Consider the following 54497-nt stretch of genomic DNA (forward strand, 5'->3'; position numbering starts at 1 on the left):
GTGTTCTTATTATATTCGACATACGGCCCAGAGCTCTCGACTGCCTCCGACTCCCGCGGTGCGGTGGCTCGGGGCCCGCCCCGGGCGTCTGGGGGCCGCGCGCGGCGCGGACCCCCACCCCGCTCCGCTTCGCGGATCGACCCTCCCCACAACGGGGGAGGGTAATCACTCCACCGTGCCTTCCTCATACTCGGCCGACATGGTTAGCCATTTCTCCTCGTGACCGGCAAGCTGCTGTGCCAGCTGCGAGCGCTCCTTGGCGAGCCGGGTCGCGGTCGACGGATCCTTTTCGTACACCGCCGGATTGGCGAGTTCGTCCTCGATCAGGTCGATGCGCTTGCGGATGCGGTCCATCAGCGCTTCGGTGGCGCGTATTTCCTTGGCCAGCGGCTCAAAGGCGGCGCGGCGCGCGGCTGCATCGCGGCGGCGATCGGCCTTTGATGCCTTCTCGGCCTCGCGCTTGCCGCGTCGGTCGCCGGACACGCCGGTGACCAGCGTCTTGTAGTCCTCAAGGTCGCCGTCATACGGGTTGACCGCCCCGTCCTTGACCAGCCACAGCCGGTCGGCGGTCGCTTCCAGCAGATGGCGGTCATGCGAGATCAGGATGACGGCGCCGGGAAACTCGTTCAATGCACGGATCAGCGATTCGCGACTGTCGATGTCGAGATGGTTGGTCGGCTCGTCGAGGATGAACAGGTTCGGGCCTTCGAAGGCCGACAGGCCCATCAGCAGGCGCGCCTTCTCGCCGCCGGACAGGTCCTTGGCGGCGGTGTTCATCTTCTCGGTGGTGAGACCGAACTGGGCGACGCGGCCACGTACCTTGGATTCCGGCGCCTCCGGCATCAGCCGGCGGACATGCTCATAGGCGTTTTCATCAGGCCTGAGATCGTCGAGCTGATGCTGCGCGAAGATAGCCACTTTCAGGCCCGGCGCCACCGTCATGGTGCCGCTCTCCTGCTTCAACCGGCCCGACAGAAGCTTGGCGAAGGTCGACTTGCCGTTGCCGTTGGCGCCGAGCAGCGCGATGCGGTCGTCGGCATCGATGCGCAGCGTCATCTTCTTCAGGATCGGCTGGCCCTCGGTGTAGCCGACATTGACGTTGTTCAAGGCAATGATCGGCGACGCCACCGTTTTCACCGGCTCCGGGAAAGAGAACGGCCTCACCGTGTCGTTCACGATCGCCGCGATCGGCTTCATCTTCTCCAGCGCCTTGATGCGCGACTGCGCCTGTCTCGCCTTCGAAGCCTTGGCGCGGAAGCGTTCGACGAAGGACTCCATGTGTTTGCGCGCGGCTTCCTGCTTGACACGGCCCTTCTCCTGCAACTCCTTCTGCTCGGTGTACTGGCGCTCGAACTGGTCGTAGCCGCCGCGCCAGAAGGTCAGCTTCTTCTGGTCGAGATGAACGATGGAATTGACGGCGCGGTTGAGCAGGTCGCGATCGTGCGAAATCAGAAGCACCGTGTGCGGGTATTTCGAAACATAGTTTTCCAGCCACAGCGTGCCTTCGAGATCGAGATAGTTGGTCGGCTCGTCAAGCAGCAGAAGGTCGGGCTCGGCAAACAGCACGGCGGCAAGCGCGACGCGCATGCGCCAGCCGCCGGAGAAGGACGAGGCCGGGCGGCGCTGCGCGGCGTCGTCGAAGCCAAGGCCGGCGAGGATGGTGGCCGCGCGGGATTCCGCCGAATGCGCATCGATATCCGCCAGCCGCATATGGATGTCGGCAATGCGGTGCGCGTCGGTGGCGGTCTTTTCCTCCTCGAGCAATGCGGTGCGCTCGAGGTCGGCCTTGAGCACGATTTCGATCAGCGGCTCCTCGGTGCCGGGCGCTTCCTGCGCCACCTGGCCGATGCGGGTGTTCTTGGGCAGGCTTATCGAGCCGGTCTCGGAGGGAAAGTCGCCGGTGATGGCCTTGAACAGCGTCGTCTTGCCGGTGCCGTTGCGGCCGACGAGGCCGGCCTTGGTGCCGGCCGGCAAGGTCAGCGAGGCATGATCGAGAAGCAAGCGTCCGGCCATGCGGAGCGAAAGATCGCATATTATAAGCTTGCCGGGGTTTTTGCAGGGGTGGGGGGCGCTTCGCAAGGGCCTGGGCGCTGGGGGGGGCATAAGGAATGAACACGGCGCGCCTTAAGCGCGCCGTCCATTGCAAACAGCAGACTGACTTTTCAGAGGCTGCCTGGTTCAGGCTTTGGGTTTGCGCTTCGTCACCTTGGCCGCGGCGGCCGGAACGGCCGGCTTGCGGCCGAGGCCCGAGGACTTGGCCAGTGCCGAACGGGTCGCGGAGTAGTTCGGCGCCACCATCGGATAGTCCGACGGCAAGCCCCATTTGCCACGATATTCCTCCGGGCTGAGACCATGGTCGGTCATCAGGTGGCGTTTCAGCGACTTGAATTTCTTGCCATCTTCCAGACAGACGATGTGGTCGGGAAACACCGACCGCTTCGGATTGACAGCGGGGTTCAGCGCGGGGCTTTCCACGGCGGCAATGCTGCCCAGCTTGCGCACCGATGCGCTGACGCTGGCGATCAGATCCGGCAGGCCGGACGCAGGGAGAGGATTGTTGCCGACATAGGCCGAGACGATGTCAGCAGTCAGTTCAATAGCGGTCTTGCTGTCGATGGTGTGCAATTCTGTTTCTCCCGCCGGTCATGAAGTTGCCGGCTTTTTTTAAGACTTCTCTTGATGTATCGACCTAGCTGCACCCCCCAACGGGTCGCTAAGTCTCAATAAACGATCAAGAATCGGAACAGGAGGATGTTTCCACAACAGGTTGCAACGTTGCAAATTAGAAAATCTAATACTTGGAAACGGCCGACTTCGCGCCAGCAGATTTCAACTGCACGGACCCGGCAGGTTTGGAGTCGGCCAGTATCTCCAGAATGCGCTTCCAGCGGGCGCACCGGCCGAAATCTTTTTGCTCTATCGCCTTTTCGGCCTTCATGGCGGCGTAGAGCGGCGCCTCGGCGCCGAACTCCTTGAGCAGCCAGAATGCTTCCTGTCTGGCGAGGCGTTCATCGTCGTCAAGCATGTTCAGCCTCCGAGCGTTCTATGCCCACCGCAATACAGCTGCCGATGACGAGGACCGCACCGGCTATCGCGGTCAGCGTCAGCCTTTCGCCCGACAGCGTCAGCAGCAGCGTCGATGCGATCGGCGTCAGATAGGCGATGACCGCAACCTTGCCGCCGCCTTCAAGCTTCAAGGCGCGCGACCAGAAATAATATCCCAGCCCCATCGGGCCGGCGCCGAGATAGAGGCCAAGCAGGAGGTGCTCGCTGGATGGCCAGGCTGCGCCGTCGTGAATACACCATAGCAAGGTCAGGCCGACGCCGACCAATGCCGAAGGCAAAAGCAAACGCTCCGACGGTGTGGCCAGGCGGGCGACCGCAATCGAATAGAAGGCCATGCACAGCGCCGAGCCGAAGGCAGCGAGATAGCCGACGATGCTGCCCTGGAGAAAAGGCTGGCCGCGACCACCCGAGATCACCAGCGCCACGCCGACAAAGCCGAACACGGCAGTCAAACCCAGCAGCACGGGGCGTTGCCGCTTGCCCAGCACGATGACCGCCGCCGCGACCATCAGCGGCCAGGTGTAGGCGACGAGATTGGCCTCGATCACCGGCATGGAGGCAAAGGCGATGTATTGCAGCACCATGGTGCCGACCAGGCCAATAAAGCCGACCGCGACCGGCGCCAGGGTGCCGTCAGCACCCTTGGCAAAGGCTGCGTCTTGCGTGTCCCCCTTCCGGCTCGCCAGATGGATGACGGCGAACACCAGAGCCGCTCCACAAAACTGCAGCAACTGCACGAGCGACACCGGATGGCTGGCCAGCAGGGATTTGCCGACCAGCGCGTTGGTCGACCACAGGGCGACCGCGCCGGCGGCGAAGACCAGGGCCGACGGCGAGCCCGATCCACCCCGGAATCGCCGAGACGGTGCCTTGTCCTTATCGCCGACCATGATGTTACCGACGGCCAAACAGGCGTCCACTTCTATGCTCTGGCTACCATGATTCCCTTGATCCGCCCGGGACCGGCGCATCGGTCGCCGCCGCAACCGGACGCTCTTCCTCGAAGCGGCGATAGGCCGGCAGCTGGTTCGTCCAGACGTCTTCGGCCAGTTCGTTGACCCATTCGCGATCGTGATCATTGTCGGCTGCGAGATAGAACATGCGATTGTCGTCGACGTAGGGCTTGGCCACAGAGCGCTGGTTGAGGACCAGCGTGACGCGTGAGCCGAGCTGGATCGGCGCGGTGCGGTGCAGCACACCGAGAAACTGACCGAGTGTGGCGTAGTTCATCTTGTGGTCGATGCGCATGACCTGGTTGCGCGGAATCTCGCGGCCGGATTCAAGGATGGCGCGGCCGGTCTCGGAATCGTCGCAGTAGATTTCGAGATGGCCGCCGACCAGCGGATTGCTGATCGACAGCGGAATGAGTTCGGTGACCGGGACACCGTCGCAATGCCAATCGACGGCGCCGTCCTTGGGATTCATGAAAGTGACGGTCGAGCCGACGATCGACAGCGGATAGGGCTCGAGCTTGGTGCCCATCATGTCGGACAGACGTTCCAGGCGCAGCTTGTCATGCAGCAGTTCCTTGATCTCCGGGATGAAACGGTCGGCGCCGGTGATGAAGGTCAGATCGAGGTGCTTGTGCACGGCGTGGCTGGCCTTGAGCTTCAACGCCGCCTCTTCGATCGCCGCCAGCAGCGCCGGGTCGTAGCCATGCAGATACTGCGCAACGCCGAAACCCGACACTTTCCAGGCCGTCTCATGACCGATAATGGCTTCTCGGCTCATCGCGTAGCGCAGTTCAGGTATGGTATGGGCGTTCATTCTACTTCTCCAGGATGGGGGCATCACTTGGTAAACTGTCGATTAATTTCCCCACCCCTGTAAAATTAGGAATGCTGGTGCTAGTGTAAGCCCAGCTTAAGGTCGAAACGCGTGCGTCTGCTCAGTCAGGTCAACCTCAATTCGCTGAAGATTGTCGAAAGTGCCGCCCGGCACCGTAACTTCACGCGCGCCGGCGAAGAGCAGTTTATTACTGCTTCCGCCGTCAGCCAGCGCGTCAAAAGCCTCGAGGAACAGCTGCGCTTCAAGATCTTCCAGCGCGGCGGCAATGCGGTGTCGCTGACGCCCGAGGGCGAGACCTATGTGTCGCGCGTTCGCGAGGCGCTGGAGCGCATCGTGGCGGCCAGCATGGAGGCGACCGGACAGTCGCAGGCACATGTGCTGAAGATTTCGGTGCTGCCGACGTTCGCGGCGCGCTGGCTGTTTGCCCGCCTGCCGCTGTTCCAGCGGCAATATCCCGAAATCGAAATGCGGGTTTCGACCTCCTACGCCGCCAATGAGTTCGCCACCTCCGAGTTCGACCTCGAGATCCGCTATGGCGACGGCAGCTTTCCCGACCTCAAAGCGGACCTGCTGTTCAAGGAGGATTTGACGCCGGTGTGCAGCAGGAAGCTGTTCCACGAAGTTCTCGGCGACAGGCCGCCGTCAAAGGTGACGCCGGACGACCTCAGGCATTTCACGCTGCTGCATTCCGACACCTGCACGCAGAACTGGCAGTCGTGGCTGGGTTTTGCCGGCGCGAGTTCCGTGCTCGGCGAGACCAAGAGCATCTATTTCGATTCCTGCATGATGTCCTATGAGGCGGCCAATGCCGGCATGGGCTTTGCAGTCGCCAACCGCGCCTATATGGCGAGCGAGATCCGCGCAGAGAGACTGGTGGCGCCGTTTGCCGTGCATCACCCCAACACCGCCGGCTGGTATTTCGTCTGCCCGGTCACCGCGCCCTACACGCGCAAGGTGGAACTGTTCAAGCAGTGGATAATGGCCGAGGCGGCGCTGACGCAGTGCCAGCTGGACGCCGGGATTGCCGGCGGCCCGGTGCTGCGCAAGGCCATTGCCTGAGGTCGGATTCTTTCCGCGGCCTTGCGGGATTTGCGGCCGTTTCTGCTGGTTTTGCGCAGACGGCACGAGCAGAACCGGCACGAAAACTGCCACCTCATGACGCAGGCGAGAGACTCAGCTATCTTCGGTTGTTGCGGCGGACCTGATATCCGCCTGGCCGGCGCTATCAGCTCACCTCCCAAGCGGCGCCGGCCTTCTTCTCCCGAAGGCTACCTCAGCCTTATCGTCCCGCTAAAACGATCATTGCGCCGGCTGATCGCCGCTGGCCGCCGGCTTTGGCGCCGAATCCGTCTGCGGGGTTTGGTCGAGCACCGGGGCTTTGGTTGGCTGGATGTCACCGTCGCAGGCGGCGAGCGCCAAGCTGGCGGCCAACAGAATCAGAAGCCTCTTCATGGCGACCTCCTAGGTCTGCCCTCTCCTTCATAAGGCAACGAGGTGGTTCGGCTTTGGTTGCACGCTCGCAAACGACGCCGCGTCGGCTGGAACCAAACGGCGGCTCTGAGGTTGGTTGCCCAAAGGAGATCGCGCCATGATCCGTCTGCTCATTACCGGCCTTTTCGCTTACGCGACCTATCGCATCGCCAAGGAGATCATCAAGGACGTGCCCGACAATTTCGATCCGTTGCCGGTGCCTGGCGACGAACGCGCCACATTGCGGCGCCAGTCGGCGGCGACGGGTGTCGCGCCACGGCGATAGGGGCGACTTCGGCCCGTTGCGAACAAAGCGGAAACGATGCTTGATAGGCGATGACCATCGCCATCAATGATTCGTCCTTGCAGCCCGCCTATCTGGCGAAGCTCAACGCCGAGCAGCGGCTCGCCGTCGAACATGGCGACGGCCAGATCGCCGGGCCGCTGCTGGTGATCGCCGGCGCCGGCTCCGGCAAGACCAACACGCTCGCCCACCGGGTCGCGCATCTAATCGTCAAGGGCGCTGATCCCAGACGCATTCTGCTTATGACATTCTCGCGCCGCGCCGCCACCGAAATGGCCAGGCGGGTCGAACGCATCGCCGGCGAGGTGCTGGGCCGAGACGCGTCCGTCATCGCCGACGCGCTGGCCTGGGCCGGTACGTTTCACGGCATCGGCGCCAGGCTGCTGCGCGACTATGCGCTGACGATCGGCCTCGACCCGGCCTTTACCATTCACGACCGCGAGGATTCCGCCGACCTGATGAATCTTGCCCGGCATGAACTTGGATTCTCGAAGACCGAAAGCCGTTTTCCGACCAAGGGCACCTGCCTGGCGATCTATTCGCGCGCCGTCAACGCGCAGGCGCCGCTTGGCGAGGTGCTGGGTTCGGCCTTTCCGTGGTGTGCCGGCTGGGCCGAACAACTGAAGGCGCTGTTCGCCGGATATGTCGAGGCCAAGCAGGCGCAGAACGTGCTCGATTACGACGACCTCCTGCTCTACTGGGCGCAGATGGCCGCCGAGCCGGAGATCGCGGCGCATCTGGGCTCGCGCTTCGACCATGTGCTGGTCGACGAATACCAGGACACCAACCGGCTGCAGGCCTCGATCCTTTCGGCGCTGAAGCCGGACGGCGCCGGACTGACAGTGGTGGGCGACGACGCGCAGTCGATCTATTCGTTTCGCGCCGCGGAAGTGCGCAACATCCTCGATTTCCCGCAACAATTCGCGCGAGCCGCCGATGTCATTATGCTGGAGCGCAACTACCGCTCGACCGAGACTATTTTGGCGGCAGCCAATGCGGTCATCTCGGAGGCGTCGGAGCGCTTCACCAAGAACCTCTGGTCGGAGCGCAAATCCTCGCAAAGGCCGAAACTGGTCAGCGTGCGCGACGAGGCCGAGCAGGCGAACTATGTCTGCCAGGCCATCCTGGCCGAGCGCGAGGCCGGCACGGTGCTGAAATCGCAGGCGGTGCTGTTTCGCGCCTCGCACCACAGCGGCCCGCTGGAGATCGAACTGACGCGCCGCAACATCCCCTTCGTCAAGTTCGGCGGGCTCAAATTCCTCGACGCCGCCCATGTCAAGGACGTGCTTTCGGTGCTGCGTTTTGCCGAGAACCCGCGCGACCGCGTCGCCGGCTTCCGCGTGCTGCAGCTCCTGCCCGGCATCGGCCCTTCGGCGGCGAGCACCATCGTCGAGACCATGGCGACATCGCTCGACGAGGATATGGGGCTGGCCCGCTACCGGCCGCCGCAACGCGCGGTTGAGGACTGGCCGGCCTTCGTTGCGCTTTATTCCGGCCTGCGCGCCCGGTCGGGGAAATGGCCGGCCGATCTCGAACAGGTCAGGCTGTGGTACGAGCCGCATCTTGAGCGCATCCACGAGGATGCGACGACGCGGCGAGCCGACCTCATGCAGCTCGAGCAGATCGGTTCCGGCTATGCTTCGCGCGAGCGCTTCCTGACCGAGCTGACGCTGGATCCACCGGATGCGACCAGCGACCAGGCCGGGCCGCCGCACCGCGACGAGGACTATCTGATCCTGTCGACCATCCATTCGGCCAAGGGCCAGGAATGGAAGAACGTCTTCGTGCTCAACACCGTCGATGGCTGCATCCCGGCCGATCTCGGCGTCGGCACCAAGGAAGACATCGAGGAGGAGCGCCGGCTGCTTTACGTCGCGATGACGCGGGCCAAGGACGGCCTGCATCTGGTGACGCCGCAGCGCTTCTTCACCCACGGCCAGGCAGCGCGCGGCGACCGTCACGTCTATGCCTCGCGAACCCGTTTCATCCCGGCCTCGATCCTCGGCGCCTTCGAGCAGACCTCTTGGGCGAGCGTTCACGCAAAGGACGATCCGCGCCACAGACCTGAAGTTCGCGTCGACCTCGGCGCCCGCATGCGCGGCATGTGGAAATAGCCGCAACCGCGAATGCCGGCAGGGAGCGACCTCAAGAGCAAATCGTCCTGTCATGCCATCTCTCAGGGAACCTCGGGCCGCCAGCCGCGTTTTCTGGCGTCCAACCCGCGATCGGAGAGCGGCGACCGCCGCCCTTCCGCCCATCCAGAGAGGCCAGAATGCACGACGCGATGTTCTTCACCCCGGTTGCCGTTAGCGTTGGCGCCGGCCACAAACGCATGCTCGCCTCGCTGTTCGAGATGCATGATTTCCTGACCGAATTTCCGCCGTCACGCCGGCGCCTGAGCTATGGCGCGGCGGTTAGGGCCTGCGAGGCGGCACGCGCCGGCGAAATCTCGACCGAGGCCGCACGCGATGCCCTGATCACCTTTGCGGTCACGGCAGGCATCCTCTGGCCCGCGGTCCAGCCGGCCGTCTCGGTCAAGCCGGTCGCACACGGTTATGGCGGCTACGCCGTCTGAGACGGCCGGGATCAGGCCTGCCCAGCAAAAAAGATCACTCGGACTTGCCGGCAGACGTCGAACGACAAACACGTCTTGGTGATCCCACCAAGCGTCCACTTCATCTTGGAGTAACTCGGCATTGGAAGCGTCTTGAGATAGTTTGATCACGAAACCAAGATCCATGGCCATCATGCCGTATTCCTCAACCGCGATGTCGGCCTGTTCACTGTTCAATGCAAACCGAGGCCAAATTCACTCGGTGGCGTCTCCATTTGAAGAAAAGGCAGGGTTCGCGAGCCGTGAGTTGTGAAATCGGAATGCCAACAGGCCGCACAAAGCTGAACAGACGAACCAGCCATCGCGACCAGTTGTTATCGGCATGTGGAAAAGAATGAAAGCGCAAAGACTGCATCATAGAGCCGGCCAAAAACTGCCTCCTCCGGTATCGATCGCGACTGAATGGCTTTAACCTTGAATTCGTTCGCCAGGAAAGAAATCGCTTGTGGATGATCGGAACTGACGAGATCGATGTCTTCATCCACATGGTGCCACGTCACGCATCCATACCCTGAGGCGAACTCGAGGAGTAAAAAGGCCCCGGCCTAGATGCCGTGTTAAAATTCCTTTGAGTTTTATTGCAGATGCTTGCCCCATCTCTGAAATATAAATGCCCCTTGAGACGTCAGACAGAAATCCATTATGGTCAATCAGGAAGTTGAATATATCGTCATCTTGATGAATGGATGGAACAATGGAAAATCCGACGCCACTCTACGGATTATTTCTTCTCTAAGTAATTGCCGGTCCAACAAGTTTAGGCCGACTTCTGGATCCACTGACTCATCCGATCTATGAGCATTGGATAACGGTACAAGCCGCCGAGGCGGGTACCACGCGCGATAGCGAGCGACGCTGCAGCCACCGTTTCACCATCGCGTTGATCCACACCTCGAAGCAGAAATGGACGGCCAACCCGCAAGCAGCGGCAGACGCACCAAGCGAGGACTAGGTACATCTGAAGGCATCATATCGATGCGGCAGGCCAACGGATCGCAGCGCCAACCAGCAGACCGAGACACTTGCGTTAAGGAACGAGGCCTGCTGCAGTCGACACCATGGAAGCTGACGGCGCCGCTGCGTGTTCCAGGTCGCATTGCCGCGATCCGTTTGAAAAGCGCCTGTGCCCGACCGGAGCCTCGCCTGGCGCCCGCATTTCAATGCAACGTCGGATCACCGGCCAGCAGGGCGCGCGGCCCGGTCGTTTCGAAACTGACCTGGTCGCGGCCGTTGGACTTGGCCTTGTAGAGGTGCCGGTCGGCCGTCAGGAACATGTCGGCATAGGTGGTGGGTCCGCTGAAGGCGACGCCACCGATGCTCACCGAGAGCGGACAGGGCCGTCCATCCGGGGCAAACTCGACCTCGCGGATGCGCCGCCGGATCCCCTCGGCAACCAGCCAGGACTGCGACGGGTCGGCGCCAGGCAGGAAGATGGCGAACTCCTCGCCGCCGATGCGACCGACGATGTCGGCGCCGCGCAGCTGGGCCTTGATCGTCTGCGCAATCAGCTTGAGCGCCTGATCGCCGCAATCGTGGCCCAATCGATCGTTGATGGTCTTGAAATGATCGGCGTCGACGATCAGCAGGGCGCCGGCATCGACGACGGCCTGGCTGCGCGCCTGTTCGAGATAGGCCTCGACCAGCATCGAAAACGCGCCGCGGTTGAACACCGCGGTCAGGCTGTCAGTTGCCGCGACAATGCTCAGATTCTTCTGGGCGATCGCCAGCTGGCGCATCTTGTACATCAGGAAAGAGAAGAACGATCCACCCAGCACAAGCGGCAGTAGCAGGTCGGTGAGCTGCGCCCAGCGCAATGCTTCGGGCGACAGCGACGGAAAATTGTAGGAATCGACAAGGAAGGCCGCCGCGATACAGATCGCCGTGCCGACAACCGTGACTGCTATGACCCTGCCCCAGCTGGTGGGCGACAGATCGACCCGCATGCCATTTCTCCCACTGTGTTCGCCATTTTGCAGCGGGAACACAAATGAAACCCTAAAATCTTACCTGCAATTCGAATGTGGTTAACCAGAACAATTCCAGGAAAGTGTGAGCAGCTTTCCCGGGAGAAGCGCGTGGGCGCTTTCCCTGAGAATTACCAAGACAAAGGGATAGCGCGTTTCATCGTTTCCGTTAAACGATAAAACGCTCCGGCAATCGAAAGGCGCGATCGGTTGCCTTGTGAGTGGCGACAAAAAGCCCGCCACTTGCGCGGCGGGCTTTCCGACTGGCCGGAGGCTTCTCGTCAGCGCATGTCCCTCGGGAAGTCTGGGCCATGCGGTAGGAGAGTGCCGTAAAGCCTCACGGCTGGCTCGACACTCCCGGCGAAACCTGTCTCAGCGACGCGAGATCATAAGGCATAGCTGCCGCAGATCGCTGTCGTAGGTGCCCTCGCTGGCGAGCACATCGACGCAGCGCTTCTTCATACGTGTCAGCTGGCTGTTCGACATGCTGGCGACGACACCGGGTGTCCCAGGGGTGCCTGGTGTTCCAGGAGTTCCTGGAGTGCCGGGGGTACCGGGCGTACCGGGCGTGCCCGGCGTTCCGCCAATGCCGACGCCGACACCGACGTTGATGCCGCTGCCGACGTTGACGCCGACACCGGCATTGATACCTCCGCTGCCGCCGACCGTGGCCCCAACACCGGCCTTGATGCCACCGGCTCCGCCGACCGTCGCGCCAGCGCCGGCCTTGATGCCGCTGCTACCGCCGACTGAGGCGCCGAGGCCCGCAGTAACGCCGCTATTGCCGCCGACCGTTGCGCCAGCACCCGCCTTGATACCGCCGCTGCCGCCAACCGAGGCGCCGGCACCGGCCTTGACCCCGCCGCTGCCGCCGATCGAAGCGCCAACACCGGCATTGATGCCGCCAGCACCGCCGATAGATGCGCCGACACCGACGCCAATTCCGCCGCCTGCATTCGCGGGAGCGGCAAAAATGACGATAATTGCACCCGCCGCCAGTGTTCTAGCGATTTTTTGAGTGATATTAACCATGACACTCTCCTTGTTGCCGTTCTGCTTTGTGCATTGCAACATGCCAGCAAACCAAAGCAGACATATGCTCATGCACTCACAGCTACGCACGAGTCTTCCTTATAGTTTCTTTATTTTTTCCAAGAATAAGGATTGTAGTTCTCAAGGCGTGCACTGGTCTGCTAAAAAAAAATATGTTTTTGCTTCAATATTTAAACTCTGTTTAATTCTCTCGACAGAAATTCCACCGGAGTTGGAGCGGGTTGTGGCTGCGGCGGCCTGGAGCCGAAGGCCCACAAAAGGCGGGCCACTGACAGCCCAGCCATCTGGCCCAGTCACCGGGCAGCGTTGTGCCGACAGGGTCCTCAAAACCCGGCTTGGATCCAGAGCTGGTGCCGGGCATCGACGGCCGCGCAAATGCACCGGTTAACGCTCCCGTGCGTTTAAACGGGAAGCGCGGTCAGGAGATCAGGCGTAGGCGCGGCCTTCGTCGGTGCGTTGGAAAAACGCCAGGTCGAGCTGCACCGAAGGCCGGCCGAGAATGGTCAGGATGGTATGCGCCTGGCCGCGGTGATGGGTCTGGTGGTTGAAGACGTGTCCCAGCGCCGGCGCCAGCCGCTGCGAGACGGTGCGCATGTCGGAAACGGTCATGTAGGAGAAGCGGCCGGACAAAGCCTTTTCGGTCAAACCGTCGACCCAGTCGACGATCCGCCTGTCCTCGGCCTCACGCGCCAGCTTTAGGCCAGGCAATGCGCGGTGCAGGATGGCGTCGAGCTTTGCCGGCGCGTCGCCCTCGCCGGTGAAGCGTTTCATCCAGATGCGGTCGGTGGCCAGCAGATGGTTGAGCGTGCCCATCATCGAGCCGAAAAATGCGCCGACATCGCGGTTGAACTCTTCTTCGTCAAGTGCGGCGACGGCATCGTAGATGCGGCCATTGGCCCATTGATTGTAGGCCGCGAACATCATGAAATGCTGTTTCATCTTTTTCCCGCCGACGAGTTCCGCTTCAGCCGCAGGCGCCTAATTAGACCGCGAGGACGCAGCCGCCAATGACCATTCTGTTCTATGAACTCGCCGGACACGACGCGACCCGTCCGTTCAGCCCGCCTTGCTGGAAGGAGGCGGCGGCCGCAGCTTAGGGAATAGGCAGTAGGCAATAGGGTCTGAGGGCTGTACTGCCTACTGCCTACTGCCTACTGCCTACTGCCTATTCCCCACACAAGTCTCCTGATCGCCATGCCACCACCCCCCGATTTCACCGATGATTTTCGCGCCGGGCTGGTCACGCTGCTGCGCTGGCGCCGGGATGTGCGGCGCTTCGAGCGGACGGCTTTGCCCGAGGGTACGCTGGAGCGGCTGCTGGAGCTTGCCAGCATCGCGCCGTCCGTCGGTCTCAGCCAGCCGTGGCGCTTCGTGGTGGTCGAGAGCGCCGAGCGGCGGGGCGCGGTGAGAGACTGTTTCGAGCGGTGCAATGCCGAAGCTCTTGAATGCTTTTCAGGCGAGCGCGCCGCTCTCTATGCCCGGCTGAAGCTCGCCGGTCTCAATGAAGCGCCCTGCCAGTTCGCGGTTTTCGCCGACCGCACGACGCAACAGGGCCATGGGCTCGGCCGCATGACGATGCCGGCAACCATCGACTATTCGGCCGTCATGGCGGTGCACACGCTGTGGCTGGCGGCGCGGGCGGAAGGCATCGGCATGGGCTGGGTGTCGATCCTCGACGCGGCCGAGATGGCCGCAATCCTGGACACCCCGCCTGAGTGGACGCTGATCGGCTATTTCTGCCTCGGCTATGCCAGCGAGGAGCATGATCTGCCGACGCTGGAACGCGAGGGCTGGGAGCGCCGGCGGCCGCCGGTAGTGATCAGGCGGTAAAGCTGCCCATCACTTCGTCTCTTCCTTGGCGATGAGCTTGACGCAGATCGGGTCGCCCTTCGGCATCGGAGTGCACTGCCATTCAGGCCCGAAACCGATATTCGTATCTGTGCGGTGACCCGAAAAGAGCAGCAGAACAAGGCCCACGGCAGCCAAGATGCCGATAATCCAAAGGCTCCCTTTTATGTCGCCCGGTCTGAGGTGGAGGTAGGGCCAGCGCGTCCCGTCAAACATGGTCCGATGTCTTTCCGTTCCGCTGATTTCCCTTCGAAGCCGTGCGTGCCTGCGCAATCGCCATTTTCCCGCAAAGCCTTGCCTTTGACCAGAGCGTTGCGAACAGCCATGCGGGCGGTCGCGGTCGAATAACGCTGCCGGGGCGCGTCCCCTTGGCAATGGGCCGGGCGGCTTGTATAGAGCCCGCCACTCCACATTCCGATCTCAAGACTTTCCATCTCAAGACAAGGACGACCCCATGGCGCTCGAACGCACCTTTTCCATGATCAAGCCGGACGCGACCCGGCGCAATCTTACCGGCGCCATCACCAGGATGCTGGAAGAGGCCGGCCTGCGCGTCGTCGCCTCACGTCGCGTGTGGATGAGCCGCCGCGAGGCCGAAGGCTTTTACGCCGTCCACAAGGATCGTCCGTTCTTCGGCGAACTGGTGGAATTCATGTCGTCGGCGCCGACCATCGTGCAAGTTCTGGAAGGCGAAAACGCCATTGCCAGGAACCGCGAAGTTATGGGCGCGACCAACCCCGCCAACGCCGCCGAAGGCACCATCCGCAAGGTGCACGCGCTGTCGATCGGCGAGAATTCCGTGCACGGCTCCGACGCGCCGGAAACCGCCGCGCAGGAGATCAAGTACTGGTTCTCCGACACCGAGATCGTCGGCTGAGCCGACGTGAACCAATGTATGCAAGAGGCCGGCACTTCGCCGGCCTTTTTCTTTGGTCAGGTCCCGGCTGCCGCTTTCAACGGATGAGCGGCGTGTCCCAGAGGTCGCCGAGCAGCGTTTTCAGCTCCGTGAAACGCTTCTCGCCCAGTTCCTCGGCCCATTCCCGTTCCACGTCGAGCAGGATGTCGGCCATCTTCTGGTATGCGGCGCGCCCGCGGTCGGTGAAGTGGACGACGGTCCCGCCGCTCTCATCGGGTGCCGCCGAGCGAGTGATATAACCCATCGCTTCCAGCGTCTTCAGCAGTTGATTCATGGCCTGCTTGCTCATCGCGGCGCGCTCGGCGAGCGCGCTCGGCCGAAGGCCATCCGGGCCGGGATATTGGATCACCGCCATATGCGGCGGGCTGAGGTCCTCGAAACCCGACGCCCTGAGATCCCTGATCAGCTTGCGGTGAATGGCCATGGCCGGAACGCGCAGCAGTGCACCGATCAGCGGTGGCTTCTTTGGCGTTTCTTCCCTGGATAATGGCATTGACACTCGGGTAAATTGAGTTTACTCATTTCGGTAAATCCGATTTACCACATGGGAGGGTGAAATGCTAGACAGAGCTAGCCAGATCAGCGTCAATCCGGCCGACGAGACAATCAGCCATGGCGGCCTTGCCGTGCGCTTCCTGCTTACCGGCGACCAGTCGAACGGCAGCATCGCCGCCTTCGAACTGACCGTCGCCGGCTCGCAGCGCCTGCCCGCCCCGGCGCACAGCCACGATCACTATGAAGAGACGATGTACGGGATCGAAGGCGTGCTGATGCTGACCGTCGACGGACACCGGCACGATATCGGGCCGGGCCAGGCGCTGTGCATTCCGCGCGGCGCGGTTCACCGCTTCGACAACGACACCGCCGCGACCGCCAAGGTGCTGTGCGTGGTGACGCCGGCGGCGATCGGCCCGGAATATTTTCGCGAGGCCTTCGCCATCTTCAGCACTGGCGGCCCGCCAGACCGCACCAGGCTGATGGACCTGATGCGCCGGTTCGGCCTGACGCCGGCGCCCCCGCCGCCGCCGCAGTCTTGATCTTAGCTCGCTGCGTTGAATCGCAAAATGTCACGGCCGTCCTTGTCGGCGATGATCAGCTTGCCGCCATCGACACGGTATGACGCCGCCTTGGCGAGCGCCTCGAACAGCGCCTTTTCCTCGGCCATGATCTCCGGCGCGCAGGCCTTGTAGGTCGAGCCGATGTCGCTGATGACGATGGTCTCGCCATCGACCTTGGCGGTGGCGAAATAGGCGTTGCACGGGCCGCTGCCGCCCGCCTTGCCGGCTTCGCTGACCCGGAACGTCGCCTGCGGCTCCGAAATCACGCCGATACCGTCGATATATTCGACTAGCCAGCTCTGGCCGAACAGCGAGGCCGAGGTCGGCTTGTCGCTCGGCGCCACCATTTTCAGCACAATGGCCTGCGGCGCCTCGCTGAGCGGATCGACCTGATAGCGCGAGTCCGTGACGAACAGCAGCTTGTCGTCGGCGGTGATGCGCGCCTGCAGCGCATAGGTCATGTTGGGCCGGATCACCGTTGGATCGAAGCTGATCTCGAACTTGATCGGCACCTGGCCGGCCGGCGCTACCTTGCGCTCGCCGACAATGGCGGCCGGCGCATCGGCCAGCGATACATCGGCAAGTTGAACCGACAGCACGGCGTTGGGCGGCAGCGCGATGCGCTCGCGATACATCACCTCGCCCTTCAGGGTTTTCTCGGCGGCGACGGAAGGCTCGGGAACGGCCAGAACGCCGATAACCAGCGGCACAAAACCGAAGACGAAGAATTCGGCGATCCTGTCCAGCATGCCCTTGCTCCCTTTTTGCCGATGCGATTTGGCCAAGGGAATGCGGTCAATACATGGCTGCCGAGATTTATTCGGGCCGCGCCTTCCAGCGCGCCGCAGCCTGGTCGTCGGCGTCCTTGGCCTCGACCCAGCCGCCATCGGTGCCGTCCACGCGGTGCTCCTTCTTCCAGAAGGGTGCACGCGATTTCAGGAAATCCATCAGGAAATTGGCCGCTTCGAACGCCGCCTGCCGGTGCGAGGACGCCGCCACCACCAGCACGATGTTTTCGCCCGGTGCGATCTTGCCGTGGCGATGGATGACGGTCAGCCCTTGCAGCGGCCAGCGCTGAAGTGCCTCGCGGGCGATGCGGGTGATTTCGGCCTCGGCCATGCCGGGATAGTGCTCGAGTTCCAGGGCCGACAGCTGGCCCTGCTCGTCGCGGCAAAGTCCTGAGAAGGACACCACGGCGCCGATGTCGGCGCGACCCTCGGTCAGTTTCGCGATCTCGGCGGCAACGTCGAAATCGTCGCGCTGGATGCGCACCGTCGGCGCGCCGGACATGGTGTCAGCCCCCGGTCATCGGCGGAAACAGCGCGATCTCGCGCGCGCCGGCTATCTTCTCGCGATGCTCGACATGTTCCTGGTTGATGGCGACGCGGATCACATCAGGATATTGCAGCGCGTGCTCATATTCCTCGCCACGCGATTTCAGCCAGCGCAGGAGGTCGGCCACCGTCTCGATACCGGCGGGCAGTTCGACATCCTCTTCCGGCTTGCCGATCCGTTCGCGCACCCAGGCGAAATAAATGAGCCGGGTGATCATCTCACTCGTCCATGATGTGCTTGAGGCCGGCGCGGAAATAGTCGTAGCCGGTGTAGAGCGTGACGAGGGCTGCGATCCACAGCAGCACCAGTCCGGTCTGCGTGGTCAGCGGGAAGATCTTGTCGCCGGCAGGCCCAGCCAGCAGGAAGGCGATGGCGACCATCTGGATGGCGGTCTTCCATTTGGCGAGCTGCGTCACCGGCACCGAGACTTTCAATGCCGCCAAATATTCGCGCAGCCCCGAAACCAGGATTTCGCGGCACAGGATGATGATTGCCGCCCACAACGACCAGCCTGCGATGCCGGCATGGCGGTCGGTGTCGGCGGCGAGCAGCAGCAGGCAGGTGGCGACCAGCAGTTTATCGGCGATCGGATCCAGCATCTTGCCGATGTTGGACGTCTGCTGCCAGGCGCGCGCCAGATAGCCGTCGAGATAGTCGGTGATCGAAGCCAGCAGGAAGATGATCAACGCCGACCAGCGGGCGAAGTCGCTCGATTTCAGATGCCCCTCGAGAAAAAAGCACAGCACCACCAGCGGCACCGCGACGATGCGGGCATAGGTAAGCATGTTAGGCAGGTTGAACGCGCGCTTGGCCATATCTCAGGGACTCTTTCTGCCTGCGTACTCAAATCAGAACCGGATGTAGGGGGTCAACAGGCGAGATTCGATTGGCCAGACGAAAATAGCGCGCGATTGCCGGGATTCGAGTGGCCTGCGAGAAAAGAACGGCTGCTGCCATTTGATCGGGACAGCGGCGTCACCGGCGCTCAGCTCTCATGGAAATGATTGTAGACGAGCTTGGCGACCTGCTCTGAAATACCGTCGACCTTGACCAGATCCTCGACTGCCGCGCGGCTGACCGCCTTCGCAGTGCCGAAGGCCAGCAGCAGCGCGCGCTTGCGGCCGGGACCGATGCCGGCGATCTCGTCGAGCGGGCTCTTGACCAATTCCTTCTTGCGCCGCGCGCGGTGCGAACCGATGGCGAAGCGATGCACCTCGTCGCGCAGCCGCTGGACGAAATAGAGCACGGGATCGCGGACGGGCAGCGAAAACGAGTCCCTGCCTCTGACGAAGAAACGCTCGCGGCCGGCATCGCGGTCCTGGCCCTTGGCGATGCCGATGGCCGCCACGCGATCCTCGATGCCGAGGTCGGCGAGGATCTTGCGCACCGCGCTCATCTGGCCCTGGCCGCCATCGATCAGGATGACGTCGGGCCAGGCCGGGAAGCTGCCGGAGATGTCTTCTTCGATATCGTCGCCTGCTCCACCGGCTGCCGCGTCGTCGGGAACGACATCGCCATGTTCCTTCAGCAGCCGCGAAAAGCGCCGTTCCATCACCTCGCGCATCATGCCGAAATCGTCACCGGGCGTGATCTCGGTCGAGCGGATGTTGAATTTGCGGTACTGGTTCTTCACAAACCCTTCCGGCCCCGCGACGACCATGGCCCCAACGGCGTTGGTGCCCATAATGTGCGAATTGTCGTAGACCTCGATGCGCACCGGCGGCTTCGGCAGGCCGAAGGTCTCGGCAAAGCCGGCGAGCAGCCGGCCTTGCGTGGAGGTTTCGGCCAGGCGGCGGCCGAGCGCCTCGCGGGCATTCTGCAGCGCGTTGTCGGTCAAATCCTTCTTCTCGCCGCGCTGCGGCACCGAGATCGACACTTTACGGCCGGCGCGGGTGGACAGCGCTTCGGCCAACAGTTCCTGATCCTGGACGCCTCGCGACAGAAGGATGTTCCGTGGCGTCGGCTTGTCGTCATAGAACTGCGCCAGGAACGAGCCCAGCACTTCCGCCCCCTCCAGTGCCGGATCGGCCTTGGGGAAATAGGCGCGGTTGCCCCAGTTCTGGCCGGTGCGGAAGAAAAACACCTGGATACAGACCTGGCCGCCCTCCTGATGGATGGCAAAGACATCGGCCTCGTCGACCGTGGCCGGGTTGATGCCCTGATGGCTCTGCACATGGGACAGTGCAGCCAACCGGTCGCGATAAATGGCGGCGCGCTCGAAATCGAGCTCCTGCGAGGCCTGCTGCATGGCGGCAGAGATTTCGGTCTTCACCTTCTGGCTGCGGCCGGACAGAAAATCCTTCGCCTCGCTGACCAGCTCGGCATAGTCGCCATGCGAGATTTCGCCGGTGCAGGGACCGGCACAGCGCTTGATCTGGTAGAGCAGGCACGGCCGGGTGCGGTTTTCGTAAAAGGAGTTGGTGCAGCTCCTGAGCAGGAACGCGCGCTGCAGCGAATTGATGGTGCGCCCGACCGCGCCGGCCGACGCAAAAGGTCCGAAATAGTCGCCCTTGCGCGAGCGCGCACCGCGATGCTTGTAGATGCCGGGCGAGACGTGATCGCCGGTCAACAGGATGTAAGGGAACGACTTGTCGTCCCGCATCAGCACATTGAAACGCGGCCGCAAACGCTTGATGAGATTGGCCTCGAGCAGCAGCGCTTCGATTTCGGTGCGGGTGACGACGAACTCCATCGTCGATGTCTCGCGCACCATGCGGCCGATGCGGGCGGTGTGGAACCGGCCTTGCGCGTAGTTGGTCACCCGCTTCTTCAGGCTGCGCGCCTTGCCGACATAAAGCACGTCGCCGGCAGCGTTCATCATGCGGTAGACGCCGGGCGCATTGGGCAGCCGCTTGACCAATGTCTGGATGACCTCGGCGCCGACCATGCCGTCGGCGTCGCCGGCATGCGGCGCCCAGTCTATCGCTGTGAAGGCGACATCGGGCCCGGTGGCCTCGGGCTCGACGATCTCCTCGACCGCTTCATCCTGAAGGTTGATCTCGGGCGGCATATCGTCGGCGGCGCCGGCGCGCGTCTTGTGTTTCTGGTCTGCGGGACTCATTCCACCATGCCTGTCACATCCGGCGTCTGCCATGCAAGATGCTGGCCGCCGTCAAGCGCGATCATCTGGCCGGTCACCGAGCGCGCATCCCAGAGATAGCGGATGGTGGCGCCGAATTCGGCCAATTGCGGGCCGCGCTCCAGAATCAGGCCATCGACCTGCTTCTGGAAATCATGATCTTCCTGGCGCGTATTCTTCAGCGTCGGACCGGGACCGATGGCGTTGACGCGGATGCGCGGACCGAGCGCCTGTGCCAGCATTTCGGTCTGCGTCCACAAGGCCGACTTCGACAGCGCATAAGAGAAATAGCGCGGCGTCGGCCGCCAGACGCGCTGGTCGATGATGTTGACGATCAGCCCCTCCTGCCCTGGCGGCAAGGCGCGGGCGAAGTTTTGCGCCAACAGCGCCGGCGTCTTCACATGGATGGCGAAGTGAAGGTCCCATGCCGCCCAGTCGAAGTCCTCGACGCTATCGTCGACGAACAGCGACGCATTGTTGACAAGAAGCGTGACCGGGCCGAGCGCTGCCGCGGCGCGGCCGACGAGATCGCCAACCGCATCCATGTCGGTCAGATCGGCGGCTACCACGCCGGCGCGGCCGCCTCCGTCCCTGATGTTCGCAGCCAGCGCGTCGGCCTCGGCGGTCGAGCGGTTGGCGTGGATGGCGACGGCAAAACCGTGCGCGGCCAGATCCTCGACGATCGCCTTGCCGATCCGCTTCCCCCCGCCCGTCACCAGCGCCGTTCCGGCGGCTTCGATCATCTGTCAATCCTCAATCTGCGCCTCAATTCGGCTGGCGGCACATTGTGACGCGTCCAGGGGTTAAATGCCGTTTCCACCTGGGGCAGGAATGTGGCGAAACGGCTTTTTCGCCGCCGGCACCGCCCCGGATTCGGGTCGGCAGGACCGCAATATAGGACGCTGAACCCGTTGCACCAAGCCGAGTGCAGTGCAGCATCGCCTGCGTACTGACATTTCGCTGTTGCGAAGATGCAACGTCAAGCTTCGGCCTCATTCGTGCCGGGGAATGACCCATTTTCAGGTTCGCTGCCGCCGCATTTTGACACGACATTCGGAACCGTTGAGTGCCAGATCCGTTTCACCCCCCGGACGGGTTGATGGCGCTCAGGACAAACAGGCCTACGTGTCTTGTGGCTTAAGGAGTAAACAACAATGCAAACCAATCTCAAATTCGCGCCGCTCGCGGTTGCGCTCGGGCTCTTCGCCCTCAGCGGTACCGCTTTTGCTGCCGATGTCGTCTCGGAAGAGCCCCCGGCGCCGGCCCCGATCGCCGAGCTCCCCGTCGCTTCCTGGGCCGGCCCGTATGCCGGTCTCAGCGCCGGCTACGGCTTCAGCGGTCATGCCAAAGTCCAGGACGGCGGCCCCGACATCAAGACCAAGGGCTTTGTCGGCGGCGTTTTCGGCGGCTACCAGTGGCAGCAGGAAAACTTCGTGTACGGTGCTGAAGCCGATCTCGGCTACAATGGCGTCAAGGGTGACAGCGGCGGCGTCAATTCCAAGGGCGGCTTCGAAGGCTCGCTGCGCGCCCGTCTGGGTTACGCCGTGACCCCGGAAATCCTGCTCTACGGCACCGGCGGCGGCGCCCTGAAGAACCAGAAGGTCTCGGTCCCCGGCGACAGCGACAGCAACACCATGCTCGGCTGGACGGCCGGCGTCGGCACCGACATCAAGATCACCGACAATGTGTTCGGCCGTGTCGAGTACCGCTACACCGACTTCGGTTCCAAGAGCTTCGACAGTGTCGGCACCAAGGTCAAAGAGAGCGACAACCGCGTCACCTTCGGCGTCGGTATGAAGTTCTAACTGTCGTTCAAGCCACGACACAAGAAGGCCGGGCCTCGCGCCCGGCTTTTTTTGTTTCGCCCGTCAGGCCGGCACAGCCACCTTCAGCCCCGGAAACTTCTCATCGAAACGCGCTGCCCAGCGGGTCAGGCGGCCGCGGCCCTTTTCCCATTTGCCGGCGAAGCGCAGAGAGAGGTAGCCGAGGCAGGCACGCAACGCCAGCTGGCCAAGCGTGATCTTCTTCGGCAGCTTCGGCGGATTGGCGTTGAGGAAATCGAGTGCGGCGGTGATCTTGGTCCACTGGCGATCGAGCCAGGGTTGATAGACCATCTCCTCCGGACGCGTGCGCCGCTCATAGACCATCGACAGCGCGCAGTCGCATATGCCGTCGGCCAGCGCCTCCAGCACTTCGGCCTTGAGGCGCTTGTCGGCATTGCGCGGCAACAACAGGCTCTTGGAAGCGCGGTTGAGATGCTGAGTGATCGCGCGGCTGTCGTGGATCGAGCGGCCGTCGTCGAGCACCAGCACCGGAATCTTGCCGAGGGGATTGGCTGACATCAGTTCAGCAGGCTTGTCCTCGGTCTTGACCGGCACCAGCTCGACGGCAATGCCGGCATGGAGTGCTGCCATGCGCACCTTGGAACTGTAGGGGGATGAGGACGCGTAGAGCAGCTTCGGCATGATCGGTTCCCTGTTTTCGGACGGCCAGTGCATGTCGCTCAACAATGCGGCTCCGGTCTTGAGAACGACGCGCGTAAAACAAAGGTCTAGAGCGCGTCGCCTGAACCCCATCGGATGCGACCGCCTTAGTGTTGGCCGATCTTCCCTGAGGGAGCAACTGCCAGAAGGGCAAAACCAGGCGGCCAATCCGCCGACAATGAAATCGCCAATGCATGTCTCACAGAAGTGGCGTCAATTTCGAGAGAACGACATGCATCAAAACAAGACCTAAATCACAACAAAAAAGCTCCCGGGAATCTGCCAGTCGGCAAAGTTCCCGGGAGCTTTGAGATGGTCCGCTGTTACTTCTTCTTGGCGGCTGGCTTTTTGGCCGGTGCAGCCTTCTTCACAGCTGCCGTCGACTTGGCGGCGGCGGCCTTCATCGGAGCCTTGGCGGCGGGTTTTGCCGCTGCCTTGGCTGCCGGCTTCTTGGCGGCGGGCTTGGCTGCTGCCTTCGCAGCAGGCTTCGCCACAGCCTTGGCGGCCGGCTTCTTGGCGGCGGGTTTCGCTGCTGCCTTGGCGGCGGGTTTTGCTACTGCCTTAGCTGCCGGCTTTGCCGCTGCCTTGGCGGCCGGCTTTGCCGCTGCCTTCGGTGCTGCCTTCTTTACTGCTGCAGGTTTCGCGGCAGCTTTCGGTGCCGCTTTCTTTGCCGGCGCTTTCGCCGCCGGCGCCTTCGTCGTGGTCTTTGCCATGCGATGCCCCTTGCGTTTGTGCCGATGGCCGTGAGTGACCCGGCGAGCTAATGCATATCTGACTCGTGCGTATCTAGCCAGCGAAGCATTACATAGAATTTTGCAGATTAAGTTTCGGTTACGCTGAGAGCATGATCGCAATGATCGGCACAGAAATCGGCAAAGAATCTTCCCGCTTCGCAGCGAACTATTGCGAGAGAAATCTCTGATATCGCGACTCACACGATCTTCTCGTCAAGCTCACATTCTCTTGCAACGCCGTCGGTCTCACGCGGTCATCGGCGGCCTATCGGATGGCAACAATCATCGCACAGCAGAGGCTGATCTTGCTTCATCCCAACGGTTGCAGGAACAGCACTAAACTAGACGCGAGCTTTTTACTCGTATATCGAAAGTGGTTGGATGGAAGCCAGGAAAGACAGCACTTGAAGGGACAGCCTGTTGTGTCGGAGTTTCCCAGACGAGAAGGGAGATCGCCAGCTTCGGCGCAAGAGATGCCTAACGGAAATGGGAAACGAAGATCGGGGAATCCTCCTCCCGGGAAGCCGCGATCCCTTGGAAGCCACGGGGTGCAGGCCCCTAAGCGCCAACCGCTCGCGCACCTGCAGCCGGCGCGAAGGCTCGGCGTGGTGGAGGTGGACGGCAAACGTATCCCACGGCGGCGCAATGCCGATCTGCATCAGGATCCGCCCGATCTCGCCGCGGTGATAGCCGCCATGCGTGACGACATGTGTCAGCATTTCCTGGCGTGACATCATCGCCCTGTCGCCGTCGGTGAAGGTGAAAGCCACAGGCTCTGACATGAGCTTTGGCGAGACGGCTTCGATATAGTCGAGATACCAACGATCCATCGCAGCGACATCAGCGCTCAATTCATCGAGTGCCGGTGTGTCCTCGGTGTTGTTGGACGCATAGCCATGACGCGTGCCGGAAAGATGCGCGGCGAATATCTTCGATACGACAAGGTTGTGGTTGATGAGACGGGTCGCCGTGTGGCGCTGATCGATATGCTCCTGCTGGTCGAGGCCCGCAAGCTTCTCCAGCAATTCACCGTTCGCCCAGGCTTGATAAACGAAGAGGCTGCGGAGCAAATCCAGCGCGTCCATGGTCTATATCCTTTGCAAAAAATGTGAGTATGTTATCTATATTCTTGGCTGCTGGAGCAGACATGTCTACTCGCATTGCAAAGCCGCGCTCACGCATGCGCAAGCAGCCGCGCCAGGCGCGTTCGAGAGCGACGGTCGAGGCGCTCATCGAAGCCGGTGCTCATGTTCTGAGCGCGCTCGGCTGGGCCGGCTTCACCACCAACAAGGTGGCCGATGCGGCCGGCGTCAGCATCGGCTCGCTCTATCAATATTTTCCCGACAAGCTGTCGCTGGTCGAAGCAATTCGCCGGCGACATTTCGATCAGGTGCTGTCGGTGATCGCCGAATCAGCAGAAGGCGACAAGCCGCTCAAGCGATTCGCGCAGGAGTTGGTGCGCGGCATGATCGATGCGCACAGCATCCATCCGACGCTGCATCAGGTGCTGCTCGACGAGGCGCCGGGCGATCGCGGCTCACGCGCCGCCCATGCCTCGTTCCAATCGCGCTATCTCGATCACTACACGGCGGCGGTGGCGCAATATCGCAGGCGCAGAAAGGACAATGAGACCGTGGCCCGGGTGCTGTCCTCAGCGGTCGAGGGCGTCATCCACAATGCCGCGCGGCGAGACATGCTCGACGCGCCGGAACTGCAGAAGCAGTTGGTCGAGCTGATCTGCGCTTACGTATCTGGTGGGAAGGCGATGTGAGGCAGCGGCAGCAGTTCGGAGATTGGCGAAACCGGAGCGACATCAGATCTCCCCCTTGCAGGAGATGGCAGGTGCAACGGCGGTTCTTATCCGACCTTAGCGCAGGACGCGGCAGCGGCCGTTGTAGACCATCCAGCGGTCGAAGCCCGAGACGCAGAATTCGACATTGTCGCCGATCGAGGCAAAACCCTGGCCTTCCTCGATCAAGTACCAGATGGTGCGGGCGCGGCCGTCGGAAAGGCTGACGGTGGCGCCGCAATAGCGGCGGCCGATCGGCCATTCTTCGCTGGCCGGGAGATAGCGATGCTGGTGGATGCGTTGGAAATCGGTGATCGAAACATCCGGCAGATGCGGCACGTGATGCACCTGGTAGGAGAAGCGGCTGGAGATTTTGCTTAGCACCCAGGCCTCGCCGCAAACGCCGCTGTCCTCGTCGGAATAGACGGAAAGATCGGCGGCCTGCGCTGGCTGGCCAAAGGGTGCGGCCAGCGGCGTGCAAAGCGAAATCAGGGCAGCAAAAGCGGATTTGGCAAAGCGAGTCATGGCAGCCTCTCAAAGGTCGACTGCGCCCACTTTGCGGATTCGGCGGCGCGCGGTCAAGCGGTCGCACTGACGATGGTTTCCCGCTCCGCAACCGGTTTTGCCGGTGCGAAGCTGCGAAACCATCGTCCTGACCTTTGAAAAAGCTCGCCTTGCCCATTTAGGAAAAGCGGCCTGCCATGGCCGGCGGGGTGCTGAAACCCGGTTCAGCCTTGCTTGGCGTCGCCCTTCGGTATGGCGGCCGGGTCCATCCACATCGCTTCCCAGACGTGGCCGTCAGGGTCGGCCAGGCTGCGATTGTACATGAAGCCATAATCCTGCTGGGCGTTGATGTCGGCGGCGCCGCCATTTTTCGCCGCCGCCTCGTTCATCGCATCGACCGCCGCGCGGCTGTCGCAGGACACGGCAAGCATGACCTCGCTCGAGCTGGCGGGTGGGATGGGGCGGTTGGTGAATTGACGCCATTTGGCGTGGGTGAGCAGCATGACGTTGATGGTTTCGCTCAGCACCATGCAGGCTGCGGTGTCGTCGGTGAAGTGCGGGTTGTTGTCGAAACCGAGAGCTTTGTAGAAGGCCATCGACGCAGCGAGGTCGGCGACGGGCAGGTTGACGAAGATCATACGGGGCATAGGGTCTCCTTGACAGTACACAGTTGAAACCGGACCGGCGTTGCGCCGGACCATCCTTCGATGCCTTCTCTCAAGGCACCGGTTTTGCTTTTCCGCGCAGCCTCTCGGTCTACACCTTCTGCATCGCTTCGACCTCTTCGATGAAGCCGAGCAAAACTGCATCTCGGCCACCGTGTATTTCTCCAGCAATGCGGCACCTGCCTCGAAGATCGGATGGTAGCAGCGCCGGACGAGTTCCTCGGTCTTCTTGCCCGCCGCTGCCATAACCTTGCGCCTGTCACCGGGATCCGGCTGGCGGCTGACGAAGCCGCGCTTTTCCAGCCGGTCAATCAACGTCGTAGCCGCCGCCGGCGTGAGATTTGTCTCCCTCGCTACGACGTTTGCCGGCCGCGGGCCGTGACTGATCGCGCCAGCGGCGCTCGGCAGCGCTCAGCACATAGATTTCGGCAACGGTCCCATCGAACGTTTCAACGGCATCCTGCCAGCGCGACATCGCGAAGCCTATCGCGTTGACCAGTTCCTTTTTTGTCGATCTTGGCTTCGATTCGAAATCTAATAATTAGATATCTATCTATCTGATTCTGGGATTAGCGTCAACGCCAAGCCGATTAGATGTGCATCTCCATGGTTTCGGTTCGTTCAACACAACTGAGCATTCGCGGATGGCGCCACCGTCAAAACTTCTAGCGACTTTGTGTCTTTGCCGCGGGCGTCGCCCGCTGCGAAGCGTCGCTACTCCCCGGCCAGCCATTCCAGCGACCAGTGCGCCGGCTTTTCGACCGCCAGCAATCTGTGCAGGACCGGCAGCACGATGCGCAGTTCGCGCTCCAGCGTGAAGGGCGGGTTGACCACCACCATGCCGCTGCCGTCGAGGCTTGGTTCACGCGATGCCGGCCGGATCTCGAACTCGATGTCGAGCAGTTTTGGAACGCCGGATTGCTTGAGCGCCTTGCGGAAGGCGATGATCGCTTTGCGGTCCTTGATTGGATACCACAGCGCGTAGATGCCACCCGGCCAGCGCCTGTGCGCTTTCTGCATGCCATCGACCAGGCGGTCGAATTCGCCGACTTCCTCGAACGGCGGATCGATCAAAACCAGGCCGCGCTTTTCCTTCGGCGGCAGATGCGCGCCAAGCGCCAGCCAGCCGTCGAGTTCGATCACCCTTGTCTGGAAATCGCCGGCAAACAGCGTCTTCAGCCTGGCGGCATCTGCGCCGTGCAGTTCGATCGCCGACAACCGGTCCTGCTTTCGCATGAGGTGCCTGGCGATCAATGGCGAGCCCGGATATTTCTTCACCCCGCCATCGGGATTGAGCGAACGCACCGCTTCAAGATAGGGGGCAAGCAGCGCAGCCGCCGATTTTTCGATCGGGGCGTGGATGAGGCGGCCGATGCCGCCTTGCCATTCGCCGGTCTTTTGCGCTTCCGCCGACGAAAGATCGTAGCGGCCAATGCCGGCATGAGTGTCGACGACACGGAACGCCTTGTCCTTCTGCTTCAGATAGTCGAGCAGAAGGCTGAGCACGACATGCTTGACGACGTCGGCGAAATTGCCGGCGTGATAGGCGTGACGGTAGTTCATGCCGCGCTCATGTCGAGGAGCCTCTGCCCCAACGCGGCGGTGGCGGCTTCGAGTTCGGGTTCTCCGGCCGGCGACCGCCGAAAGCCAGAGTAAGCAGGAAGCCGATCAGGCCGACGGCCATCAGCCCATAGCCAACCGGCCGTGCGCGTTGATCGATCTCACCGGCGCCGGAGCGCAGTATCAGATCCACTGCGCGTATCGGGATATCGTCGGCGTCGCCCGGGCCGGCGGTGAAGAGATAGGTGCCGGGACTGACGGTTTCGATCACGCCGGCCTCGTCGCGAAAGATCTTGTCGGGCAGTTGCGGGCTGACCTGGCGCGGATTGTCGGCGTGGTTGAATTGCAGCGTCGAGGCAAGCACCGTGCGCCCGGCTGTGGCGGCAGTCAGCGTCAGCACGGTGCGCTGCTGCGAGACAATGCGCTCGGCCTTTGCCGTCAGGTCGACCAGCACTCTGACCGGCGCGTCGCCAGCTTTCAGCGTCACCGTCACAGGCCTAAACCGTCCCTGGTCGTAGACGCGCCAGGCGCCGATCTCGTGGCCGGAGAAATTGCTCATGGCCCAGGGATAGACGAAGCCAATGGCGGTGCCGGCAAGCAGTATCAGGACAAACAGAAAGCGCATTGAGGAGATCCGGGTGTTCGACAGATTGCCAATAACGCCCTGAAGGCCAAAAAGCGATGGCTGACGCAGCGGAGCCACCTTTGTGGAGTCCGTTGGCGGCACGCAAGCCATGTGGCACTTATGGCGAATGAAGCCTTCCGCAGAAGCATCGACTCGTCTTTTCCAACCGATGCCGGTGGCTCATGCCCAATAGCACCGTGCTGATCACCGGTGCCCGCGCGCCGGTGGCGCTGCACCTGGCGCGGCTGCTGCATGGCGCCGGTCGCCGGGTGATCCTGGCCGACAGCCCGGCCCGGCCGATCGCCGCAGCGAGCACGGCCTGCGCCGCCTACCATCGCCTGCCGCCGCCGCGCTTTGCCGCCGACGCCTATGCCAAGGCGGTGGAAGCGCTTGTCCGCGCGGAAGGCATCGAACTCGTTATCCCGACCTGCGAGGAAGTCTTTTATCTCGGTCGTCTCTGGCAGCACCGCGCCATGCCGGCCCGCCTCTTCGCACCCGAGATGGCGATGCTCGCCCGCGTTCACGACAAGCATGCCTTCATCCGGCTGGCGCAGAGCCTTGGGCTCGACGTGCCGGAAACGATACTGCTGCAAAGCGAGGCCGATCTCGACGGCGTTCGTGGCCAATCGCGCGAATTGGTGTTCAAACCGGTGTGGTCGCGTTTTGCCCGTGACGTACTGCTGCGGCCATCGCCGGACGAACTCGACGCCGTCCGCCCCTCGCCCGCCGCTCCTTGGGTGGCGCAGCGCTACATCGCCGGTGAAGAGATCAGCGCCTATGCGGTGGCGGTCGAGGGTGAACTCAAAGCGCTGGCGCTCTACAGTTCGCTCTATCGCGCCGGCATGGGCGCCGGCATCTGTTTCGAGCCAGTCGGGGATGCGGCTGCCCGGCGCTTCGTCGAAACCTTCGTCGCCGGCGCCGGCTGGACCGGCCAGATCTCCTTCGACCTGATGCGCGAGAACAACGGCAGGGTGCTGCCACTGGAGTGCAATCCGCGCGCCGTGAGCGGCCTGCACTTCTTTCGCGATCCGCGGCGCTTCGCCGACGCGGTCCTGGAGGATGGCGCCGAGGTGAAGCCCGACGTGACGGCGCCGCAGACGGTGAGGCTTGCGATGTGGATCTACGGGATGCCGGCGGCACTGCGCTCCGGTGGTCTCGGCAGCTTTCGCCAGGCGATGCACGATGCCGATGAGCTGCTCGACTGGCCGGGCGACCCCGCGCCGAAGCGGGCGCAGTGGCGCACGCTGGCCGAGATCGCCGGCACAGCACTGCGCCAGCGCATCAGCCTTCAGGCTGCGTCGACGCGCGATATCGAGTGGAATGGGCCGGAGCAGGACTAGTCGAGTTGAAGCGGAACTTCCCGTTTTCAGCTGAGTGCGTAAGTCCTGCTAAGGTTGCCTAAACGGGATTAACTGGCTTTGCGGACAATTGCAGGCCAAGCGCCTTGGTTACGCCCAGCAATGTACTGAGGCGCGGATCGCCCTTTTCGCTCAGCGCCTTGTAGAGTGCCTCTCGGGTCACGCCGGCGTCCTTCGCTATGCTTGTCATGCCGCGGGCGCGCGCGACAATGCCGAGGGCGTGCGCAATATAAGTCGCGTCCCCGGTCTCGAACGCATCAGCGAGCAGTTCGGCTTGAGACTCAGCATCATCAAGATATTCGGCGGCGTCGAATGGTGTGGTTCTGAGGGTCATATCAAACTTCCTTTGCCATTTTCCTGGCTTTTCCGATGTCCCTGTCCTGCGAGCCTTTGTCACCGCCGCAGAGCAGGATAATGACCGTGTTGCCGCGCCGGACGAAGTACACGCGGTATCCCGGACCGTAATCTACGCGCAATTCTCCTATGCCATCGAAGAACTTGGCGTCTCCCAACAGCCCAGCCTGAACGCGGACAATCCGTTGGGTGATCTTCTTTACGGCGCGAATGTCCGTGAGCCCTCTGAGCCATTTTCGGAATTCGTCAGTGGATCGAACTTCGATCATCCGTGAACTATAATTTACAGCAGAACTGGAATCAAGTGCCGTGAACTTTAGATTACAACTCGATTTGGTGCACCCGCGGCTCTGCCGCCGCCGGTGGCATCTTGCCGTCGATGATCGCCGCTATGTCGCGGCGCAGGAAATCCAGCGGGCCGATCGCCGGCTGAACCTGCGGCGATATACGGGCGTTGTCGCTGGCCGATTTCAGCACACGGCGATCCTGCTGCAGGGCAAAGGCAAAGAGCGGCCGGAAAGCAAGCGCCTTGAGTTCGCCGAACAGGCCCTGTCGCGGGCCGATCAGCCAGCCGACGCCTTCGACGGTCCGTTCGTCCGCCTGACGCAAATGGAAAGTGGTCGCCAGCGCCAAGCCGCCCTTGCCCCAATATTCGAGTTCGACGATGCCGGGATGGCGGTAGCGGCCGATGGTCTTGGCGCGCTTGCCTTCCAGCAGCCGGCTGACCAGCCCCTGTTGGCGGTCCTCGCCGGTGTAGCAGCTTTCGACCCAGCCCTTGCCGCCGGTCACCTCGACGCGCACGAGATGGCGCTTTGCGGTCAGGCCGCGCAGCACACCCTTGTGGGTGAAGTGGGTGTGAGTGGCGTCGAGAATGTTCTCGGCGGCGTCGAGCACCGTCGATCGCGCCGAGCTTCGCACCCGCTTCACGACGACATCCTTGCCTTGCATGCAATGGAGATAGGGCTCGCCCTCAGGCGTGCCTGCCGAGACGAAGACGACGCCGTCGCGCTCGATCGCGCTGTAGCGGCGGATACGGTAATGCGGGACGTCGCCGACATGGCCGGGAATGGCGGTGCAGCGCCCTTCCCCATTGTAGCGCCAGCCATGATAGGGACATTCGATCTCGCCACCGACGACTTTGCCGGTCGAGAGTTCGACCAGGCGGTGAGCGCAGCGGTCGAAGAGGGCGGCAATGCCTTTCGCCGAGCGGAACAGCACCAGTGGCGCGCCGTCGAACAGGATGCGCTTCGGCTTGGCTTTGATGTCGGCAGACCGCATCACCGCCTGCCAATAGTCTTTGTCTTTCTGCTGTCGGGTGTCGCTCAAAGTTCAAATCTCCTGAGCAGGGGAATGCCGATCTTCGCGAGCACAAATTCCATGATCCGCACCGCCATGCGTTGGCGGCGCGGCAGATGGGCAGCATAGACGGCGTTGTATTCCACCGTCGCCACGGCGCCGCGCAAGCGTTTGAAGGCGGCGGCACCGGCGCTCATGTTGAAGAACAGGCTGTGCGCCATCGCATGATCCTGCGCCAGCGCCATCATCATGCGGTAAAGGCCTTCGCTCACCGGGAGGCCGGTGTCGTAGCCGACGATGGGCTGCGTCAGTGTCCTGCCGTTCTGAGACAAAGCGGCGACGGCGACCAGTTCACCGCCGGGACGACGCAGACCTGCCAGTTGCAGGATGCCGCGACGGTGCGTCTCGCCGATATAGCGGGCCGTGTAGTGCGGGTTGAGCGGCGTGTATTTGTCGAGATAGAGCATCCGGTAGAGCGCTTCGGCGCGCGCATAGTCGGCCTCGGTGAAGTCGCCATTGCCGACCTGCTCGAAAGGCGTCGTGGGCAGCCGCTTGCGGTCGCGCTTCATGTCGTTGGTCATGGCCGAACCGTCGCCTGCGAAGATGTAGATCTGCCGCGCCGCCAGCATTCGAAAACCCTCCGCCTTCAGCGCTGCGATTGTCGAGGGATCGGCGATCTCGTTCAGGGAGCGGATGAAAACAGCGCGATCTGGAAAACGCGCGGTGAGATCGTCGCGCATCGCCGCGACCGCGTTGCGATCGAGCAGCGGCACCGGATTGGTCGAATAGAGCCAGTTGTTGACCTGAACCTGATGGTCAAGGCCGCTCATCCTGACCAGCGGCGCGCACAGGCCGATCAGCATCCGCATCGTTTTTTGCAGCAAGGGCGAGGAGACGAAATTGCGGGTCTCGTCGATGGCATAGTCGATATAGGCGCTGGACGGGCAGCAGATATAGCAGTTCGGCGCTTCGCTTCTGTCGTTCAGCGTCAGCGGAAAGGAGCGGCCGGCGATCTCGAAGGTTTCGACAGCCACTGTCAGATTGCGCACGAGGTCGCGCACCGGCACCTCGTTGAAAAGCTGAACGAAGGCTTCGACCTCACGCGGGTTGTTTTCTACCCGGTTCGTCTGATCGAGTGGCAACATAGCGAGCCGGTTCATGATGCCGCTCCCAGGTGGCATTCGACCCGACGCAGTTTGCGGCCGGTCTCCAACGGCAGGTCCCTGCGAACAAGGCTGACCGAAGCTGTCGCCTGGCGCGCCGCCAGCAAATTGCGCACGGACTGATGGGCGGCGGTGGCGGCTTCGTCGGCAAGCCCGGGGGCCAGGCTGAGTTCGATTGCATCTTCAGCGGTCTGGACCAGGCGGAAATCGTCGATGCGCCGGTCGGCCTTGAGCACCGCATTGCGTAGTATGTCGGGCGTGACGAGGAGCTGCCCGTGCGGCGAGGCGAGCCGGAAAGCGTCGTCCATGCGGCCGACGATCTCGTCCAGCGTGCGCAGCGGCGAGCCGCAGCGGCATGGCTTTTCGGACAGCCGCAGCAAGTCGTTCATCCGGTAGCGCGCCATGATCTGGGTCCGGCGGCGAAAGGCGGTGATCAGCGGCATGACCAGGCCGTCGCCGGCCGGTTCGAACTCGAAGAACACCGAATCCTCGGCCAGATGCAGCCCGCCCTGGCGGCAGGTGACGGCGAACAGCCCTTCGGTCGCCATGTAGATCTGGTCGACCTGACCACCAAAGAATGCCTCGATGACCGGCCGGTCAACCGGGTCGAGCGTTTCGGCGGCGCTGAAGACACGCTGCGGCTTGAGCCGAAAGCCCTCGGCCGCGAAGTGCCGCAGTATCTTCGGTGGCGCGATGATCACCGTCGGCGCGAAATCTTCGAGAGCGCCGCGCCAGCTCTCCGGACCGCGCGTCAGATCGAAGAAGCGCAGGTCGATACGCCGCGATTTGCGCGCGCTGTCGTAGAGCCCGGTGTTTTGCGGCAGGATCACCGCAACGCGCTGCCGGCGCCAGAGCAGATCGGGCACGGCTTTGGCCAGGATGGTGCCCAGCCAGCGGTATTTTTCCGCCTCGGAAATGACGAACAGGCCACGATTGCCCGACGTGCCGGTGCTGGAGCCGACAGTCAGCTCGCCAATGCGGCTATCGCCGGCCTGCGCCTTCCAGGCCTCGGCGGCCGAGACGCCATGAATGTTGAAGCGCTCGAAATTGCCCATCAGCGTCGCCTTGTCGGTCACCGGCAGATCGCCGAGATGACGCGGCGTCTTGCCGTAGAACGGCGCGCGCGGCAGGTCGCGGTCGAGAAAGCGGCGCAAGGCATGACCTTGCCAGCGTTCGAAATTCTCACGGCTCTTGCGCGAGAGCCATTGCGTCAACACAAACGAACGGGCCGCTTCCGTCGGCCCGTTCATGCGCTCTCTCCGGCCAGATCGTAGGCCGTCACCGCCGGATCATGACAAAGAACAACCTCGCCGCCGGTCGCCAGAAACCGGCGCAACATTACGCTGGTCGGCTCGATCGCGGCGGCATCCTCGGCCAGCAGGGTTGCCGGCAGACCGGGAGTTCGGTTTTCGACAAGGGCCGCGAACAACCATTGCGCGTCGACGGCGTAGAGCAGCGGCCGCTCCAGATTTGGGAACGAAAGGCCGAACTGGCCATCGGCATGGCCGGGCAGACCGACTGCGATGACGCTGCCGTCGCCGAACAGATCGGCGCCGCCCGGTACGCCGCCACGCGGCTCGACCTGCCGCTTCGACGACAGCCCGTCGAGTCGGGCCTCGAAGTCAGACGGGAACAGTTCCTTGAAGACGCCATGGCGCAGATTCTGCAGGGAAGTCTTGGCCTTCGCCCGCGCCCAGGCGGTGTCATTGGCGATAAGCCGAGCGTTGGGAAACAGCGACAGGCCCGACATGTGGTCGGCATGGAAATGCGTGACGATGACGGTGCGCACATCCTGCAAAGACAGGCCGAAGCGCGCCAGTACCGCGAGCGGCTGCTCGGCTTCGTTGAGCTGGGGCCGGAGGATCGCACTGTAAAGACGCAGCGCCGTGCTGCGCCCACTGCCTTGTGTCACATGCGGCGTGTAGCCGGTGTCGATCAGGACGGGGCCGGCCCGCGGATGCATGATCAGGCCGTAGCGGACACGTAGCCTGACCTTCGCCCAGCTGCCGCCGCGCAGGATCAGGCGCTCGGCTGCGCCGACAGAGGCGCTGTTGGCGAAGACGATCTTCACGCTGCCCCCCTGCTTTCCATCGCCTTGCCGAATGTGCGATCGAGCCCTTCCTCGAACGACACTTTCGGTGCCCAGCCGAGGATGCGGCCTGCCTTGGAAAGATCGAGGCTCTGCGCATAGGCGAACAGGCCAAGACCGTAGCGCGTCACCGGCGGTTCCGGGCGGCCGGGCAATATATTCGCTACCGTTTCCGCTATCCCGGCCGCCAGCATGGCGGGCCAGAGCGGCATTCTGCGCCAGCGCGGCTGCACGCCGGCGCGGGCGCAGGCCGCCTCGGCAATGCGGCGGACCGGCACCACTTCGCCGCCGGAGATGTTGAATATCTGTCCCTCGGCAGCGCTGCCGGCGGACAGCGCGGCAAGCACCGCATCGACGACATCCTCTATATAAGTGAGATCGATGCGCGCCTTGCCGTCGCGAAACAGCGGCAGCGGGCGCTGCCGTGCCACCTGCAGCAGACGCGGCAGCAGCGTGCGGTCGCCGGGACCGTAGAGGCCGCGCGGCCGCAGCACCACCGGGCTGATCTCAGGCGCCGCCAGCACGATCTCCTCGGCCTGCCGCTTGGTGCGGGCATAGTGGTTGACCGGAGGGGGCAAGGCCGCATTCTCGGAAACTCCGAGCTGGTCGCGATAGGCGAAACAGACCGTCGGGCTGGAGATATGGACGAAGCGGCGCACGCCTTGCCCGCGCGCGAAATCGCTGAGGTTGCGGGTAGCTGTGACATTTGCCGTCTGGAAATCCGCCAACCTGCCGAAGGGCGCGGAAAGTGCCGCGCAGTGGATGATCGCATCGACGCCGTCGAGAGCGCGCGCGGCAGCTGCATCGAATGGTTGAGACAAATCGAGCCGAACGACCCGATGACCAGCGGCTTCGAGCGCCGCGCAGCGTTTGGCGTCCCTGCCAAGACCCAGCGCCGGTGTGCCCAGTGCAGCCAGCCGCGCCATGACATGCGCGCCGAGGAAGCCGCTAGCGCCGGTGACGAGGACGCGTCCCACGGTCATGCTTCCAGCGCCATGCCGCCGAACGACACGCCGGCCGAGGTGCCGAGGAACAGCACTTTGGCGCCGGGCACAATGCGTTGTTCGCGGCGCGCGACGTCGAGCGCAAAGGGGATGGAAGCGGCGATCTGATTGCCGTAGCGCGCCGCGATGTCGACGAGCTTTTCCCTGGCGAAGCCCGTCTGGCGCGCCATGTGGGCGAGCGCGAAAGGGCTTGCCTGATGCGGCACGACGAGGTCGACATCGTCGTGCCGCCAGCCGGCGCGATCGAGCAACTCCGCTACAAAGCCGTTGAAATGGCGTGACGTAACGCGAAACAGTTCCTTACCCTCCATGTGGAACAGGCTGTGGCGGGCGAATTCCTCGGGCTCACGATGAAAGTCGAACCGGGTGCCGCCGGAGCCGATGCTGCAGGCCGCATAGGCGGAAGGGTAGGTGCGCATCAGGTTGGCCGCGACCCGACCCTCGCTTGGGGCCTGTTGCAGCACGGCGGCCGCCGCGCCATCGCCGAAGAGGGCCGCAATTTCCGGCTGGTCCTGCCACGGCAGGGCGCGCGAGGCGATTTCAGACGAGAACACCAGCGCCGTCCGGCATTGCCCGGCCTCGATCAGGCGCGACGCGGTCTCGAACGCTGTGAGGAAGCCGAGGCAGGTGCTGTTGACGTCGAAGGCGGCCGCCGACCCATCGGCAAGGCCGAGGCGCTGCATGACCAGCGGAGCCGTCGACGGCAACGGCTGGTAAGGCACGCCGCAACCGCCGATGACCAGATCGACACTGCCTGCCTCAAGTTCGGCATCGGCAAGCGCCAGACGGGCTGCGGCACAAGCAAGGTCGACCTGCGATTCGGCGTCGCAGACATAGCGTTCGATGACGCCGGTCGCGGCCTCGAAATGTCCGTCGCCAAACCCCAGCCGCGCGTCGAGGGCGCGCGAGGTCACGCATCGAGCCGGCACGGCTCGCCCGGTTCCGATGATCCTGATCCGCATTCTCAGCCCGCCCAATGAGCCTGCATCCAGTCAATCCATAAAACGGATCCAATGTGATGGCCATCATCAAGACGAATGCGTGGGAACTATGGAGCCTTCAGTGGATTGCGGCTAGAATCTCTCGCAAGTATAAAGACCCGTACGGGGGCGATTATGGCCAGATCTTTTTTCCGCTTTATTTCTTCAATTTTTGGCGCGTCCGACGCCAGACAGGAAGGAAAAGCCGAGGCCAACAGAGCCAATACAGGGGGCTTGATCAGAGCCGAATGGCCCCATGACTATCAGTTCCTCTTTATCGAACCACCTGCGAACGAAGTCGCGGAAGCGTTGGACGGCTGGAAGTGGATCGGACTGGATGGCCTTGAACCAGCTGCGGTGTCAGCTTTCGGCGACATATTTTTCCGTGCCGGCGACGGGTCGGTTCGTCATCTCGATATGCTCGACGGGAAATTGACCAGAATTGCGGGTCATTGGGCGGAATTTCAGGCCGACTTGCAGAATGAAGCGCGCCGCGACGAGTTGCTGCTGGCGGGCCTTGTCGTTGCCGCCCGAAAGAACGGACTGATTCCGGCAGCCGGCCAATGCTATGATTTCAAGAAGCCGCCGGTGCTTGGCGGCGAAATGAGTCTGCGAGAGATGGAAACGACGTTTTTCGTTGTGAAGGTGCATATCGCCGGCCAAATCCATCGGCAGGTGAAAGATCTCCCGCAGGGCGCGAAGATAAACAAGGTTACGATCAGCGACCGATAACGCGACTTACGCCTTGCGCTCCCAGCGACGGTCGGGCGTCTGCTGCCAGTAGGTGACCGCGTGGCCCGCTTCTTTCAACACCTTCCAATGTGTCCGCGCGCTTTCGACCTGGGCCGCGTCATGGCCGTCGAACAGGAACACGGCGCGTTCGTAGCCGGCGAGATCGGCGGGTGCGGCGCCATCGACGAGGAAGCGTATCTGCGCCTGGTTGGGGTTGGCGTCGCTCGTGGTGAGCAGGATTGGCTGTTCGGCCGGATGGGCTTCACGGTCGGTCGCGTGCGCGAGGAACGAATCGTCCCTGAATGTCCACAGATGCAGGTCGAGCGCATCGCGCCGCTCCTCGGTCCCGGTCTGCACCACGGCGCGCCAGCCGCGATCGACGCTGCGCTCGAGCAGGCCGGGAAGCGCATCCTCCAGCGTCGATTCGGTCAGGTGGTAGAACAGGACATCGGCCATTCCCTGCCTTATCCCTCGTAATTGTCGCGCACCAGCCGGTCGAGCAGCCTGACGCCGAAACCCGAGCCCCAGGACTGGTTGATCTCGCTCGGCGGAGAGCCCATCGCGGTGCCGGCGATGTCGAGATGCGCCCACGGCGTTTCCTTGACGAAGCGCTGCAGGAACTGCGCGGCGATGATGGCGCCGCCATAGCGGCCGCCGATGTTCTTCATGTCGGCGTTCTTGGAATCGATCAGCTTGTCGTATTCGGGCCCAAGCGGCATGCGCCACAGCCGCTCCTGAGTCGCCTGGCCGGCCGCCGTCAACCTGTCCGAAAGTTCGTCATTGTTGGAGAACAGGCCGGCATAATGCTGGCCGAGCGCGACCATGATGGCGCCGGTCAGCGTCGCCAGATTGACCATGAATTTCGGCTGGAAGCGGTCGTTGCAATACCACAGCGCGTCGGCCAGAACGAGGCGTCCTTCGGCATCGGTGTTGAGCACCTCGATGGTCTGACCCGACATCGAGGTGACGATGTCGCCGGGGCGCTGGGCATGGCCGTCGACGGCATTTTCCACCAGCCCGACGATGCCGACGACATTGGCCTTGGCCTTGCGCGCGGCTAGCGCCTGAATGAGCCCGATGACGGCCGCGGCGCCGCCCATGTCGCCCTTCATGTCCTCCATGCCGGAAGCCGGTTTCATCGAATTGCCGCCGGTGTCGAAGGTGACGCCCTTGCCGACGAAGGCGACCGGTGCGTCCTTGGCCTTGCCGCCCTTCCATTGCATGACAGCCATCCGGGCGCCGCGTGGCGAGCCTTGCGCGACACCGAGGAGCGAGCCCATGCCGAGCTTCTTCATTTCCTTCTCGGTGAGGATCTCGACCTCGACGCCGAGCGCTTCCAGTTCCTTGGCGCGGGCGGCGAATTCGATCGGGCCGAGCGTATTGGCCGGTTCGTTGACAAGGTCGCGCGCCAGAAGCACGCCGTCGATGACCGCAACCTCGTCGGCGAAGGCCTTTTTCGCCGCGGCAGGATCGGCGGTGTGGATGGTCACCTTGACCGGTTTCTTCGGCTCGGCATCGTCCTTGTCTTTCCTGGTCTTGTATTTGTCGAAGGAGTAGCTGCGCAGAATGATGCCGGCGGCAAGGCTCGCCGCTTGCCTGCCGCCAATCTTTGCGCCCGGCACATCGAGGATGACGGCCACCTCCGCTGCCTTGCGCAGGGACGCGGCGATGGTGCCGCCAAGCTTCAGCCAGGCAAAGTCATCGAGGCCGGCGACCTTGCCGGCGCCGACCGCCACCAGTCGGTCGAGCGATGTTCCCTGCGGCGCCAGCACTTCGACGACACCGGCGAATTTTCCGGAAAACTCCGCCACCGGAAACGCCCGCGCCAGCGTTCCTGAGGGGTCGCAGGCCTTTGCCGGTTCGCCAAGGCCACCATCGTCGGCCGCCAGCACGAAGATGCTGCCCTTTTTGGGTGCGGCAAATTTGGCGAAGGCGATCAATGGTCTCAAAGTCATCAGGTCCTGCTTTCGGGAAACGGCTCAGATTTTCAGGAAAAATGCATTCTCAGGGAAGATGCGCGACATTTGGTCGTTTTCCTTGATTTGGCAAGACTTTGCCGGAATCAGGGCTCATATGCGCAGCGGAATCGATAACGATTCGTCGCGGCACGGCCCCGCTTTCCTGCCGCAACCTGTTGTTAACCATCGATGTTCTCCCTTTCTTATCCATTGCCGCCGACACTCCGGCCTGCGGGACGGGCGATGTGGGACGGAGAATCGGATCGAACCGCCTGAAAGAAATGGCCAAACGCACCCAGTTGTACAGCCGCAGCCGGACGACTACCTTGTCCGCGGGCATGATGCCGTTCGGCAAATCGAGAAAAGCCTTACATGAAGGTCGTTGAACGCTACATCATGCGTCGCGCGTTGGCGGTGTTTCTCGCTGCGCTGATCTGGACGCTGGCCATTGTCTGGACGACGCAGGTGCTTGCCCGCATCGACCTGGTCACCGATAGTGGCCAATCGGCGCTGACTTTTTTCGAGGTCGCGGGCCTCATCATCCCCACCATCATCCCGATCGTGGTGCCATTCGCCCTGGTGGTGGCGGTGGCCCAGACGCTCAGCGTCATGAACTCCGATTCGGAATTGGCCGTCATCAACGCCGCCGGCGCCTCGCGCTGGACGATTGTGCGGCCGGTCCTGCTGATCGCGCTGGCGGCCAGCGTCTTTTCCTTCGCGGTCGACAATGGCGTCGAACCCTATGCCAGGCAGAAGAACCGCCAGCTGATCGCATCCTCGCGCGCCGATCTCTTGTCGCTGATCATCCAGGAAGGCACGTTCCGCAAGATCGACGACGGGCTGTTCCTGCAGATCGGCGAGCGGCTGCCGGACAACCGGCTCGGCGGCATCTTCGTGGCCGATTCGCGCGAGGAAGGCGCCAATCTGATCTATTATGCCAAGAGCGGCAGCGTCGTCGAAAAGGGTGACGAGAAGGTGCTGATGATGAATGACGGCGTCATTCATCGCAAGACGCTGACCGGCGACCTGTCGGTCATCCGCTTCACGTCCTACGCCTTCGACCTTTCCGCCTTCATGTCGGCGGCGAACGATATCATGCTCCTGCCCAAGGACCGAACGACGCAATACCTGCTCAACCCGGATCCGAACGACAAGATCTTCCAGCGCAGGCCCGGCGCCTACAAGGCCGAGCTCGACCAGCGCTTTTCCGAATGGTCCTATTCGCTGGTGTTCGCGCTGATCGCGCTGGCCGTGGCAGGCGATGCGCGCTCACACCGCGAGGCGCGCATCCACCCGCTGATCACAGCCATCGCCATTGCGCTGTTCGTGCGCTGGCTGGGCTTCTTTGCCGCCGGCAAGGCCGACAAGATCCCGCAATACGCCTATATGGTCTATGGCGTGCCGGTCATCGCCTCGGCGGTCGCCATCTGGTTCATCGTCACCTCGCGAAGCATGGAACTGCCCGGCAGCTGGGCCGACTGGATGACGAATTTCGCCGGCCGCGTCAGCGATGGCTGGACGGCGCTCAAGCTGCGCCTCAATCGGCGCTACACATCCGGCCAGGGAGCCTGACGATGGGCTGGACCCTGGGCCGCTACTTCTTCTTTCGCTACGTGTCGATCACGATCTGGTTCTTCATCGGCCTTCTGGCGCTGGTGTTCCTGATCGACTTCACCGAGCTGTCCGGCCGCATCACCGGCCTGCCGGGCTTCACCTACGGCACGGCGGTCGCGATCTCGGCGCTGAGGATGCCGATGATCATGCTGCAGACGGTGCCGTTCGTCGGCCTGTTCTCGGCGATGGCGACGCTGGTGTCGCTCAACCGAAAATACGAGCTGGTGATTGCGCGCTCGGCCGGAGTGTCGGCCTGGCAGTTTCTGTTGCCCTGCTGCATCGGTGCGCTGTTATTCGGCATATTGTCGGTCGGCGTGCTCAATCCGATCGCCGCGCATGGCTTCTCATGGTCGGAGCAGATGGAAAACCAGCTGCGATCCGGCAATTCGAACGCGGTGGCGGCCGATGCCACGCCGTGGATCCGCCAGAAAACCAACTCCGGCGATACCATCATCGGCGCCCGCGCCATCCTGAACCAGGGCCTGGAAATGGCCGACACCGTGTTCTTCGTCCTCGATCCGCAGGGCAATATCGTCGAGCGCAAGGACGCGGCGCGGGCCTTTCTGCGCGACGGCTACTGGGAATTGCAGGACGTCAAGGTGTTCAAGGACGGCAACATCCGTTCCGAAACGACCGACCAGTTGCCGACCAACCTCAAGCCGGAATTCGTGCAGGAACGGCTGGCGCGCTCCGAAACCATCCCGTTTTACGACCTTCCCGGCAAGATTGAGGTTGCCCGCTCCTTCGGCCTCAAGGCAAATGCCTTCGCCATGCAGTTCGATTCGCTGGTGGCGTTACCGTTCCTGCTTGTGGCCATGACGCTGATTGCGGCAACAGTTTCAATGCGATTTGCGAGGATGGGGCAGTCGGCAACGATGATTCTGGGTGGCGTCCTCGCCGGCTTTCTGCTTTATGTCGTTTCGGTATTGGTCAAGGCATTCGGCGTGGCGGGATTCGTGCCCACAGCCGTGGCTGCATGGGTTCCGGTTGTCGTGGCTATGTTCTTTGGGGTGACATTCCTGCTATACAAGGAAGACGGCTAGTGAGGGAGGCGGCTTTGCGCAGCCATAGGCAGGCCGGTTTGGCGCGCCTCTATTCGGCGAGCGCCTTGGCATGCCTGCTCGCCTGTGGCGTGCTGACGGCCCCTGCGCTGGCGCAGGACGTCACCGACGTGGCAACGAAGGTTCCCTCCGGCTCCCAGATGCTGCTGGCGGCCGACACGCTCGTCTATAACAACGACAACCAGACGGTCACCGCCATCGGCGGCGTCCAGATCGACTATGGCGGCAACAAGCTCGTCGCCCAGCGCGTCGTCTATGATCGAAACACCAAGCGGCTGGTTGCCAGCGGCAATGTCGAGATCGTCAACAGCGACGGCACCAAGATCAACTCGCAGCATATCGACATTACCGACGATTTCGCTGACGGTTTCGTTAATGCGCTGCGCGTCGAAACGCCCGAAAAAGCCTATTTCGCCGCCGAAAGCGCCGAGCGCATGGGCGGCGTGCTGACGACGTTCCACAACGGCGTCTATACGGCCTGCGAGCCCTGCGAAGACAAGCCGGACAAGGCGCCGACCTGGCGGATCAAAGCCAGGAAGATCATTTGGAACGGCGAAAAGAAGACGGTTCGCTTCGAGAACGCGAATTTCGAATTCTTCGGCTTCCCGCTGGCTTATCTGCCGGCGTTCGAGATCGCCGACCCTACGGTCAAGCGCAAAAGCGGCTTCCTGATCCCCAGCATCGGCTACAACAATCGTCTCGGCGTCGGCGTCAAAGTCCCCTACTACTTCGCTTTGTCGCCGACCTACGACCTCACCGTTACCGGCAGCGGCTACACCAAGCAGGGTTTCCTCGGCGAGGCCGAGTGGCGCCAGCGCTTCAACAATGGCCAATACACGCTGAAGCTTGCCGGAATCAACCAGCAGGACCCTGGCGCTTTCCGTGATTTCGCGGCTTTCCCCGGCGGCTACAATGTCAATTCGGGGCCAGCAGGCGATCCGAACAAATTCCGCGGGATGATGGGCACCAAAGGCCAGTTCGCCATCAATCCGCGCTGGGACTTCGGCTGGGATATCCTGCTTCAGACCGACAAGAATTTTTCGCGTACCTACACGATCGAAGGCTACAACGACGCCGTGCATCAATCGTCGGTCTACCTGACCGGCCTAAACGACCGCAACTATTTCGATGTGCGCGCCATGCGCTTCCAGGTTCAGGAAAATACGCCCGACAGCAATCCCTTCGCGCGCAGTGACAAGCAGCCCTGGGTGCTGCCCTCGCTCGATTACGCATATATACCCGACATGTCGGTGGCCGGTGGCCAGCTGTCGTTGAACGTCAACGTGCGTGTCATCCGCCGCGACGACCTCGATCAGGCCTTTTTCCTCCCCCCCGATCCGCCGGGCGTTCAGCGCGTGCGCGGCATCGAGGGCGAATCTGGGCGCCTCACCGCCGAAACCGAATGGAAGCGCACCTTCACCACCGATGGCGGACTGCAGCTGACGCCGCTTCTGGCTTTGCAAGGTGACGTCGACTATCTCAACGCCTCCTCCGGCTCGCTCGCCGCCATCAATCAGATGGCTACCGATCCGCGAATTAATGCCTCCGACGACATGCGGTCCTCCTTCGCCCGGTACATGGCGACCGCCGGACTTGAAATGCGCTGGCCGGTGCTGTTTTCGATGGCCGGCTCCAGCCATATCGTCGAGCCGATGGCGCAGGTCTTCATGCGCCCGAACGAGCAGTATGTCGGCGGGCTCGCCGTTCCCAACGAGGACGCACAGAGCTTCGTCTTCGATGCCACGACGCTCTTCGAGCGCGACAAGTTCTCCGGCTACGACCGCGTCGAAGGCGGCAGCCGCGCCAATGTCGGGTTCCGCTATTCGGGCGCCTATGACAATGGCTGGGGCACCAACGCCATCTTTGGCCAATCCTACCAGCTGGGCGGGCGCAACTCGTTCGATTCACCGGATCTGGTCAATGCGGGCGCCGATTCCGGCCTGGAGACTTCAACCTCCGACTATGTCGGCCTTGTCGGCTTCAGCAGCCCGAGCGGCTTCTCCGGTTCGCTCAGCGGCCGCTTCGACGAGCAGACCTTCGAAGTTCGCCGTGCCGAGGTGAAGGCCGCCTATTCCGGGCTGCCGGTTTCGCTGAGCGCCAAATACGCCTTCATCCAGGCGCAGCCGCTCTATGGTTTCACCACCGACCGCCACGAAGTCACGCTCGGCGCCTCGACACACCTGGCCGAAAACTGGCGCGTCTTCGGCACCGGCACCTATGACCTGCAACAAAGCGTGCTGGTCAAGGACGGCGTCGGCTTTGCCTACAATGATTCCTGCTTCACCTACCTGATGACGTACTCGGAATCACGCGACATCAACACCAAGGAAGTGTCGCAGAATGTCGGCTTCAACCTGTCGTTCCGCACGCTCGGCGATTTCGGCTCGTCCCAAAGCTCGATCGACTCCATCCAGTAGAGCCGGCTGACGACATCGTTTCGCCGCATAAAGCGGGCACGGATTTCGCCAATATCGGGCTGGAATCGGCCAAAACCGGGCTAGAATTGGGATGCTTTCGATGAGGAAATACCTGTTTTCGGCAGGATTCGCGCTCCTGTTGGCGGCGACCTCGGTCTCTGTCACCATGATGGTACCGCCGGCCTTCGCCAGTGAAATCAAGTATGTCGTCAACAACATGCCGATCACCACCGGCGACATCGCGCACCGGGCTGCCTTCCTGAAACTGCAGCGCAAGAAGGGTGACGCGGGTCAGGAAATGGTCGACCAGACGCTGCGTATGGCGGAGGCCAGGCGTCTCGGCATCCGCATCTCCGACGCCCAGGTAGAGGCTGCCTATCAGCGCTTTGCCTCGAGCAACAAGATGCAGCTCAAGCAGCTCGACGGTGTCATGGCGCAGTCCGGCGTGACCAAGGAGCATTTCAAGGAATTCATCCGCTCCCAGATGGCGTGGAACCAGGCGCTGAGCGCACGCTACAGCGGCGGCGGCGGGCAGGTGAGCGAACAGGATCTGGTCAAGCGCATGCTCGAAAAAGGCGGCGCCAAGCCAAGCGCCACCGAGTACATGCTGCAGCAGGTGATCTTCGTGGTGCCGAAGGCCGAGCGCAGTGCCACACTCGCCAAACGCAAGCGCGAGGCCGAAGCCATGCGCGCCCGCTTCAATGGCTGCAACACCACGCGTGAATTCGCCAAGGGCCTGATCGACGTCACCGTTCGCGACCTCCCCCGATTGCTGGCGCCGCAACTGCCGCCGGACTGGGCCGAGCAGATCAAGGCCACCAAGCTGGGCGGCGCCACGGCCGTGCGCGAGACCGATCGCGGCATTGAATTCATCGGCATCTGCTCGTCGCGCGAGGTTTCCGACGACAAGGCGGCCCAGATGGTGTTCCAGAGCGAAGGCAGCGGCGACAAGAACGCCGACGAGCTCTCGGCCAAATATGTCGAAGAGCTGAAGGCCAAAGCCAAGATCGTTACGCGCTGAACCGGCCCAGCCGTGCGTGAGACAGAGCTTCCGCTGGCGCTGAGCGTCGGCGATCCATCCGGCGTCGGTCCGGAAATCGCCATTGCCGCGTGGCAGAGCGCCCGCGGTTCCGGTGCCGCGCCCTTCTATCTTCTCGCCGATCCGGCGCTGATTGCCGCGCGGGCGCGCCGGCTCGGCGCGGCGGTGGCAATCGCCGAGACGGTGCCGGCCCAAGCAGCTGGTGTCTTTCAACACGCCTTGCCCGTGGTGCCGCTGGCGGCCCACTTCACCGACGATCCCGGCCGGCCCGACCCGGCCAATGCCGCCGGCATCATCGAGGCCATCGATCGCGCCGTCGCCGACTGCCTTGCCGGTCACGCGGCCGCGGTCGTCACCTGTCCGATCGCGAAGAAGCCGCTTTACGATGCCGGCTTCGGCTTTCCCGGTCACACCGAATATCTGGCGCATCTGGCCTCGCTCCACACCGGCGGCACGGTGACGCCGGTGATGCTGCTCGCCGGCCCCGAATTGCGCACCGTTCCGGTCACCATCCACATCGCGCTGGCCGAGGTGCCGAAGACGCTGACGACGGAGCTGATCGTTGCCATCGCGCGCATCACCGCCGGCGATCTTGCACGCCGTTTCGGCATCGCCAGGCCGAGGCTCGCGCTTGCCGGCCTCAATCCGCATGCCGGCGAAAGCGGCGCCATGGGGACAGAGGACGAGCACATCATTCGTCCTGCGGTCGACATGTTGCGGGCGCAAGGCATCGATGCCTTCGGACCGCTGCCGGCCGATACGATGTTTCATGCGCGCGCCCGCGCCGGCTACGACGTGGCGGTCTGCATGTATCATGACCAGGCGTTGATCCCGGCCAAGGCGCTGGCCTTCGACCAGGCCGTCAACGTCACGCTTGGCCTGCCGTTCATCCGCACCTCGCCCGATCACGGCACAGCCTTCGACATCGCCGGCAAGGGCATCGCACGTCCCGACAGCCTGATCGCGGCGCTGAAGCTGGCCCGCCGGCTGGCCGATACCGGCGCAAAGCCGGCAGTTGCATGAGCCCAAATCATGAGCCCAAAATTCATGAGCATTGACGGGCTGCCGCCGCTGCGCGAGGTGATCGAGCGCCATGGACTGCAGGCAAAGAAGGCGCTTGGCCAGAATTTCCTGCTCGACCTCAATTTGACCGGCAAGATCGCGCGGGTCGCCGGCGACCTCAGCGACAGCACGGTGATCGAGGTCGGCCCCGGCCCCGGCGGGCTGACCAGGGCGCTGCTCTCTGCCGGTGCCCGCCGCGTTGTCGCCATCGAGCGCGACGAACGCTGCCTGGCGGCCTTGGCCGAGGTCTCCAACCACTATTCGGGCCGACTCGAGGTGATCAGCGGCGACGCGCTGAAGACGGATTTTGCCACTCTTGCCAAGACCGCGTCACAAGGCGGCGGCCCCGTGAGGGTTGCCGCCAACCTGCCCTATAATATCGGCACCGAGCTGTTGATCCGTTGGCTGACGGTGGCGGACTGGCCACCCTTCTATCAATCGATGACGCTGATGTTCCAGCGCGAGGTGGCCGAGCGCATTGTCGCCGGTGCCGGCAGCGATGCTTATGGCCGGCTCGGCGTGCTGGCGGGCTGGCGGACCGAGGCGAGGATCGCCTTCGACGTGCCGCCGCAAGCGTTCACGCCGCCACCCAAGGTAACGTCCTCGGTGGTGCATCTGGTGCCGCGCGCCAGCCCTTTGTCAACCGACGTGAAAAAACTCGGTCGCGTCACCGAAGCCGCTTTCGGCCAGCGCCGGAAAATGCTGCGGCAGAGCGTGAAGAGCCTGGGTGGCGAGGCACTGCTGACGCGCGCCGGCATCGATCCGACCCGGCGTGCGGAGACGCTCAGCGTCGAGGAATTCGTGCGGCTGACAAACGCGGTTTGACCGGCGGCGCTAGCGCCGCCTAGCAATCGTCATTCAAACGCATTACATTGACGTCGAAGGAGATTGCCATGCCAGCAAATGCACTGGTCCAGACGCGTATCGACGCCGACATCCGGGATCGAGCTTCGGCGGTGCTCGAAAGCATGGGGCTGACGGTCTCGGATGCGGTGCGGATATTGCTCACCCGAACCGCCAACGAGGGTGCGCTGCCCATCGATCTCGTCACAAACAACGAGGCGTATGATTTATGGTTTCGCGCCAAGGTTCGCGAAGCGCTCGACGCCACCCGACAAGACATTCCTGATGATCAAGTCGAGGCGCATTTTGCCGAGAGACGCGCCGCGGCGCGGCGTTCGGGTGAACCTAAATCTTGAAGATCGTCTGGTCGCCATTCGCGCTTTCAGATCGCGACGGCATCTTCGCGCATATCGAGGCCGACAATCCTGCGGCCGCGATCGCCACCGATGAGCGGATCGTCGCCGCAATCAACCGTCTTCGGGACCTTCCCCAAAGCGGCCGGATCGGCAGGCTTGCAGGGACACGAGAGATCGTCATCGTCGGCACGCCATATGTCGCGGCCTATCAGCTGACCAACAGCACGATTCGAATCCTGCGCGTGCTTCACGGAGCGCAGCGTTGGCCGGACGATCTGCCAGGCAGCTGATGCGGCTAATTTAGATTGCCAGCGGTGGACGAGCTATTCCGTCTTCTCGTCCAGCAACCCCGAGACGAAATCGAACAGCCCGGGCCGGCGGTCGCGCCGCAGCCTTTCCGCCGTCACGATGCCACGCACTTCGGCGAAGGCGCGGTCGAGATCGTCGTTGACGATGACAAAGTCATATTCCTTCCAGTGCTCGATCTCGTTGCGGGCGTTCTTCAGCCTGGTCTCGATCACGTGCTCCTGGTCCTCGGCGCGGCGCTTGAGGCGCGACTTCAATTCCTTCATCGACGGCGGCAGGATGAAGATCGAGACGATGTCGGCGCGCATCTTCTCCTTGAGCTGCTGGGCGCCTTGCCAGTCGATGTCGAAGAGCATGTCACGGCCCTGCGCCAGCGCCAGTTCGGCCGGCTCGCGCGGCGTCGCGTAGCAATTGCCGTGCACCTCGGCCCATTCGAGCAATGCGTCGGAATCGCGCAGCCGCTCGAACTCGCGCGTGGTGCGGAAGTGATAGTGGACGCCCTCGATCTCCGAGCCGCGGCGTGGCCTGGTAGTGACCGAGACCGATAATTCCAGGCTGCCGTCGCTTTCCAGCAGGTTGCGCGCGATCGTCGACTTGCCGGCGCCCGACGGCGACGACAGGACCAGCATCAGCCCGCGGCGGCGAATGCGGGATCCGAGATCCCTGGCAACCATCGGCTCCTTGCCACCCATTCGGGTTTACTCCAGATTCTGGACCTGTTCGCGAAACTGGTCGACCACCGCCTTCAGTTCCAGCCCGATGGCGGTGACAGTGGCGGCGTTCGACTTGGAACACAGCGTATTCGATTCGCGGTTGAATTCCTGCGCCAGAAAATCGAGCTTGCGGCCGATGGCGCCGCCATTTGCCAGCAGCGCTCTGCCCGACGCCACATGCGTCTTCAGCCGATCGATCTCTTCACGGATATCGGCCTTGGTGGCCAGGAACGCCGCTTCCATGTGCAGCCGGCCGGCATCGAGATTGGCCGACGCATCCATCAGCAGCCGCACCTGTTCGGCGATCCGCTCGCGGATCGCCGCCGGTTCGCGCGACGGGTCGGCCTCGGCTTGAAGCGTCAGCGCCTCAATGGCGTCGATATGGCCGGAAAGCAGCGAACGCAGCGCTTCGCCCTCGTTCTGGCGTGCCAGCTCGAGACCTGTAAGCGCCCTTTCCAGCGCGGACAGGATTGACGCGTCGAGTGCTGCCCGCACCTCCTCGGTTTCGCTGGTTTCAGGGATATCGAGCACGCCGCGCAGGGAAAGCAGACCGTCGGCAGTTGCCGGACCAACACCGAACTGGTCCTGCAGCCGCTTGGCCAAGCCCGCCAGATCCCTGAGGAAGGCTTCGTTGACCACCGGCTGCGCCTGCTGGCCGGCGGCGCGGCCGACGGTCAGCGTCGCTTGGAAATTGCCACGCGAAAAGCGCTTCTGCAGCGTCTGCCGCACAGTCGGTTCGAGCCGCTCGAAACCTTGCGGCAACCGCAACCTGACCTCGACGCTCTTGCCGTTGACCGACTTGACCTCCCAGGCGATCGAGGCGCCGTCATGTTCGGCAACAGTGCGTGCAAATCCGGTCATGCTCTGCAAATTCATGATGCGGCTCGTGTCTCCGTGATGGTCCGATTCTACAAATTGCGCATGCGTTCGATATCACGGGCGGCGCGAATGTCAGAATCGCAATAGGCAAGATGTTGATTTCCGCTGTCGTTTCGATCTCGCAGGGCTGAAATCGAGAAGCAGAGGCACCCGAGCAAGACCGAAAACGCTTCGAACCGCGCTGTTCGTTCAAAGCAGCAGCGCGTCCGCCTCTGTCCGCGTTGCTTAAGATCGATCCGTCTGAAAGCGCCGAGCTGCTACTGGGCGGCACCCGTATCGCCGCCGGCATCACCGCTGTCACCGGCGGCATCGCCACTTGCGTCACCGTTGTCGTCGCCATCCGCCGGCGCATCGGTCTGGCCCGGAGTCTTGGCGCCCTTGGCGGCGTCTTCAGCCTGCTTCTTCTGCAGTGCCCGGTAGCGGGCAACGTTCTCATTGTGCTCGGCAAGCGTGGTGGCAAAGACGTGGCCGCCGGTGCCGTCGGCGACGAAATAGAGATCATCGGTCTTCGACGGGTTGGCGACGGCTTCGAGCGCGGCGCGGCCGGGATTGGCGATCGGCGTCGGCGGCAGGCCGTTGATCAGATAGGTGTTGTAAGGCGTCTGTTTCTGGATGTCAGATTGATAAATCGGCCGGTCGGCGGGTTTGCCCTTGCCGCCGAACAGGCCGTAAATGATGGTCGGATCGGATTGCAGCCGCATGCCCTTGGCCAGACGGTTGAGGAAGACGGCGGCAACGCGCGAGCGCTCGTCGCCCCGGCCAGTTTCCTTTTCGACGATCGAGGCCAAGGTGACGAAGTCGTCGACATTGGCCAGAGGCAGGTCGGGCGCGCGCCGCTGCCAGACCTCGTCGACCAGCTTCTTCTGGTCGGCGAGCAGCTTGTCGACCATCTGTTGGCGCGTGGCGCCGCGGGTAAAGCGCAGCGTGTCGGTGGCGAGGCTGCCCTCAGCCGGCTTGGCGGCCGGCATGTCGCCGGTCAGCGCATCCTGCTCGGCGATGCGCTGCAGCGCCTGCTCGACCGTCAGGCCCTCGGGAATGGTCAGCGAATACATCACCGACTTGCCGCTCTTCAGAAGCTCCATGATGTCGCGCATGGAGGCGCGCGGCTTTATCTCGTATTCGCCTGCCTTCAGCGCTGAATCATTGCCATAGACCCGCACGGCGATGCGGAAGATGCGGGCATCGCTGATCAGCCCACGCCGTTCGAGCTGGTCGGCAATATCCTGGACGCCGGTGCTCGGCTTGACCAGGAAGGTGTCGCCGGCCACCGACGGGCCCGGTTCGTTGAATGCCTGCTTGCCGAAATAGAGCGAAACGCCGGCGGCGAGGATCATCAACATCACCGCGGAGATGACGAAGTTCATGAACACGACGACTTGGCTGCGCGAGGCGCGCGAGCGCTTTGGTGGTGGTGTGCCGGCTTCCGGGCGCAAAGCTTCGGCCGCGGTCTTCGGCACGATCGGGCCGGTCTGCTGGTTTTGTCCGAATTGTCCGCTGCCGCCCGGATTGGTGTTCATTAGCGCCCTACCATCTGATCTCTTAGAGCGACCATGCGCCCGATTGGACTCACAGCGTGCCCTAACATTTCAAGCCTACGCATCGTGCTTTTAAAAAAGCGCCTTCGGTTTCAGGCCGATGCGACGAATCCCCAGCGGCAGAGTAGGCTTGAATATGGCAAAATTGACGACAGACCGCTGGCGCGCCGGTCGATACCGCAATCAGCCTGTATAACGCTGGAATACCAGCGAAGCGTTGGTGCCGCCGAAGCCGAAGGAGTTGGACAGCGCCACGTCGACCTGGCGATGCCGTGGCGTGTTCGGAACAAGATCGATCGCGGTTTCGCGTTCCGGGTTGTCAAGATTGATGGTGGCTGGCGCGATGTTGTCTCTGACAGCGAGGATCGAAAAGATCGCCTCGGCGGCGCCCGCGGCACCCAGGAGATGGCCGATCGACGACTTGGTCGATGACATCGAGATTTTCGAGGCGGCGTTGCCGACCAGCCGCTCGACGGCGCCGAGTTCGATCGTGTCGGCCATGGTCGAGGTGCCGTGCGCGTTGATGTAGTCGACGTCGGCGGGCGTCAGCTTGGCCCGGTTCAGCGCCGCCGTCATGCAGCGGAAGGCGCCGTCGCCGTCTTCGGCCGGTGCAGTGATGTGATAGGCATCGCCGGTCAGGCCGTAGCCGGTGACCTCGGCATAGATCTTGGCGCCGCGCGCCTTGGCGTGTTCGAGTTCTTCCAGCACGACGACCCCGGCGCCCTCGCCCATGACGAAGCCGTCACGGTCGCGGTCATAGGGACGCGAGGCCTTCTCAGGCGTGTCGTTGCGGTCGGTGGACAGTGCCCGGCAAGCAGCGAAGCCGGCAAGCGATAGTCTGGTCACCGGCGATTCCGCGCCGCCGGCCAGCATCACGTCGGCATCGCCGAAGATGATCAGCCGGGCGGCATCGCCAATGGCGTGCGCGCCGGTCGAGCAGGCGGTGACGACGGCGTGGTTGGGGCCTTTCAGCCCATGCCGGATCGATACCTGGCCAGATACCAGGTTGATAATGTTGCCGGGAATGAAGAATGGACTGATACGGCGCGGTCCGCGCTCTTTCAGGATGATAGCGTTCTCGGCGATGCCCTCGAGGCCGCCAATGCCGGAGCCGATCATGACGCCGGTGGCGCAGCGCTCGGCTTCGGTGCTGGGCTCCCAGCCGGAATCCTTCAGCGCTTCGTCGGCGGCCGCAATCCCGTAAAGGATGAAGTCGCCGATCTTGCGCAGTTCCTTGGGCTCGAGCACGGCTTCGGGATTGAGCGTGCCGTTGGTGCCGTCACCGCGCGGAATGACGTGGGCTATCTTGCAGGCAAGATCTTCCACTTCGAACTCGGTGACGCGCTTGGCGGCGCTGCGGCCGGTCAGAAGTTCCTTCCAGCTGTGCTCGAAGCCCATGCCGAACGGCGAAACCAGGCCAAGGCCCGTGACGACGACACGCCTCATCGCAGGTCCTCCCCGGTGATGACTGCGGATAGTGTCAGGCCGAAGCCTTGTCGATGTACTTCACGGCATCGCCGACGGTCAGGATGGTCTCGGCCGCATCGTCCGGGATCTCGACGCCGAACTCTTCTTCGAAGGCCATGACGAGTTCGACCGTGTCGAGGCTGTCCGCGCCCAGATCATCGATGAAGCTCGCCTGCTCCGTCACCTTGTCGGCATCGACGCCAAGATGTTCGATGACGATCTTCTTGACGCGCTCTGCGGTGTCACTCATTTGGGGCATCCTCGTCTTTTGTTTGTCTGTCTTCGTTAGCGGGCAGAATGCCGCTAATCAAGCTGAAAGATGGTCCTGCCGGAAACGCAACGATGCCGGACCGGTTTTTGCCCGAACCGCCGGGTTGCGGGCCGCATTACACGAAAAATGGCTGAGGTCCAAGGCGAAATGGTCTCTTTTCACAAGCCGGCCATGTCTTCTTATCACCCGGCAGTATCCCGTCAGATCATGGCCATGCCGCCGTTGACATGGATGGTCTGGCCGGTGACGTAGGCTGCCTCGTTGGAGGCGAGATAGGCGACGGCCGACCCCACTTCAACACTCGTGCCCATGCGGCGCGTCGGGATCGCGGCCATTATCGCGTCTTTCTGCTTGTCGTTGAGCTTGTCGGTCATGGCCGATTCGATAAAGCCCGGGGCGACGCAGTTGACGGTGATGTTGCGGGTGGCGATCTCCTGCGCCAGCGACTTGGAAAAGCCGATCATGCCGGCCTTGGAGGCGCAATAATTGGTCTGGCCAGGATTGCCGGTGACGCCGACCACCGAGGTGATGTTGATGATGCGGCCATGGCGGCGGCGCATCATCGGATGGGTCAGCTCGCGGGTCAGCCGGAACACGGCGGTGAGGTTCACCTCCAGCACGCTGTCCCAATCCGCGTCCGCCATGCGCACGAACAGGCCGTCCTTGGTGATGCCGGCATTGTTGACCAGTATGTCGACGCCTTCGAGTTCGGCTTCGGCCTTCTGACCAAGCGCCTTGACCTCGTCACGGTCGGCAAGATTGGCCGGGAACAGCTTTACCCGGTCGCCGAGTTCGCCGGCCAGGGTCTCCAGTTTCTCGATGCGGGTGCCGTGCAGGCCGACAATGGCGCCTTGCGCATGCAGCACCCGGGCAATCGCCTCGCCAATGCCGCCGGATGCGCCGGTGACGAGCGCCTTGCGGCCGGTCAGTTCGAACATTTTCGTCTCCTGATCTTAAGAGAACACCCTTCCCACGGGAGGGGTTGAATCGCCAGTGGATTATGCAAGCGCGGCCAGCGCCGCCTCGACATCGGCCGGCGTTCCGACGGCTGACGTGGCGATGTCGCGGTTGATCCGCCGCGCCAGGCCGGAAAGCACCTTGCCGGCGCCGATCTCAAAGAGCGTGGCGACGCCATTGGCGCCGAA

61 protein-coding genes and 1 pseudogene (1 of these 62 running past the window's edge) are annotated in these 54497 nt (G+C 62.9%); 19 read left to right on the forward strand and 43 right to left on the reverse strand.

The annotated features are described in order from the left end of the window. Nucleotides 1–165: 165 nt before the first annotated feature. From NKH22_RS26120 to NKH22_RS26140, 5 genes are all read right to left on the reverse strand, one after another. Nucleotides 166–2013: an ABC-F family ATP-binding cassette domain-containing protein gene (locus NKH22_RS26120; RefSeq protein WP_352911625.1), complete on the reverse strand. Its 1848-nt coding sequence runs from the start codon at nt 2011–2013 to the stop codon at nt 166–168. A gap of 165 nt (nt 2014–2178) precedes the next feature. Continuing rightward, the gene (locus NKH22_RS26125; protein ID WP_023670270.1) at nt 2179–2625 is read right to left on the reverse strand and encodes a Ros/MucR family transcriptional regulator; all 447 of its coding nucleotides are present in this window, start codon (nt 2623–2625) and stop codon (nt 2179–2181) included. Between the two features lie 166 nt (nt 2626–2791). Continuing rightward, the gene (locus NKH22_RS26130; protein ID WP_023733893.1) at nt 2792–3025 is read right to left on the reverse strand and encodes a hypothetical protein; all 234 of its coding nucleotides are present in this window, start codon (nt 3023–3025) and stop codon (nt 2792–2794) included. Next, the gene (locus tag NKH22_RS26135; RefSeq protein ID WP_245259943.1) at nt 3018–3974 is read right to left on the reverse strand and encodes a DMT family transporter; all 957 of its coding nucleotides are present in this window, start codon (nt 3972–3974) and stop codon (nt 3018–3020) included. Before NKH22_RS26135 ends, NKH22_RS26130 begins: the two co-directional genes overlap by 8 nt. 25 nt (nt 3975–3999) lie before the next feature. Next, nucleotides 4000–4833: a hypothetical protein gene (locus NKH22_RS26140; RefSeq protein ID WP_023684748.1), complete on the reverse strand. Its 834-nt coding sequence runs from the start codon at nt 4831–4833 to the stop codon at nt 4000–4002. 111 nt (nt 4834–4944) lie between these two features. On the opposite strand from NKH22_RS26140, the gene NKH22_RS26145 reads away from it, so the two are divergent. Then, the gene (locus NKH22_RS26145) at nt 4945–5913 is read left to right on the forward strand and encodes a LysR substrate-binding domain-containing protein (RefSeq protein ID WP_023735479.1); all 969 of its coding nucleotides are present in this window, start codon (nt 4945–4947) and stop codon (nt 5911–5913) included. A 240-nt stretch (nt 5914–6153) separates the two neighbouring features. Here the strand turns inward: NKH22_RS26145 and NKH22_RS26150 are convergent, their stop codons facing one another. Beyond that, a complete protein-coding gene (locus NKH22_RS26150) occupies nt 6154–6306 on the reverse strand; it encodes a hypothetical protein (RefSeq protein ID WP_023693936.1) in 153 nt (50 codons plus the stop codon). Nucleotides 6307–6442: 136 nt separating this feature from the next. Between NKH22_RS26150 and NKH22_RS26155 the strand changes: the two genes are divergently transcribed. The 3 genes from NKH22_RS26155 to NKH22_RS26165 all read left to right on the forward strand — a co-directional run bounded on the left by NKH22_RS26155 (nt 6443) and on the right by NKH22_RS26165 (nt 9203). Continuing rightward, entirely contained in the window at nt 6443–6610 is a 168-nt protein-coding gene (locus tag NKH22_RS26155; protein WP_023670264.1) for a hypothetical protein, read from the forward strand. Between the two features lie 50 nt (nt 6611–6660). Further along, nucleotides 6661–8742, forward strand: a complete 2082-nt coding sequence (locus NKH22_RS26160) for an ATP-dependent helicase (protein WP_352911629.1) — start codon at nt 6661–6663, stop codon at nt 8740–8742. A 158-nt stretch (nt 8743–8900) separates the two neighbouring features. Next, entirely contained in the window at nt 8901–9203 is a 303-nt protein-coding gene (locus NKH22_RS26165; protein WP_023670262.1) for a DUF982 domain-containing protein, read from the forward strand. A gap of 1196 nt (nt 9204–10399) precedes the next feature. Here the strand turns inward: NKH22_RS26165 and NKH22_RS26170 are convergent. The 3 genes from NKH22_RS26170 to NKH22_RS26180 form a co-directional block, all read right to left on the reverse strand. After that, a complete protein-coding gene (locus NKH22_RS26170) occupies nt 10400–11185 on the reverse strand; it encodes a GGDEF domain-containing protein (protein WP_023693938.1) in 786 nt (261 codons plus the stop codon). Nucleotides 11186–11578: 393 nt separating this feature from the next. Then, nucleotides 11579–12238 (reverse strand): hypothetical protein, encoded by a 660-nt coding sequence (locus tag NKH22_RS26175; RefSeq protein ID WP_023684735.1) that lies wholly within the window; start codon nt 12236–12238, stop codon nt 11579–11581. 447 nt (nt 12239–12685) lie between these two features. Beyond that, on the reverse strand, nt 12686–13198 hold the full coding sequence (locus NKH22_RS26180; RefSeq protein WP_023693939.1) for a DinB family protein: 513 nt from the start codon (nt 13196–13198) through the stop codon (nt 12686–12688). A 255-nt stretch (nt 13199–13453) separates the two neighbouring features. On the opposite strand from NKH22_RS26180, the gene bluB reads away from it, so the two are divergent. Next, complete coding sequence (gene bluB / locus NKH22_RS26185; RefSeq protein WP_023693940.1) at nt 13454–14089, forward strand: 5,6-dimethylbenzimidazole synthase; 636 nt, start codon at nt 13454–13456, stop codon at nt 14087–14089. A gap of 9 nt (nt 14090–14098) precedes the next feature. On the opposite strand, the gene NKH22_RS26190 is transcribed toward bluB, so the two are convergent. Beyond that, nucleotides 14099–14323: a hypothetical protein gene (locus NKH22_RS26190; protein WP_023821307.1), complete on the reverse strand. Its 225-nt coding sequence runs from the start codon at nt 14321–14323 to the stop codon at nt 14099–14101. A 238-nt stretch (nt 14324–14561) separates the two neighbouring features. Between NKH22_RS26190 and ndk the strand changes: the two genes are divergently transcribed. Beyond that, complete coding sequence (gene ndk, locus NKH22_RS26195) at nt 14562–14984, forward strand: nucleoside-diphosphate kinase (RefSeq protein WP_023673443.1); 423 nt, start codon at nt 14562–14564, stop codon at nt 14982–14984. Nucleotides 14985–15060: 76 nt separating this feature from the next. Here ndk and NKH22_RS26200 read toward each other — a convergent pair whose 3' ends face one another. After that, nucleotides 15061–15516: a MarR family winged helix-turn-helix transcriptional regulator gene (locus NKH22_RS26200; protein WP_023693942.1), complete on the reverse strand. Its 456-nt coding sequence runs from the start codon at nt 15514–15516 to the stop codon at nt 15061–15063. A gap of 64 nt (nt 15517–15580) precedes the next feature. Here NKH22_RS26200 and NKH22_RS26205 point away from each other — a divergent pair, with 64 nt between their 5' ends. Next, nucleotides 15581–16060: a cupin domain-containing protein gene (locus tag NKH22_RS26205; RefSeq protein WP_023821308.1), complete on the forward strand. Its 480-nt coding sequence runs from the start codon at nt 15581–15583 to the stop codon at nt 16058–16060. Nucleotides 16061–16062: 2 nt separating this feature from the next. On the opposite strand, the gene NKH22_RS26210 is transcribed toward NKH22_RS26205, so the two are convergent. The 6 genes from NKH22_RS26210 to NKH22_RS26235 form a co-directional block, all read right to left on the reverse strand. After that, the gene (locus tag NKH22_RS26210; protein ID WP_023693944.1) at nt 16063–16830 is read right to left on the reverse strand and encodes a YbaY family lipoprotein; all 768 of its coding nucleotides are present in this window, start codon (nt 16828–16830) and stop codon (nt 16063–16065) included. Between the two features lie 67 nt (nt 16831–16897). Further along, nucleotides 16898–17371, reverse strand: a complete 474-nt coding sequence (locus NKH22_RS26215; protein ID WP_023733882.1) for a molybdenum cofactor biosynthesis protein MoaE — start codon at nt 17369–17371, stop codon at nt 16898–16900. A gap of 4 nt (nt 17372–17375) precedes the next feature. Beyond that, a complete protein-coding gene (gene moaD, locus NKH22_RS26220) occupies nt 17376–17633 on the reverse strand; it encodes a molybdopterin converting factor subunit 1 (RefSeq protein ID WP_023673448.1) in 258 nt (85 codons plus the stop codon). 1 nt (nt 17634) lies between these two features. Next, entirely contained in the window at nt 17635–18231 is a 597-nt protein-coding gene (gene pgsA, locus NKH22_RS26225; protein ID WP_023673449.1) for a CDP-diacylglycerol--glycerol-3-phosphate 3-phosphatidyltransferase, read from the reverse strand. Between the two features lie 170 nt (nt 18232–18401). Then, a complete protein-coding gene (gene uvrC, locus NKH22_RS26230; RefSeq protein ID WP_352911634.1) occupies nt 18402–20477 on the reverse strand; it encodes an excinuclease ABC subunit UvrC in 2076 nt (691 codons plus the stop codon). Then, nucleotides 20474–21238 (reverse strand): SDR family oxidoreductase, encoded by a 765-nt coding sequence (locus tag NKH22_RS26235; protein ID WP_027048823.1) that lies wholly within the window; start codon nt 21236–21238, stop codon nt 20474–20476. The genes uvrC and NKH22_RS26235 overlap by 4 nt, the downstream gene beginning before the upstream one ends. A 411-nt stretch (nt 21239–21649) precedes the next feature. Between NKH22_RS26235 and NKH22_RS26240 the strand changes: the two genes are divergently transcribed. Further along, entirely contained in the window at nt 21650–22300 is a 651-nt protein-coding gene (locus tag NKH22_RS26240; RefSeq protein WP_023673452.1) for an outer membrane protein, read from the forward strand. 63 nt (nt 22301–22363) lie between these two features. Here NKH22_RS26240 and NKH22_RS26245 read toward each other — a convergent pair whose 3' ends face one another. From NKH22_RS26245 to NKH22_RS26255, 3 genes are all read right to left on the reverse strand, one after another. Further along, complete coding sequence (locus NKH22_RS26245; protein WP_023705339.1) at nt 22364–22960, reverse strand: glutathione S-transferase family protein; 597 nt, start codon at nt 22958–22960, stop codon at nt 22364–22366. 341 nt (nt 22961–23301) lie between these two features. Continuing rightward, nucleotides 23302–23691 carry a hypothetical protein gene (locus tag NKH22_RS26250; RefSeq protein ID WP_023673454.1) on the reverse strand — a complete coding sequence of 130 codons (390 nt, stop codon included), beginning with the start codon at nt 23689–23691 and terminating at the stop codon, nt 23302–23304. Nucleotides 23692–24068: 377 nt separating this feature from the next. Further along, nucleotides 24069–24797: a DinB family protein gene (locus NKH22_RS26255; protein ID WP_352911637.1), complete on the reverse strand. Its 729-nt coding sequence runs from the start codon at nt 24795–24797 to the stop codon at nt 24069–24071. Between the two features lie 62 nt (nt 24798–24859). Between NKH22_RS26255 and NKH22_RS26260 the strand changes: the two genes are divergently transcribed. Continuing rightward, nucleotides 24860–25483 (forward strand): TetR family transcriptional regulator, encoded by a 624-nt coding sequence (locus tag NKH22_RS26260; protein ID WP_031193538.1) that lies wholly within the window; start codon nt 24860–24862, stop codon nt 25481–25483. Between the two features lie 96 nt (nt 25484–25579). On the opposite strand, the gene NKH22_RS26265 is transcribed toward NKH22_RS26260, so the two are convergent. The 5 genes and pseudogenes from NKH22_RS26265 to NKH22_RS26285 form a co-directional block, all read right to left on the reverse strand. Continuing rightward, entirely contained in the window at nt 25580–26026 is a 447-nt protein-coding gene (locus NKH22_RS26265; protein WP_352760430.1) for a hypothetical protein, read from the reverse strand. A 203-nt stretch (nt 26027–26229) separates the two neighbouring features. After that, nucleotides 26230–26652 (reverse strand): VOC family protein, encoded by a 423-nt coding sequence (locus tag NKH22_RS26270; protein ID WP_352760433.1) that lies wholly within the window; start codon nt 26650–26652, stop codon nt 26230–26232. Nucleotides 26653–26967: 315 nt separating this feature from the next. Further along, a pseudogene (locus NKH22_RS26275) lies at nt 26968–27078 on the reverse strand (MarR family transcriptional regulator); the annotation flags it as partial. A 306-nt stretch (nt 27079–27384) separates the two neighbouring features. Further along, on the reverse strand, nt 27385–28233 hold the full coding sequence (locus tag NKH22_RS26280) for a 23S rRNA (adenine(2030)-N(6))-methyltransferase RlmJ (protein WP_023831132.1): 849 nt from the start codon (nt 28231–28233) through the stop codon (nt 27385–27387). A 7-nt stretch (nt 28234–28240) separates the two neighbouring features. Then, on the reverse strand, nt 28241–28855 hold the full coding sequence (locus tag NKH22_RS26285; protein ID WP_023831133.1) for a hypothetical protein: 615 nt from the start codon (nt 28853–28855) through the stop codon (nt 28241–28243). Nucleotides 28856–29037: 182 nt separating this feature from the next. Here NKH22_RS26285 and NKH22_RS26290 point away from each other — a divergent pair, with 182 nt between their 5' ends. Next, nucleotides 29038–30195 (forward strand): ATP-grasp domain-containing protein, encoded by a 1158-nt coding sequence (locus tag NKH22_RS26290; protein ID WP_031195188.1) that lies wholly within the window; start codon nt 29038–29040, stop codon nt 30193–30195. A gap of 58 nt (nt 30196–30253) precedes the next feature. Here the strand turns inward: NKH22_RS26290 and NKH22_RS26295 are convergent, their stop codons facing one another. From NKH22_RS26295 to NKH22_RS26330, 8 genes are read right to left on the reverse strand one after another with little or no spacing between them, the layout of a single operon-like run. Further along, complete coding sequence (locus tag NKH22_RS26295; RefSeq protein WP_023672747.1) at nt 30254–30547, reverse strand: addiction module antidote protein; 294 nt, start codon at nt 30545–30547, stop codon at nt 30254–30256. Nucleotide 30548: 1 nt separating this feature from the next. Further along, nucleotides 30549–30836: a type II toxin-antitoxin system RelE/ParE family toxin gene (locus NKH22_RS26300; RefSeq protein ID WP_023672746.1), complete on the reverse strand. Its 288-nt coding sequence runs from the start codon at nt 30834–30836 to the stop codon at nt 30549–30551. A 52-nt stretch (nt 30837–30888) separates the two neighbouring features. Beyond that, nucleotides 30889–31893 carry a Rieske 2Fe-2S domain-containing protein gene (locus NKH22_RS26305; RefSeq protein WP_023715077.1) on the reverse strand — a complete coding sequence of 335 codons (1005 nt, stop codon included), beginning with the start codon at nt 31891–31893 and terminating at the stop codon, nt 30889–30891. Then, nucleotides 31890–33023 (reverse strand): GNAT family N-acetyltransferase, encoded by a 1134-nt coding sequence (locus NKH22_RS26310; protein WP_023831135.1) that lies wholly within the window; start codon nt 33021–33023, stop codon nt 31890–31892. Before NKH22_RS26310 ends, NKH22_RS26305 begins: the two co-directional genes overlap by 4 nt. Beyond that, complete coding sequence (locus NKH22_RS26315; protein WP_023715075.1) at nt 33020–34276, reverse strand: F390 synthetase-related protein; 1257 nt, start codon at nt 34274–34276, stop codon at nt 33020–33022. Before NKH22_RS26315 ends, NKH22_RS26310 begins: the two co-directional genes overlap by 4 nt. Continuing rightward, nucleotides 34273–35097 carry an MBL fold metallo-hydrolase gene (locus NKH22_RS26320; RefSeq protein ID WP_023715074.1) on the reverse strand — a complete coding sequence of 275 codons (825 nt, stop codon included), beginning with the start codon at nt 35095–35097 and terminating at the stop codon, nt 34273–34275. Before NKH22_RS26320 ends, NKH22_RS26315 begins: the two co-directional genes overlap by 4 nt. Then, the gene (locus NKH22_RS26325; protein WP_031195192.1) at nt 35094–36098 is read right to left on the reverse strand and encodes an NAD-dependent epimerase/dehydratase family protein; all 1005 of its coding nucleotides are present in this window, start codon (nt 36096–36098) and stop codon (nt 35094–35096) included. Before NKH22_RS26325 ends, NKH22_RS26320 begins: the two co-directional genes overlap by 4 nt. After that, nucleotides 36095–37033, reverse strand: coding sequence for a 3-oxoacyl-[acyl-carrier-protein] synthase III C-terminal domain-containing protein (locus NKH22_RS26330; protein WP_245262699.1), 939 nt, complete (start codon nt 37031–37033; stop codon nt 36095–36097). The genes NKH22_RS26325 and NKH22_RS26330 overlap by 4 nt, the downstream gene beginning before the upstream one ends. 201 nt (nt 37034–37234) lie before the next feature. On the opposite strand from NKH22_RS26330, the gene NKH22_RS26335 reads away from it, so the two are divergent. Further along, nucleotides 37235–37831, forward strand: a complete 597-nt coding sequence (locus NKH22_RS26335) for a T6SS immunity protein Tdi1 domain-containing protein (protein WP_023685696.1) — start codon at nt 37235–37237, stop codon at nt 37829–37831. Between the two features lie 6 nt (nt 37832–37837). Here NKH22_RS26335 and NKH22_RS26340 read toward each other — a convergent pair whose 3' ends face one another. Genes NKH22_RS26340 through NKH22_RS26350 form a run of 3 tightly spaced genes read right to left on the reverse strand, consistent with a single transcriptional unit; the run spans nt 37838 to nt 40129 of the window. Continuing rightward, entirely contained in the window at nt 37838–38287 is a 450-nt protein-coding gene (locus NKH22_RS26340; protein WP_023738611.1) for a DNA polymerase III subunit chi, read from the reverse strand. Nucleotides 38288–38295: 8 nt separating this feature from the next. After that, nucleotides 38296–39786, reverse strand: coding sequence for a leucyl aminopeptidase (locus NKH22_RS26345; RefSeq protein WP_352709971.1), 1491 nt, complete (start codon nt 39784–39786; stop codon nt 38296–38298). A 49-nt stretch (nt 39787–39835) separates the two neighbouring features. After that, a complete protein-coding gene (locus tag NKH22_RS26350) occupies nt 39836–40129 on the reverse strand; it encodes a hypothetical protein (RefSeq protein WP_155923279.1) in 294 nt (97 codons plus the stop codon). Between the two features lie 32 nt (nt 40130–40161). Here NKH22_RS26350 and lptF point away from each other — a divergent pair, with 32 nt between their 5' ends. The 8 genes from lptF (at nt 40162) to NKH22_RS26390 (ending at nt 48471) form a co-directional block, all read left to right on the forward strand. Further along, nucleotides 40162–41361, forward strand: coding sequence for an LPS export ABC transporter permease LptF (gene lptF, locus NKH22_RS26355; RefSeq protein WP_023672737.1), 1200 nt, complete (start codon nt 40162–40164; stop codon nt 41359–41361). A gap of 2 nt (nt 41362–41363) precedes the next feature. Beyond that, the gene (gene lptG / locus NKH22_RS26360) at nt 41364–42446 is read left to right on the forward strand and encodes an LPS export ABC transporter permease LptG (RefSeq protein ID WP_352911641.1); all 1083 of its coding nucleotides are present in this window, start codon (nt 41364–41366) and stop codon (nt 42444–42446) included. Then, nucleotides 42446–44881 (forward strand): LPS-assembly protein LptD, encoded by a 2436-nt coding sequence (locus NKH22_RS26365; RefSeq protein WP_352911643.1) that lies wholly within the window; start codon nt 42446–42448, stop codon nt 44879–44881. The genes lptG and NKH22_RS26365 overlap by 1 nt, the downstream gene beginning before the upstream one ends. Nucleotides 44882–44972: 91 nt before the next feature. Further along, nucleotides 44973–45902 (forward strand): SurA N-terminal domain-containing protein, encoded by a 930-nt coding sequence (locus tag NKH22_RS26370; protein ID WP_352911646.1) that lies wholly within the window; start codon nt 44973–44975, stop codon nt 45900–45902. A gap of 12 nt (nt 45903–45914) precedes the next feature. Continuing rightward, on the forward strand, nt 45915–46943 hold the full coding sequence (pdxA, locus tag NKH22_RS26375) for a 4-hydroxythreonine-4-phosphate dehydrogenase PdxA (RefSeq protein ID WP_027048812.1): 1029 nt from the start codon (nt 45915–45917) through the stop codon (nt 46941–46943). 24 nt (nt 46944–46967) lie between these two features. Then, nucleotides 46968–47807, forward strand: a complete 840-nt coding sequence (rsmA, locus tag NKH22_RS26380) for a 16S rRNA (adenine(1518)-N(6)/adenine(1519)-N(6))-dimethyltransferase RsmA (RefSeq protein WP_027048811.1) — start codon at nt 46968–46970, stop codon at nt 47805–47807. Nucleotides 47808–47875: 68 nt separating this feature from the next. After that, nucleotides 47876–48181, forward strand: a complete 306-nt coding sequence (locus tag NKH22_RS26385) for a type II toxin-antitoxin system RelB/DinJ family antitoxin (protein ID WP_352911677.1) — start codon at nt 47876–47878, stop codon at nt 48179–48181. Further along, complete coding sequence (locus tag NKH22_RS26390) at nt 48178–48471, forward strand: type II toxin-antitoxin system RelE/ParE family toxin (protein ID WP_023672730.1); 294 nt, start codon at nt 48178–48180, stop codon at nt 48469–48471. Before NKH22_RS26385 ends, NKH22_RS26390 begins: the two co-directional genes overlap by 4 nt. Nucleotides 48472–48504: 33 nt before the next feature. Here the strand turns inward: NKH22_RS26390 and gmk are convergent, their stop codons facing one another. From gmk to fabD, 7 genes are all read right to left on the reverse strand, one after another. Beyond that, a complete protein-coding gene (gene gmk / locus NKH22_RS26395; protein ID WP_023672729.1) occupies nt 48505–49179 on the reverse strand; it encodes a guanylate kinase in 675 nt (224 codons plus the stop codon). Nucleotides 49180–49185: 6 nt separating this feature from the next. Then, the gene (locus NKH22_RS26400) at nt 49186–50076 is read right to left on the reverse strand and encodes a YicC/YloC family endoribonuclease (RefSeq protein ID WP_023814940.1); all 891 of its coding nucleotides are present in this window, start codon (nt 50074–50076) and stop codon (nt 49186–49188) included. Nucleotides 50077–50336: 260 nt separating this feature from the next. Continuing rightward, nucleotides 50337–51596, reverse strand: coding sequence for an endolytic transglycosylase MltG (mltG, locus tag NKH22_RS26405; protein ID WP_023672727.1), 1260 nt, complete (start codon nt 51594–51596; stop codon nt 50337–50339). A 201-nt stretch (nt 51597–51797) separates the two neighbouring features. Beyond that, nucleotides 51798–53060, reverse strand: a complete 1263-nt coding sequence (gene fabF, locus NKH22_RS26410; RefSeq protein ID WP_023693965.1) for a beta-ketoacyl-ACP synthase II — start codon at nt 53058–53060, stop codon at nt 51798–51800. A 34-nt stretch (nt 53061–53094) separates the two neighbouring features. Beyond that, nucleotides 53095–53331, reverse strand: coding sequence for an acyl carrier protein (locus NKH22_RS26415; protein ID WP_006203723.1), 237 nt, complete (start codon nt 53329–53331; stop codon nt 53095–53097). A gap of 221 nt (nt 53332–53552) precedes the next feature. Continuing rightward, the gene (fabG, locus tag NKH22_RS26420; protein ID WP_023693966.1) at nt 53553–54290 is read right to left on the reverse strand and encodes a 3-oxoacyl-[acyl-carrier-protein] reductase; all 738 of its coding nucleotides are present in this window, start codon (nt 54288–54290) and stop codon (nt 53553–53555) included. Between the two features lie 60 nt (nt 54291–54350). Then, nucleotides 54351–54497, reverse strand: the final stretch of a protein-coding gene (gene fabD, locus NKH22_RS26425; protein ID WP_023693967.1) for an ACP S-malonyltransferase. Its footprint extends 801 nt past the window's final position; 147 of the gene's 948 nt are visible here — the last part of the coding sequence; the start codon falls outside the window, past its right edge — the gene reads right to left on this strand; it ends in the stop codon at nt 54351–54353.

Source organism: Mesorhizobium sp. M1252 (assembly GCF_040318265.1).
Classification (GTDB): domain Bacteria; phylum Pseudomonadota; class Alphaproteobacteria; order Rhizobiales; family Rhizobiaceae; genus Mesorhizobium.

Coding starts and splice junctions, on each gene's coding strand:
- lptF (WP_023672737.1), top strand. CDS start 40,162: ATGAAGGTCGTTGAACGCTACATCATGCGTCGCGCGTTGGCGGTGTTT.
- NKH22_RS26130 (WP_023733893.1), bottom strand. CDS start 3,025: ATGCTTGACGACGATGAACGCCTCGCCAGACAGGAAGCATTCTGGCTG.
- NKH22_RS26295 (WP_023672747.1), bottom strand. CDS start 30,547: ATGACCCTCAGAACCACACCATTCGACGCCGCCGAATATCTTGATGAT.
- fabG (WP_023693966.1), bottom strand. CDS start 54,290: ATGTTCGAACTGACCGGCCGCAAGGCGCTCGTCACCGGCGCATCCGGC.
- NKH22_RS26140 (WP_023684748.1), bottom strand. CDS start 4,833: ATGAACGCCCATACCATACCTGAACTGCGCTACGCGATGAGCCGAGAA.
- NKH22_RS26370 (WP_352911646.1), top strand. CDS start 44,973: ATGCTTTCGATGAGGAAATACCTGTTTTCGGCAGGATTCGCGCTCCTG.
- pgsA (WP_023673449.1), bottom strand. CDS start 18,231: ATGGCCAAGCGCGCGTTCAACCTGCCTAACATGCTTACCTATGCCCGC.
- NKH22_RS26300 (WP_023672746.1), bottom strand. CDS start 30,836: ATGATCGAAGTTCGATCCACTGACGAATTCCGAAAATGGCTCAGAGGG.
- NKH22_RS26215 (WP_023733882.1), bottom strand. CDS start 17,371: ATGTCCGGCGCGCCGACGGTGCGCATCCAGCGCGACGATTTCGACGTT.
- NKH22_RS26235 (WP_027048823.1), bottom strand. CDS start 21,238: ATGATCGAAGCCGCCGGAACGGCGCTGGTGACGGGCGGGGGGAAGCGG.
- NKH22_RS26260 (WP_031193538.1), top strand. CDS start 24,860: ATGTCTACTCGCATTGCAAAGCCGCGCTCACGCATGCGCAAGCAGCCG.
- NKH22_RS26200 (WP_023693942.1), bottom strand. CDS start 15,516: ATGCCATTATCCAGGGAAGAAACGCCAAAGAAGCCACCGCTGATCGGT.
- NKH22_RS26270 (WP_352760433.1), bottom strand. CDS start 26,652: ATGCCCCGTATGATCTTCGTCAACCTGCCCGTCGCCGACCTCGCTGCG.
- bluB (WP_023693940.1), top strand. CDS start 13,454: ATGCCACCACCCCCCGATTTCACCGATGATTTTCGCGCCGGGCTGGTC.
- NKH22_RS26120 (WP_352911625.1), bottom strand. CDS start 2,013: ATGGCCGGACGCTTGCTTCTCGATCATGCCTCGCTGACCTTGCCGGCC.
- NKH22_RS26205 (WP_023821308.1), top strand. CDS start 15,581: ATGCTAGACAGAGCTAGCCAGATCAGCGTCAATCCGGCCGACGAGACA.
- NKH22_RS26385 (WP_352911677.1), top strand. CDS start 47,876: ATGCCAGCAAATGCACTGGTCCAGACGCGTATCGACGCCGACATCCGG.
- NKH22_RS26265 (WP_352760430.1), bottom strand. CDS start 26,026: ATGACTCGCTTTGCCAAATCCGCTTTTGCTGCCCTGATTTCGCTTTGC.
- NKH22_RS26210 (WP_023693944.1), bottom strand. CDS start 16,830: ATGCTGGACAGGATCGCCGAATTCTTCGTCTTCGGTTTTGTGCCGCTG.
- NKH22_RS26285 (WP_023831133.1), bottom strand. CDS start 28,855: ATGCGCTTTCTGTTTGTCCTGATACTGCTTGCCGGCACCGCCATTGGC.
- NKH22_RS26290 (WP_031195188.1), top strand. CDS start 29,038: ATGCCCAATAGCACCGTGCTGATCACCGGTGCCCGCGCGCCGGTGGCG.
- uvrC (WP_352911634.1), bottom strand. CDS start 20,477: ATGAGTCCCGCAGACCAGAAACACAAGACGCGCGCCGGCGCCGCCGAC.
- mltG (WP_023672727.1), bottom strand. CDS start 51,596: ATGAACACCAATCCGGGCGGCAGCGGACAATTCGGACAAAACCAGCAG.
- gmk (WP_023672729.1), bottom strand. CDS start 49,179: ATGGGTGGCAAGGAGCCGATGGTTGCCAGGGATCTCGGATCCCGCATT.
- NKH22_RS26345 (WP_352709971.1), bottom strand. CDS start 39,786: ATGACTTTGAGACCATTGATCGCCTTCGCCAAATTTGCCGCACCCAAA.
- NKH22_RS26155 (WP_023670264.1), top strand. CDS start 6,443: ATGATCCGTCTGCTCATTACCGGCCTTTTCGCTTACGCGACCTATCGC.
- NKH22_RS26310 (WP_023831135.1), bottom strand. CDS start 33,023: ATGAACCGGCTCGCTATGTTGCCACTCGATCAGACGAACCGGGTAGAA.
- NKH22_RS26175 (WP_023684735.1), bottom strand. CDS start 12,238: ATGGTTAATATCACTCAAAAAATCGCTAGAACACTGGCGGCGGGTGCA.
- lptG (WP_352911641.1), top strand. CDS start 41,364: ATGGGCTGGACCCTGGGCCGCTACTTCTTCTTTCGCTACGTGTCGATC.
- NKH22_RS26415 (WP_006203723.1), bottom strand. CDS start 53,331: ATGAGTGACACCGCAGAGCGCGTCAAGAAGATCGTCATCGAACATCTT.
- rsmA (WP_027048811.1), top strand. CDS start 46,968: ATGAGCATTGACGGGCTGCCGCCGCTGCGCGAGGTGATCGAGCGCCAT.
- NKH22_RS26165 (WP_023670262.1), top strand. CDS start 8,901: ATGCACGACGCGATGTTCTTCACCCCGGTTGCCGTTAGCGTTGGCGCC.
- NKH22_RS26150 (WP_023693936.1), bottom strand. CDS start 6,306: ATGAAGAGGCTTCTGATTCTGTTGGCCGCCAGCTTGGCGCTCGCCGCC.
- NKH22_RS26255 (WP_352911637.1), bottom strand. CDS start 24,797: ATGGACGCGCTGGATTTGCTCCGCAGCCTCTTCGTTTATCAAGCCTGG.
- NKH22_RS26315 (WP_023715075.1), bottom strand. CDS start 34,276: ATGAACGGGCCGACGGAAGCGGCCCGTTCGTTTGTGTTGACGCAATGG.
- NKH22_RS26250 (WP_023673454.1), bottom strand. CDS start 23,691: ATGGCAAAGACCACGACGAAGGCGCCGGCGGCGAAAGCGCCGGCAAAG.
- ndk (WP_023673443.1), top strand. CDS start 14,562: ATGGCGCTCGAACGCACCTTTTCCATGATCAAGCCGGACGCGACCCGG.
- NKH22_RS26340 (WP_023738611.1), bottom strand. CDS start 38,287: ATGGCCGATGTCCTGTTCTACCACCTGACCGAATCGACGCTGGAGGAT.
- NKH22_RS26400 (WP_023814940.1), bottom strand. CDS start 50,076: ATGAATTTGCAGAGCATGACCGGATTTGCACGCACTGTTGCCGAACAT.
- NKH22_RS26190 (WP_023821307.1), bottom strand. CDS start 14,323: ATGTTTGACGGGACGCGCTGGCCCTACCTCCACCTCAGACCGGGCGAC.
- NKH22_RS26170 (WP_023693938.1), bottom strand. CDS start 11,185: ATGCGGGTCGATCTGTCGCCCACCAGCTGGGGCAGGGTCATAGCAGTC.
- NKH22_RS26245 (WP_023705339.1), bottom strand. CDS start 22,960: ATGCCGAAGCTGCTCTACGCGTCCTCATCCCCCTACAGTTCCAAGGTG.
- NKH22_RS26180 (WP_023693939.1), bottom strand. CDS start 13,198: ATGAAACAGCATTTCATGATGTTCGCGGCCTACAATCAATGGGCCAAT.
- fabF (WP_023693965.1), bottom strand. CDS start 53,060: ATGAGGCGTGTCGTCGTCACGGGCCTTGGCCTGGTTTCGCCGTTCGGC.
- NKH22_RS26280 (WP_023831132.1), bottom strand. CDS start 28,233: ATGAACTACCGTCACGCCTATCACGCCGGCAATTTCGCCGACGTCGTC.
- moaD (WP_023673448.1), bottom strand. CDS start 17,633: ATGATCACCCGGCTCATTTATTTCGCCTGGGTGCGCGAACGGATCGGC.
- NKH22_RS26325 (WP_031195192.1), bottom strand. CDS start 36,098: ATGACCGTGGGACGCGTCCTCGTCACCGGCGCTAGCGGCTTCCTCGGC.
- NKH22_RS26335 (WP_023685696.1), top strand. CDS start 37,235: ATGGCCAGATCTTTTTTCCGCTTTATTTCTTCAATTTTTGGCGCGTCC.
- NKH22_RS26240 (WP_023673452.1), top strand. CDS start 21,650: ATGCAAACCAATCTCAAATTCGCGCCGCTCGCGGTTGCGCTCGGGCTC.
- NKH22_RS26160 (WP_352911629.1), top strand. CDS start 6,661: ATGACCATCGCCATCAATGATTCGTCCTTGCAGCCCGCCTATCTGGCG.
- NKH22_RS26350 (WP_155923279.1), bottom strand. CDS start 40,129: ATGCCCGCGGACAAGGTAGTCGTCCGGCTGCGGCTGTACAACTGGGTG.